The organism is Ensifer sp. ENS02 (assembly GCF_014851885.1).
GTDB lineage: Bacteria > Pseudomonadota > Alphaproteobacteria > Rhizobiales > Rhizobiaceae > Ensifer > Ensifer adhaerens.
This window is the reverse complement of sequence record NZ_JACVAO010000001.1, coordinates 447877-500406: the sequence shown is the minus strand read 5'-3', so window position 1 is coordinate 500406 and position 52530 is coordinate 447877. Positions and strand designations below refer to the sequence as shown.

63 protein-coding genes, 2 tRNA genes and 1 pseudogene (2 of these 66 cut by a window edge) are annotated in these 52530 nt (G+C 63.5%); 28 read left to right on the top strand and 38 right to left on the bottom strand.

Annotated elements, in window-relative coordinates:
- The 3 genes and pseudogenes from IB262_RS02555 to IB262_RS02545 all read right to left on the bottom strand — a co-directional run.
- Positions 1-442 (bottom strand): annotated as a pseudogene (locus IB262_RS02555) (hypothetical protein); its annotated part reaches 419 nt to the left of the window's first position; the annotation flags it as partial.
- A 124-nt stretch (positions 443-566) separates the two neighbouring features.
- Positions 567-2006, bottom strand: coding sequence for a terminase large subunit (locus IB262_RS02550; RefSeq protein WP_112977124.1), 1440 nt, complete (start codon positions 2004-2006; stop codon positions 567-569).
- On the bottom strand, positions 1891-2280 hold the full coding sequence (locus IB262_RS02545) for a hypothetical protein (RefSeq protein ID WP_162728902.1): 390 nt from the start codon (positions 2278-2280) through the stop codon (positions 1891-1893). Before IB262_RS02545 ends, IB262_RS02550 begins: the two co-directional genes overlap by 116 nt.
- 548 nt (positions 2281-2828) lie before the next feature.
- On the opposite strand from IB262_RS02545, the gene IB262_RS02540 reads away from it, so the two are divergent.
- The 4 genes from IB262_RS02540 (at position 2829) to IB262_RS02530 (ending at position 5053) form a co-directional block, all read left to right on the top strand.
- A complete protein-coding gene (locus tag IB262_RS02540; protein WP_051659282.1) occupies positions 2829-3197 on the top strand; it encodes a tetratricopeptide repeat protein in 369 nt (122 codons plus the stop codon).
- 615 nt (positions 3198-3812) lie between these two features.
- Positions 3813-3983, top strand: coding sequence for a hypothetical protein (locus tag IB262_RS02535; protein WP_156400691.1), 171 nt, complete (start codon positions 3813-3815; stop codon positions 3981-3983).
- A 233-nt stretch (positions 3984-4216) separates the two neighbouring features.
- Complete coding sequence (locus IB262_RS36420) at positions 4217-4348, top strand: hypothetical protein (RefSeq protein WP_255380915.1); 132 nt, start codon at positions 4217-4219, stop codon at positions 4346-4348.
- 405 nt (positions 4349-4753) lie between these two features.
- Positions 4754-5053, top strand: a complete 300-nt coding sequence (locus IB262_RS02530; protein WP_162728903.1) for a hypothetical protein — start codon at positions 4754-4756, stop codon at positions 5051-5053.
- A gap of 113 nt (positions 5054-5166) precedes the next feature.
- On the opposite strand, the gene IB262_RS02525 is transcribed toward IB262_RS02530, so the two are convergent.
- Complete coding sequence (locus IB262_RS02525) at positions 5167-5715, bottom strand: BA14K family protein (protein ID WP_034793472.1); 549 nt, start codon at positions 5713-5715, stop codon at positions 5167-5169.
- 191 nt (positions 5716-5906) lie between these two features.
- The gene (locus IB262_RS02520; RefSeq protein ID WP_112977127.1) at positions 5907-6989 is read right to left on the bottom strand and encodes a D-alanine--D-alanine ligase family protein; all 1083 of its coding nucleotides are present in this window, start codon (positions 6987-6989) and stop codon (positions 5907-5909) included.
- A gap of 186 nt (positions 6990-7175) precedes the next feature.
- Between IB262_RS02520 and IB262_RS02515 the strand changes: the two genes are divergently transcribed.
- A complete protein-coding gene (locus IB262_RS02515; RefSeq protein ID WP_112977170.1) occupies positions 7176-7757 on the top strand; it encodes a dienelactone hydrolase family protein in 582 nt (193 codons plus the stop codon).
- A gap of 71 nt (positions 7758-7828) precedes the next feature.
- Here IB262_RS02515 and IB262_RS02510 read toward each other — a convergent pair whose 3' ends face one another.
- Positions 7829-9481, bottom strand: coding sequence for an arylsulfatase (locus IB262_RS02510; RefSeq protein ID WP_112977129.1), 1653 nt, complete (start codon positions 9479-9481; stop codon positions 7829-7831).
- A 512-nt stretch (positions 9482-9993) separates the two neighbouring features.
- Here IB262_RS02510 and IB262_RS02505 point away from each other — a divergent pair.
- Positions 9994-10950 (top strand): hypothetical protein, encoded by a 957-nt coding sequence (locus tag IB262_RS02505; protein ID WP_112977131.1) that lies wholly within the window; start codon positions 9994-9996, stop codon positions 10948-10950.
- 34 nt (positions 10951-10984) lie between these two features.
- Here IB262_RS02505 and IB262_RS02500 read toward each other — a convergent pair whose 3' ends face one another.
- From IB262_RS02500 to IB262_RS02485, 4 genes are all read right to left on the bottom strand, one after another.
- Entirely contained in the window at positions 10985-11191 is a 207-nt protein-coding gene (locus IB262_RS02500) for a hypothetical protein (protein WP_034793461.1), read from the bottom strand.
- A gap of 305 nt (positions 11192-11496) precedes the next feature.
- Positions 11497-11682, bottom strand: coding sequence for a hypothetical protein (locus IB262_RS02495; RefSeq protein WP_162727277.1), 186 nt, complete (start codon positions 11680-11682; stop codon positions 11497-11499).
- A gap of 8 nt (positions 11683-11690) precedes the next feature.
- Positions 11691-11909, bottom strand: coding sequence for a hypothetical protein (locus IB262_RS02490; protein WP_034793455.1), 219 nt, complete (start codon positions 11907-11909; stop codon positions 11691-11693).
- 10 nt (positions 11910-11919) lie between these two features.
- Positions 11920-12201, bottom strand: coding sequence for a hypothetical protein (locus tag IB262_RS02485; RefSeq protein WP_112977134.1), 282 nt, complete (start codon positions 12199-12201; stop codon positions 11920-11922).
- Between the two features lie 188 nt (positions 12202-12389).
- On the opposite strand from IB262_RS02485, the gene IB262_RS02480 reads away from it, so the two are divergent.
- The gene (locus IB262_RS02480) at positions 12390-12578 is read left to right on the top strand and encodes a hypothetical protein (protein WP_162728904.1); all 189 of its coding nucleotides are present in this window, start codon (positions 12390-12392) and stop codon (positions 12576-12578) included.
- Positions 12579-12924: 346 nt separating this feature from the next.
- Here the strand turns inward: IB262_RS02480 and IB262_RS02475 are convergent, their stop codons facing one another.
- The 4 genes from IB262_RS02475 to IB262_RS02460 form a co-directional block, all read right to left on the bottom strand.
- Positions 12925-13530: a hypothetical protein gene (locus IB262_RS02475; RefSeq protein WP_060583349.1), complete on the bottom strand. Its 606-nt coding sequence runs from the start codon at positions 13528-13530 to the stop codon at positions 12925-12927.
- 86 nt (positions 13531-13616) lie between these two features.
- Positions 13617-14138, bottom strand: a complete 522-nt coding sequence (locus tag IB262_RS02470; RefSeq protein ID WP_162728905.1) for a helix-turn-helix domain-containing protein — start codon at positions 14136-14138, stop codon at positions 13617-13619.
- A 61-nt stretch (positions 14139-14199) separates the two neighbouring features.
- The gene (locus tag IB262_RS02465) at positions 14200-14886 is read right to left on the bottom strand and encodes a hypothetical protein (RefSeq protein WP_162728906.1); all 687 of its coding nucleotides are present in this window, start codon (positions 14884-14886) and stop codon (positions 14200-14202) included.
- Entirely contained in the window at positions 14807-15541 is a 735-nt protein-coding gene (locus tag IB262_RS02460) for a hypothetical protein (protein WP_113079800.1), read from the bottom strand. Before IB262_RS02460 ends, IB262_RS02465 begins: the two co-directional genes overlap by 80 nt.
- 815 nt (positions 15542-16356) lie before the next feature.
- Between IB262_RS02460 and IB262_RS02455 the strand changes: the two genes are divergently transcribed.
- Positions 16357-17007, top strand: coding sequence for a S24 family peptidase (locus tag IB262_RS02455; protein ID WP_082566246.1), 651 nt, complete (start codon positions 16357-16359; stop codon positions 17005-17007).
- 178 nt (positions 17008-17185) lie between these two features.
- On the opposite strand, the gene IB262_RS02450 is transcribed toward IB262_RS02455, so the two are convergent.
- Together IB262_RS02450 and IB262_RS02445 are read right to left on the bottom strand one after the other, a co-directional pair.
- Positions 17186-17566 carry a hypothetical protein gene (locus IB262_RS02450; protein WP_210337605.1) on the bottom strand — a complete coding sequence of 127 codons (381 nt, stop codon included), beginning with the start codon at positions 17564-17566 and terminating at the stop codon, positions 17186-17188.
- 147 nt (positions 17567-17713) lie between these two features.
- Positions 17714-17962, bottom strand: coding sequence for a hypothetical protein (locus IB262_RS02445; protein ID WP_034793442.1), 249 nt, complete (start codon positions 17960-17962; stop codon positions 17714-17716).
- Between the two features lie 241 nt (positions 17963-18203).
- On the opposite strand from IB262_RS02445, the gene IB262_RS02440 reads away from it, so the two are divergent.
- The 3 genes from IB262_RS02440 (at position 18204) to IB262_RS02430 (ending at position 19329) form a co-directional block, all read left to right on the top strand.
- On the top strand, positions 18204-18635 hold the full coding sequence (locus IB262_RS02440; RefSeq protein ID WP_112977142.1) for a hypothetical protein: 432 nt from the start codon (positions 18204-18206) through the stop codon (positions 18633-18635).
- The gene (locus tag IB262_RS02435) at positions 18632-18823 is read left to right on the top strand and encodes a hypothetical protein (RefSeq protein WP_089043599.1); all 192 of its coding nucleotides are present in this window, start codon (positions 18632-18634) and stop codon (positions 18821-18823) included. The genes IB262_RS02440 and IB262_RS02435 overlap by 4 nt, the downstream gene beginning before the upstream one ends.
- A 101-nt stretch (positions 18824-18924) precedes the next feature.
- Positions 18925-19329 carry a hypothetical protein gene (locus tag IB262_RS02430; protein WP_112977143.1) on the top strand — a complete coding sequence of 135 codons (405 nt, stop codon included), beginning with the start codon at positions 18925-18927 and terminating at the stop codon, positions 19327-19329.
- A 35-nt stretch (positions 19330-19364) separates the two neighbouring features.
- Here the strand turns inward: IB262_RS02430 and IB262_RS02425 are convergent, their stop codons facing one another.
- The 3 genes from IB262_RS02425 to IB262_RS02415 form a co-directional block, all read right to left on the bottom strand.
- Complete coding sequence (locus IB262_RS02425; protein WP_034793400.1) at positions 19365-19517, bottom strand: hypothetical protein; 153 nt, start codon at positions 19515-19517, stop codon at positions 19365-19367.
- Between the two features lie 342 nt (positions 19518-19859).
- Positions 19860-20273: a hypothetical protein gene (locus IB262_RS02420; RefSeq protein WP_112977144.1), complete on the bottom strand. Its 414-nt coding sequence runs from the start codon at positions 20271-20273 to the stop codon at positions 19860-19862.
- Positions 20274-20410: 137 nt separating this feature from the next.
- On the bottom strand, positions 20411-20752 hold the full coding sequence (locus tag IB262_RS02415; protein WP_082566245.1) for a hypothetical protein: 342 nt from the start codon (positions 20750-20752) through the stop codon (positions 20411-20413).
- Positions 20753-21144: 392 nt separating this feature from the next.
- Here IB262_RS02415 and IB262_RS02410 point away from each other — a divergent pair, with 392 nt between their 5' ends.
- Together IB262_RS02410 and IB262_RS02405 are read left to right on the top strand one after the other, a co-directional pair.
- Positions 21145-22131 (top strand): glycosyltransferase family 2 protein, encoded by a 987-nt coding sequence (locus tag IB262_RS02410; protein WP_162728910.1) that lies wholly within the window; start codon positions 21145-21147, stop codon positions 22129-22131.
- Positions 22132-22355: 224 nt separating this feature from the next.
- Positions 22356-22598 (top strand): hypothetical protein, encoded by a 243-nt coding sequence (locus tag IB262_RS02405; protein ID WP_034793396.1) that lies wholly within the window; start codon positions 22356-22358, stop codon positions 22596-22598.
- A gap of 124 nt (positions 22599-22722) precedes the next feature.
- On the opposite strand, the gene IB262_RS02400 is transcribed toward IB262_RS02405, so the two are convergent.
- Together IB262_RS02400 and IB262_RS02395 are read right to left on the bottom strand one after the other, a co-directional pair.
- Complete coding sequence (locus IB262_RS02400; protein WP_112977145.1) at positions 22723-23214, bottom strand: hypothetical protein; 492 nt, start codon at positions 23212-23214, stop codon at positions 22723-22725.
- Between the two features lie 112 nt (positions 23215-23326).
- Positions 23327-23593 (bottom strand): DUF1127 domain-containing protein, encoded by a 267-nt coding sequence (locus IB262_RS02395; protein WP_034793390.1) that lies wholly within the window; start codon positions 23591-23593, stop codon positions 23327-23329.
- Between the two features lie 614 nt (positions 23594-24207).
- On the opposite strand from IB262_RS02395, the gene IB262_RS02390 reads away from it, so the two are divergent.
- Entirely contained in the window at positions 24208-24639 is a 432-nt protein-coding gene (locus IB262_RS02390; RefSeq protein WP_060516128.1) for a GFA family protein, read from the top strand.
- 284 nt (positions 24640-24923) lie between these two features.
- Here IB262_RS02390 and IB262_RS02385 read toward each other — a convergent pair.
- Positions 24924-24999: transfer RNA gene (locus IB262_RS02385), tRNA-Lys, on the bottom strand.
- Between the two features lie 296 nt (positions 25000-25295).
- On the opposite strand from IB262_RS02385, the gene IB262_RS02380 reads away from it, so the two are divergent.
- The 3 genes from IB262_RS02380 (at position 25296) to IB262_RS02370 (ending at position 26074) form a co-directional block, all read left to right on the top strand.
- Positions 25296-25679: a hypothetical protein gene (locus IB262_RS02380; RefSeq protein WP_210333215.1), complete on the top strand. Its 384-nt coding sequence runs from the start codon at positions 25296-25298 to the stop codon at positions 25677-25679.
- Positions 25676-25864 carry a hypothetical protein gene (locus IB262_RS02375; RefSeq protein ID WP_162728900.1) on the top strand — a complete coding sequence of 63 codons (189 nt, stop codon included), beginning with the start codon at positions 25676-25678 and terminating at the stop codon, positions 25862-25864. The genes IB262_RS02380 and IB262_RS02375 overlap by 4 nt, the downstream gene beginning before the upstream one ends.
- A 134-nt stretch (positions 25865-25998) precedes the next feature.
- Positions 25999-26074, top strand: a tRNA-Lys gene (locus tag IB262_RS02370).
- 55 nt (positions 26075-26129) lie between these two features.
- On the opposite strand, the gene IB262_RS02365 is transcribed toward IB262_RS02370, so the two are convergent.
- The 3 genes from IB262_RS02365 to IB262_RS02355 all read right to left on the bottom strand — a co-directional run bounded on the left by IB262_RS02365 (position 26130) and on the right by IB262_RS02355 (position 29148).
- Positions 26130-27047: a PhzF family phenazine biosynthesis protein gene (locus tag IB262_RS02365; protein WP_034793378.1), complete on the bottom strand. Its 918-nt coding sequence runs from the start codon at positions 27045-27047 to the stop codon at positions 26130-26132.
- A 251-nt stretch (positions 27048-27298) separates the two neighbouring features.
- Entirely contained in the window at positions 27299-28039 is a 741-nt protein-coding gene (locus IB262_RS02360) for an NUDIX hydrolase (protein WP_112977146.1), read from the bottom strand.
- 2 nt (positions 28040-28041) lie between these two features.
- Positions 28042-29148, bottom strand: coding sequence for an endonuclease/exonuclease/phosphatase family protein (locus tag IB262_RS02355; protein ID WP_034793373.1), 1107 nt, complete (start codon positions 29146-29148; stop codon positions 28042-28044).
- Between the two features lie 53 nt (positions 29149-29201).
- Between IB262_RS02355 and IB262_RS35695 the strand changes: the two genes are divergently transcribed.
- Together IB262_RS35695 and IB262_RS02350 are read left to right on the top strand one after the other, a co-directional pair.
- A complete protein-coding gene (locus IB262_RS35695; protein ID WP_210337604.1) occupies positions 29202-29591 on the top strand; it encodes a hypothetical protein in 390 nt (129 codons plus the stop codon).
- A complete protein-coding gene (locus IB262_RS02350; protein WP_246802560.1) occupies positions 29545-31002 on the top strand; it encodes a CYTH and CHAD domain-containing protein in 1458 nt (485 codons plus the stop codon). Before IB262_RS35695 ends, IB262_RS02350 begins: the two co-directional genes overlap by 47 nt.
- A gap of 48 nt (positions 31003-31050) precedes the next feature.
- Here the strand turns inward: IB262_RS02350 and IB262_RS02345 are convergent, their stop codons facing one another.
- The 6 genes from IB262_RS02345 to IB262_RS02320 all read right to left on the bottom strand — a co-directional run bounded on the left by IB262_RS02345 (position 31051) and on the right by IB262_RS02320 (position 38248).
- Entirely contained in the window at positions 31051-32598 is a 1548-nt protein-coding gene (locus IB262_RS02345) for a DUF1254 domain-containing protein (RefSeq protein ID WP_082566244.1), read from the bottom strand.
- 375 nt (positions 32599-32973) lie between these two features.
- Positions 32974-33891, bottom strand: coding sequence for a 4-hydroxy-tetrahydrodipicolinate synthase (dapA, locus tag IB262_RS02340; RefSeq protein ID WP_112977147.1), 918 nt, complete (start codon positions 33889-33891; stop codon positions 32974-32976).
- A 463-nt stretch (positions 33892-34354) separates the two neighbouring features.
- Positions 34355-34996: a hypothetical protein gene (locus tag IB262_RS02335; protein WP_060516124.1), complete on the bottom strand. Its 642-nt coding sequence runs from the start codon at positions 34994-34996 to the stop codon at positions 34355-34357.
- A 2-nt stretch (positions 34997-34998) separates the two neighbouring features.
- Positions 34999-37152, bottom strand: a complete 2154-nt coding sequence (locus IB262_RS02330; protein ID WP_112977148.1) for a molybdopterin cofactor-binding domain-containing protein — start codon at positions 37150-37152, stop codon at positions 34999-35001.
- A gap of 4 nt (positions 37153-37156) precedes the next feature.
- Positions 37157-37612 carry a (2Fe-2S)-binding protein gene (locus IB262_RS02325; RefSeq protein ID WP_034793355.1) on the bottom strand — a complete coding sequence of 152 codons (456 nt, stop codon included), beginning with the start codon at positions 37610-37612 and terminating at the stop codon, positions 37157-37159.
- A 240-nt stretch (positions 37613-37852) separates the two neighbouring features.
- Positions 37853-38248 carry an Ohr family peroxiredoxin gene (locus tag IB262_RS02320; RefSeq protein ID WP_034793353.1) on the bottom strand — a complete coding sequence of 132 codons (396 nt, stop codon included), beginning with the start codon at positions 38246-38248 and terminating at the stop codon, positions 37853-37855.
- A gap of 150 nt (positions 38249-38398) precedes the next feature.
- Between IB262_RS02320 and IB262_RS02315 the strand changes: the two genes are divergently transcribed.
- Positions 38399-38884 carry a MarR family transcriptional regulator gene (locus IB262_RS02315; RefSeq protein WP_112977149.1) on the top strand — a complete coding sequence of 162 codons (486 nt, stop codon included), beginning with the start codon at positions 38399-38401 and terminating at the stop codon, positions 38882-38884.
- A 127-nt stretch (positions 38885-39011) separates the two neighbouring features.
- Here IB262_RS02315 and IB262_RS02310 read toward each other — a convergent pair whose 3' ends face one another.
- The 3 genes from IB262_RS02310 to IB262_RS02300 form a co-directional block, all read right to left on the bottom strand.
- Positions 39012-40043: a DUF3095 family protein gene (locus IB262_RS02310; protein WP_192493375.1), complete on the bottom strand. Its 1032-nt coding sequence runs from the start codon at positions 40041-40043 to the stop codon at positions 39012-39014.
- 199 nt (positions 40044-40242) lie between these two features.
- A complete protein-coding gene (gene greA, locus IB262_RS02305; RefSeq protein ID WP_112977150.1) occupies positions 40243-40725 on the bottom strand; it encodes a transcription elongation factor GreA in 483 nt (160 codons plus the stop codon).
- 167 nt (positions 40726-40892) lie between these two features.
- On the bottom strand, positions 40893-42269 hold the full coding sequence (locus IB262_RS02300; RefSeq protein ID WP_246802559.1) for a phenylacetate--CoA ligase family protein: 1377 nt from the start codon (positions 42267-42269) through the stop codon (positions 40893-40895).
- Between the two features lie 324 nt (positions 42270-42593).
- On the opposite strand from IB262_RS02300, the gene IB262_RS02295 reads away from it, so the two are divergent.
- Positions 42594-43247 carry a glutathione S-transferase family protein gene (locus tag IB262_RS02295; RefSeq protein ID WP_060583307.1) on the top strand — a complete coding sequence of 218 codons (654 nt, stop codon included), beginning with the start codon at positions 42594-42596 and terminating at the stop codon, positions 43245-43247.
- Between the two features lie 72 nt (positions 43248-43319).
- Here IB262_RS02295 and IB262_RS02290 read toward each other — a convergent pair whose 3' ends face one another.
- The gene (locus tag IB262_RS02290; protein ID WP_112977151.1) at positions 43320-44477 is read right to left on the bottom strand and encodes a M20 aminoacylase family protein; all 1158 of its coding nucleotides are present in this window, start codon (positions 44475-44477) and stop codon (positions 43320-43322) included.
- Between the two features lie 157 nt (positions 44478-44634).
- On the opposite strand from IB262_RS02290, the gene IB262_RS02285 reads away from it, so the two are divergent.
- Positions 44635-45168, top strand: coding sequence for a putative immunity protein (locus tag IB262_RS02285; protein WP_112977152.1), 534 nt, complete (start codon positions 44635-44637; stop codon positions 45166-45168).
- Between the two features lie 7 nt (positions 45169-45175).
- On the opposite strand, the gene gcvA is transcribed toward IB262_RS02285, so the two are convergent.
- Complete coding sequence (gene gcvA / locus IB262_RS02280; protein ID WP_112977153.1) at positions 45176-46120, bottom strand: transcriptional regulator GcvA; 945 nt, start codon at positions 46118-46120, stop codon at positions 45176-45178.
- Positions 46121-46244: 124 nt separating this feature from the next.
- On the opposite strand from gcvA, the gene IB262_RS02275 reads away from it, so the two are divergent.
- Positions 46245-46949 (top strand): SDR family oxidoreductase, encoded by a 705-nt coding sequence (locus IB262_RS02275; protein WP_034793321.1) that lies wholly within the window; start codon positions 46245-46247, stop codon positions 46947-46949.
- 70 nt (positions 46950-47019) lie between these two features.
- Here the strand turns inward: IB262_RS02275 and IB262_RS02270 are convergent, their stop codons facing one another.
- Positions 47020-48222: a histidine kinase gene (locus IB262_RS02270; protein ID WP_112977154.1), complete on the bottom strand. Its 1203-nt coding sequence runs from the start codon at positions 48220-48222 to the stop codon at positions 47020-47022.
- Between the two features lie 249 nt (positions 48223-48471).
- Between IB262_RS02270 and IB262_RS02265 the strand changes: the two genes are divergently transcribed.
- From IB262_RS02265 to IB262_RS02255, 3 genes are all read left to right on the top strand, one after another.
- A complete protein-coding gene (locus tag IB262_RS02265) occupies positions 48472-48615 on the top strand; it encodes a hypothetical protein (RefSeq protein ID WP_034793319.1) in 144 nt (47 codons plus the stop codon).
- Between the two features lie 293 nt (positions 48616-48908).
- Complete coding sequence (locus IB262_RS02260; RefSeq protein WP_060583416.1) at positions 48909-49406, top strand: N-acetyltransferase; 498 nt, start codon at positions 48909-48911, stop codon at positions 49404-49406.
- 246 nt (positions 49407-49652) lie between these two features.
- A complete protein-coding gene (locus IB262_RS02255) occupies positions 49653-50069 on the top strand; it encodes a hypothetical protein (protein WP_246802558.1) in 417 nt (138 codons plus the stop codon).
- Between the two features lie 38 nt (positions 50070-50107).
- Here IB262_RS02255 and IB262_RS02250 read toward each other — a convergent pair whose 3' ends face one another.
- Positions 50108-51010 carry a LysR family transcriptional regulator gene (locus IB262_RS02250; protein ID WP_112977155.1) on the bottom strand — a complete coding sequence of 301 codons (903 nt, stop codon included), beginning with the start codon at positions 51008-51010 and terminating at the stop codon, positions 50108-50110.
- A gap of 298 nt (positions 51011-51308) precedes the next feature.
- Here IB262_RS02250 and IB262_RS02245 point away from each other — a divergent pair, with 298 nt between their 5' ends.
- Positions 51309-52082, top strand: a complete 774-nt coding sequence (locus IB262_RS02245) for an SDR family oxidoreductase (protein ID WP_034793314.1) — start codon at positions 51309-51311, stop codon at positions 52080-52082.
- A gap of 237 nt (positions 52083-52319) precedes the next feature.
- Positions 52320-52530: the 5' portion of a mechanosensitive ion channel family protein gene (locus IB262_RS02240; protein WP_127889124.1), read on the top strand. The gene runs 2087 nt beyond the window's last position; the window shows 211 of its 2298 coding nt (coding positions 1-211); its start codon is at positions 52320-52322; its stop codon lies beyond the right edge, outside the window.

Here is a 52530-nt window from a genome sequence, read left to right as displayed (position 1 = left end):
CCTGCCAGCAAAAGCCACCGGTCGAGCCGAAGAACAACCCGCCCTGTAGGGTCTCGTAGCAACTTGCCTCCCAGTTGCTGATCGTCGACCATCGGCCGCTCAGCACGTTGAGCACGAAAGTCGTGTCGACAACGACGCTGTTGGCGGGAAAGGCAATGAAGACGAGGTTCTGCTCCGGCCACTGTTTCATCACCCAGCCGGCGCCGGTCGCATTCGCCGCCCGCCGCCAGTCGTCTTCGATCGGCCGCGAAATCGAAACCTGGCTCAGCGCCTGGCGATCACGCTGAAACACCTGTGAGATCGGCGTCAACCCGTCGCTGGTGGCGATCAGGATATCGCCGCCGGCACGGATCCAGGCGTTTTTGCCAAGCGGCCGGCCAATCTGATAGACACCCTTCAGCGCAAAGCTGTTGGCGTCGCCGGGGTCGGATCCGGCATATAACCATTGAATTCTCCTGACGATGAAAGCGGAAGTGCACCGGGTCCGTCCGCGGAGCCGGTATCTCGTGCCGAAGCGACCGGCCCTCATGGGTCGAGGCGTCGGAGCGGAGACTGCGGTGGGTCGATCAGAGAACCTTCCGATCGGTAAAGGCCCAGGCGGCGTTATCCGCCTTCACCCGGGCAAAGCGTTTCATCATCAGCGCATAGCGAGATGCCGAAATCACGTCGTCGCGTTCCTTGACGATCCGGCCGTCCTTGCGGTGGTAGAGCCTGAACTCCTCGAACCAGTCGCCACAGGTCGAAAACACCTTGAAGCGACCGGTCTGCATGCGCTGCAGCATGTCGGAGACCCCCGCCTCGACACCGTTGGTGCCGTCGTCGAAGGTCGCGCGCTCGGGCAGCATCACGAGCCCCTGCCCGCGATATTGCGCCGCAAGCTGCTCGCCCGAGCCCTTGTCGTGCTGCAGCCCGTCATGCGGCCAGGCCCAGGGCAGCCAGGCCCCCCAGGGCTTCAGGCTTGCGGCATGGATGATCGGCGTCGCCTCGCGCTCGCGGTAGCAGCGGGTGACGTAAAAGACATCCGCATCCCGGTCCCAGGCGCAAAGCGCTGCGGCAAACGGGTGATCCCAGCCGAAATCGAGCCCGCCGATCTGCACCCAGTGGCGCGGTATCTCAAAGGGCTCGATGCGGATCTGCTCCTCCGTCACTGGAAAGATCCGGCCGGAGCCGAGTGTCGGCACGCCCTTGGTGCGCGCTTCCTTCTCGTGCGCCGGATAGCTCGCGACGATCTTCGCACGTTCCTCGGCCGAATAATGTTCGGCATCGTCGATCGTCATCGTCACCACGGTCCGGTCGTCTGATGGTTCCAGCAGATAGCGGCTGACGACCGAGCTCATGCCTTTCAGCGGCGTAAACGTCACGGCGACCGAGCCGCCCGTCGCATTGGTGCGGGTGATGCCCTCGAAATAGACGTCTTCCGGCGGCTCCTCGTCGAACCAGACATAGTCCACGGTGTTGGCCTGCCACTTCGCCCGGCCCTGCTCATAGGCTTTGAGAAGCAGCGTCGAAGTGCCGCCGCTCACATGGCGCACCGTCACGCTGTCGAGCGCACCCGAGGCGCTGGAGCGTCTTGTCCAGCCGGCAAGGGCCGATTTCGGCAGATAGCCGGTGCCCCAGTCCTCCTCGCTCATCGGCGGGCCGACGAGCAGCCGCTGCACGCCATCGCGTGTCAGCTCGTGCGATTCCGAGCCTCCGATCATCGTGATCGGTCGATCGAACCGTCGGCCCGCCCACCAAGAGGGATAGTCGCCTGTCAGATGCATCGCCGCTTCCGCGGCCCCCGCCAGCGTCTTGCCGAGCTGGTTGCCGGCCATGAACAGCCGCTCGCGAAAGGTAGCGCCGGCCTCATGAAACTCGGTCTGTTTCGCATAGGGACGGTAATAGGCGAGCCTATTGGTTTTCTGCCGCCGCCCGATCTCCATCGTCAGTTCCATCCGCTCCCGAAGCAGCAAGGAAAGGCCTGATGGTCTGGTCGAGCTTGCGGATCCGCTCGAGGAGTTGTTCATCCGTCATCTCGCCCATCTGGTTTGGATTGATGGTCACGTCCTTCGGCATCAGCGCCGCTATCGTCTTCAGGAAGTCGTTTGGGTTCTTCTCGATCAGCGCGTGGATCGCGGCCGCCCCTCGGCTCTCCCAGGCCGAAAGCATGTCTTCGAGAAAGAGTTCGCCGAGCTTGGTGCGGACCGCCTTGCGCGTGCGCCCCCGGGGGACGGCCCCGCCACCTCCGGCGCGCGGCAGAAAGCGCCCGGTCTTCGGGTCCTTTGCGGGCTTCACTGTCATGGGATTGGCTCCGGGGCACGAGGCGATTGCTCCTCCTGCGCACGTTGGATCGGCCGCCGCTTGACCAAAAGTTGCATTCTGCCATCAAAGCCGACCGGTAGCGGCGGGATTTGGAGGCGATCGCAGGTGATCCGGCGTTTGTGGACGAAACTGCTTGGCATGTTCGCGAGGCCGGCTCCGGCCCTGGCCGAAGTCGACGAGCCGACATCTCCGAAGGTCTCGGCGCCCAAGCTGGGAACGCCAATGCCTGCGGGAGACACCATCGTGTCGCCGCGGCTGTTCAAGCTAGCAAGCGTGACAGCCGATCACAGAAAAATGCGTGTGTCACGCCGGATGTCACGCTTGCAACCTTGACTTCAGGTTGCATTCGGTCATCAATACCGCTCACCGGGTTGCCCCACATCGGGTGCTTCTGGCGCAATGCATCGCAAGCGCTCCTGCTCTACCGGCAGTGGCCAGGGAAAAGTCAAATTAGTTCAAGATTTTAAGCAGTTTTCAGCCTAGCAGTCCAGCCGCGGGAACCATGCAATGAATGCAACAGGTGCCAGATGATCCGCAACACGTTCAGCAAGTTGAAGACCATTTTCACCCCGCGGCCGTCCGCAACGAATATCTCGCCCAGGTTGCTTGAACTGGCGACGTCAGGAAATGTCGATGCCCAGGCGAAACTCGCCGAAATCTATTTCAACGATGGCGGCGCGGAACACTATGCGGCCTCGCTTCATTGGAACCGCCAGGCCGCCCGCCAGGGTCATCCGGCTGCCCAGGCCCGCCTCGTGACCATCTATCAGAGAGGCCTCGGCGTCGAGCGCGATCCGAAGGAAGCCTCGCGCTGGCTGCGCAGCATCGGGCAGCCCCGCCCGCGACATGAGACCGGCGCCTCCGTCACCGGCAAGATTGCCAAGCAGGAAGCCTAAGGCTTTTGCGTAAAAGTGGGCAGCGGTATTGCCGCAACGACATGCATAAAAACAAGATCTTAAAGCCTGTCGCGTGAGCCCTTTCCACGCGACCAGCTTTAGGGCTTTCGCACCAGAACATGCAGCGATCTTGCGACAGCAGCATGCGGGCGCCGAGGACGTGAAGCCCAAGTGCGGATCCGAAAAATCGCGAAGCGCCGTGACGCCGTAGCGGCCGTCGTCACCCGCGTCTCAGCGGTCGCAGCCGGCGCCGGCGCGGATTTGAGTTTTTTGGATATCGGCATCAGCGCCCAGGCAAGGCCGCGCCAATCCGCCGGAATCAAAAAGGCCGCTTCAATGACGAAACGGCCAGCCTGTAATATCCTTAGCCCGCTTCCGGTCGCTTGGCAATCCCCTTTGCCAAAATTTGTTTCCGTTTTGTTCGTTTTTTTCCTTTACCCCCGCCCCGCCTCTTTGCCAGCCCATGTGCGCGATCGGTGGTACAATCGCGAGCGCCATGCAAGGCCGCTGGCGCCATGTCTCCTTCCTCAACGGATCCGGGGCCGGCGGCGGCATGGTTGATCCGTTTCGATGCGGAAGCGGTTGATGCCGCTCCCACGACCACGGGAGGTACCCATGACACGACAATACCTGATCGCCGCTCTTTGCGCGGCGCTTCTTGCGGCTGCCGGCTGCACCACCGACCAGGCGAGCCGCACCAGCACTCCTGCTCCGAGCCCCAGTTACCAGGGCATGCAAGGCGTCCAGGGCATGAGTCAGGGCGGCGGCGGTGCTGGCGGTTATTGAGGTCGCTGATGCTTCGTAGACGGCGAAGCTGGCGGGGCTCGACGTTGGTCCAGATCGCCCGCCCGCAGTGTCGCTCCCGTGCAAAGCCTCGGCCGAACGCACCGCGCACCGAAGCCAATCGGATTGAACATCTTGGGCCGACATGCGTTGAGTAACCATGACGCGCATTCTCGCTGCCGCGCCATTTGTTTGCGCGCATTCTGTGTTAAGCTTCCCCTCGGGAGGAAAATGCCATGGAGAATTTCTTCGCACTCGCCGCCATCGTCGTCGGCTCCGCAATTCTGGGGCTCGCGCTCGCCTACGGGTTTCGTCGCAAGGACGCGCACCGCCCTCCCGAACATGACGACGCCCGGTTGAAGTTCTAGAAGACGTTGAAGTTCTAGAAGACCGGGCTTTTCCGACCTCGCCGGTCCGCGGCCGCTCCGCTTGTCTGCCTCTTCGCGGGGTTGCCGCAATGAGCGATTCCTAGCAGACGCCTCCCCTGCAAACGCGCGACCGGTGTTTACAATTCCGGCTAGAATGGACGCGGCAGAGTTCGCCCCGATATCATCGACAGGATGTCTGGCTCGATAGCGCGTGCTTGGGATGCCGATTGCATCGCGGACCAAGACTTGAAAAACGACAGGAGCCGGATGCGATGTCCCCCAATCCGCACGGCCACGCCCCCTCATTGAACCACCTTCAATCTTGAGATCTTGAACGCCCAGACCGGAACCTTTTCCGCTCGCCTCGGCTTATTCCTGGCAGACCGCCAGCAAGGAGATGCGACGATGAACAAGGCAAACCCGAAATCCCGCGACCGAGAGACACCGGAAGACGTGCCCCCGTCTGGCGAAACACGCGCAGTGCCGATCGGTAAGATCCCGCCGCTCCCCGTCGACCAGCTTCCCGCGGGAGACGATCCGACGCCGGTCGACCAGGGTCGCGTGCCGCCCATTCCGAGCCACGACGAAGCCAATGTCGATCCGGACGATGCACTGCCTGACGACCGCGAAGAGAAAATCCTCGAGGATGATCCGGGGCGCGAGAAAACCCGCTTCGACGAGGAGATGCCGCGCAGCAGTCGATAGAGGCTGCGTTCTCACCCATGCCGGGCCGCTTTCCCTCAGCGCATGTGAATGCCAGAAAACAAAAAGAGGCCCGCCGGTCAGCGACCGGCGGGCCTCCTTAAAACACGCTCGCCTCAGAAGTAGGGCGAATAGCACTGCTGGCGCGGGCCACCATAGGGCTGGAACGAGTTGTCCCAGGCACGGTAGGAGCGATAGCGCGCATAGCACCAGTCGGCATGGCGCGGGTTGACGCCGGTCTCGTAGCGACGCGCTGGCGGAGCGGCGATCGCGCCACCGATGATGACTCCGGTGCCGAAGGCCGCCAGCGGATACCACCAGCCGTCATTGTGGCGGCGATAGCCGTAGCGCTCGTAGCGATAGCCGCGGTGGCCGTTATAGTAGCCATAGCGGTAGCCGCCGTCCCAACCCGGACGCGGACGATAGCCGCCATGCCAGCCTGGCCGCGGGCGGTAACCGCCATCCCAGCCGGGGCGCGGGCGATAGCCGCCGTGCCAGCCCGGCGGACGCCGGCGATGGTGACCGCCGTTCCATTCCCGGTGCTGCACCAATTGAACGTCGCTCTTCTGCACCCGCTCGATGGCAACAGCCGGCAGGGCGTTTGCCGGCGTGATGCCCGAAAGAGCCGTTATCGCCGCAAGCACGACGATGCCAATCTTCTTCATTTCATCACCTGTCCGTTTGTAACAGGTGCGAGTTTTGGCCGGGGCGACGTGAACCCACAATGAATGCGACAATCCTAATATGGATCGCAACTCATAGGTAGCATCGCAATACTCCAGGGTGACACTGCCGCCCGGCAAGCCCGCCATCCCCGGCGATGGCCTGCCATACCCGGGTTGCCCCTGTCATCCCCTCAGGTGCGCGCGCCCGCCTTGCCGCGCAGCTTCAGCGCATGGGCGATCAGCGTCTCCACCACCTGGCCGTAGGCGATGCCGTCGGCTGCCAGCGCCTTGGCATACATGCTGATATTGGTGAAGCCGGGAATGGTGTTGATTTCGTTGATCATGAGGCTTCCATCGGCGCGCAGGAAGAAGTCCACCCGCGCCATCCCCGCGCAGTCAAGCGCCCGGAATGCCCGCGCGGCCATGTCCTTGGCCTCGGCGATCACCTCCTCGGAGAGTTTGGCGGGCGCCTGAACGACTGCGCCGCCGGCATCGACATATTTGGCGTCGTAGCTGTAGAAACCGTGGCTCGCAGCCGGAATGATTTCGCCCGGTCGCGAGACGGTGAGCTGTCCCTTCGCATCCTCCAGCACCGAGCACTCGATCTCGCGGGCCTGAACGAACTCCTCGATCAACACCTTGTCGTCGTGCCGGAACGCCTCGTTAAGCGCCGCCTGAAGCGCGTCCAGACTGTCGACGCGGCTGACGCCGACGGAAGATCCCTGCCGCGCCGGCTTGACGAAAACCGGCAGTCCCAGGCTTTCGAGGATGGTCTCGCTTGAATAGGCGTCGCCCGCATGAAGGCCGATCGCCCGCGCAACGGCAATGCCTTCGGCGACCAGCAGGCGCTTGGCGAGCGCCTTGTCCATGGCGACCGCCGAAGCCGCGACACCGCAGCCGACATAGGCGACATCGGCTGTTTCCGCATAGCCTTGCACCGTCCCGTCTTCGCCGAAGGGACCATGCAGAACCGGAAAGATCAGATCGATCGCCGGCAGCAGCCCTTGGCGGCCGTCGGCCGCGATGGTGACCGCCCGCCCCCGCCCGCCGGGGATTAGCGCCACCTGCGTTCCCGACGCGGGGATCGCCTTCGGCAGTTCCCCGTCTTCGAGATCGACCAGCATCCAGCGGCCATCCCTGGCGATCCCGATCGGCACGATCTCGTAGCGCGTCCGATCGAGCGCCGCGACGGCGTTGCGCGCCGACATCAGCGAAACCTCATGCTCCGCCGACCGGCCACCGAACAGCACGGCAATGCGCAACTTACCTGTCATGATCCTTTTCCCTCCAGAATCGTGGTGCATCGTGCGCAACCAAGCGAGCGAAGATGGCAAGAAAAGGTCGAGAGAGGCGGCATCAGCGTGGAAGGAATATTTTCCTTAAGGGCACCCTTGCCGCTTGAATTCCGCCGAACGAAATACAATTGATGCGCGAACACTGGTTTGAAGGAGAAGCTGCCGATGGCCGAGGTCCTCGTATTCCACCATGCCCAGGGGCTGACACCCGGCATGCACGCTTTTGCCGGCGACCTGCGCGCGGCCGGGCACGTCGTCCACCTGCCCGATCTCTTCGAAGGACGTACATTCGCGAGCATCGAGGAGGGCGTTGCCCATATCGAGGCGGTCGGCTTTGAAGAGATGCGCGAGCGCGGCGTGCGCCTCGCCGATGCCCTCCCCGAAAACCTCGTCTATGCCGGCTTCTCCTTCGGTGTCCTGCCGGCTCAGAAACTCGCCCAGACCCGCCCCGGCGCCCGCGGCGCCCTGCTCTTTTACTCCTGCATCCCGATCAGTGGCCAGTGGTCATTCGGCCCCTGGCCGGCCGGCGTACCCGTTCAAATCCACGGCATGGACAACGACCCGATCTTCGTCGGCGAAGGCGATGTCGACGCCGCCCGCGAGATCGTCGAGAAGGCAGAGGACGCCGAACTGTTCCTCTATCCGGGCGACCAGCACTACTTCGCCGACAGCTCGCTGCCCTCCTATGACGCGGCGGCAACTGCGCTGGCGATGAAACGGTTACTTGCCTTCCTCGAGCGGATCTGACCGGCGCCTCGAAAGCCCGACGATCGAGCGGCGCTGCCGTGATCAGACAGCGCCGCTTCTCATTTTCCGGTTCAGTTGCCGGTCGGCATCGGCAGACTGAAGCCTTCCTTGCCGAGCTCATCGCGCAGCCACTGGAACTGCTGATACTTCGAGATTTCGATCGGACCGGTATAGGTCCCGCTTTGAAGCTTGCGCGGTGGATATTTCACGTAGGTCATCATCAATTGCTTGATGGAGTCGCTGATGGTCACCATCGTCCAGGTGCGCTCGGTGTAGTTGTTCATGAAGATGTCGTAGCGCTCCTGCGGGTCCTGCCAGAGGTCGAAGATCTGCGGCACCGTCGCCACATATTTGTTCGGACCCTTCCAGCCCTGATTGCTGTCGACGGCAAGGCCGCCGGTCGCCTGTCCATTGTCGCCACGCAGGTTGAACACCGCCTTGTAGTTGCCGACGCGGGCAGCGCCGGGAGACAGTTCGTTCTCGGTGAAATAGAACCATGAGTTCCGTTCCGACTTGCCGGTTCCAAGCAGGACCGGCGACATGTCGAAGCTGTCGAAGATGATCGGCTGGCCCTCGCGGTCCTTGTCCGGCAGAGCGACACCGGCAACCGAAGCAAATGTCGCCATCAGGTCGAGGCCGCCGACGATGTCATGGTTCTTGGAGCCGGCCTTGATCTTGCCCGGCCAGACGGCGATGGCGGGAACGCGGTTGCCACCCTCGCGCACCGTGCCCTTGGTGCCACGAAACGGCGTATAGCCGGCGTCGGGATATACATCCTGCCAGGCGCCATTGTCGGTCGTGTAGAAGACCAGCGTATTCTTGTCGAGGCCGGTCTCGCGCAGCTTGTCCATGATGCGGCCGATGCGGGTGTCCAGCTCCACGATGCTGTCGGCATATTTCGACTTTGACAGCGATTTATGCTCGAACTCGGGCGCCGGCATGTTCGGCTGGTGCACCTTCATGAAGTTGACGTCGATGAAGAACGGCTTGTCGGATTTCGCCGCGTCGTCGAGAAACTCGATGGCCGCCTTTTCGACGTAGCTGTCGAAATAGGGGATGCCGACGACCCCTGCCGCGCCATTGACCGTGGGCGTGTCGACATACTGGCCGTTGATCTTGAAGTCCTCGACCGCCGTTTCGCCGGCCTTACCGGAGAGCGCGCCCTTGGTGACCTTCTGGAACATGGCCCTGAGCTTGGGGTCCATATCCGGGAACCAGGTCGGGTCGGCGTAGGTGTAGGCGTTGAGGTGGTAAAGGCCGCAATACTTCATGACGTCGAAGCCATGGGCGTTCGGCAAGGCATAGTCCGCCTCGCCCAAATGCCATTTGCCGGTGAAATAGGTCTGGTACCCGCCGAGCTTCAACACGGACGCGAGCGTCCATTCGGCCGCCGGAAGACCGCCGCCTTCCCCCTGGAATGCAACTGTCGTCATGCCGCTGCGGTTGGGAATACGCCCGGTGATCATGGCGGCGCGACCTGGCGTGCAGCTCGGCTGGGCATAGAAATCATAAAACAGCATGCCCTGTTCGGCCAGCTTGTCGATGTTGGGTGTCGGCATGCCTCGTCCTTCACCGCCGCCATAGGGGCCGAGGTCTCCGTAGCCGGTGTCATCGGAAACGATCAGAAGGATGTTGGGTTTTGGTGTCGCTTGCTGCGCACGCGCCGGGGTTGACAGGCCAGCGACAATGCTCAGCCCTGCCACGCACGACGCCAGAAGTTTCATCGGAAAAGTCCTCGACACGCAGCGGGACGAATTTGAATGATCAGATGCCTTTATCATTGTCAGGTTCCTTCCTGCGATGAGCCATCGCGCGAAAAACTGATCTGGGAAGAAGCACGTCTCCATTGAGGTTCGACGCGCAAAGCCATGCCTGAATTTTCAAACAAATTTCGGCTGCCAAAACGGCAACTCACGACCGATTGCGAAAGGCCGTTGCCGTCTGCGCGGGCATGCTGCTCCTTTCGCGCGGGCAATCAAGTACGTAACTGTAACGAACGCCATAAACGTGGGCGCTCAACCGGTGGCGCAGTGACCGCATCGGGCCGAAATCGACCGGAAACGAGCCTCCCTTGAGCCGCGAACGGACCTCATTCTTGGATTTGCCTTGCAGAAAGATCCAGGCACTGGAAATCTGATACAAATACGCAATACTGAAGAAATCCGAGGTGACCGCAAATCATTCTCGAACTTTCAAATAATATTGCTGCAAGAATTGAAATTGTTTTGGAGTAACCGTGCTGATCTACTCGGACGAAAATCTTGAAGTCATCCATCGACCGGGTTCATCCCCCTATCTGCTGGTGACCTTCAACGAGATGGAGATCCAGGCAAACGGCAGCCGCTACTGGGGCCAGCGCTTTTGCGAGAGGGCCGACATCTCAGCCCTCGGCTTCATCAGTAGGCGGCCCAACTGGTTTCCGGCGGCAAGCGTGGTCAAGGCGGTCGAAGCCGCAGCACCCATTCTGAATGCAGCTCCCGAGCGCATTCTGTACGGCCATTCGCAGGGTGGTTATGCGGCGCTTCGCTATCGCCGGCGCTTCAATGCCACCACGGCCATCGCCTTTTGCCCGCAGGTCTCGATCGACCCGAAATCCGTCCCCTACGACAATCGCTTCCTCCGGCATTTTTCGCCCGATCTGCACGCCAATATGGGCATTTCGGCCGATCAGGCCGCCGGCCGCGCCTTCATTTTTTATGATCCCTTCCACGCGATAGATCGCCGCCACGCCGAGCGCATCGCAGCACTTCAGGCCGAGACGCATCTCGTGCGCGTTCACATGACCGGCCACGGCACCGTCCGCGTCTTTACCGGCACCGAACGCGCACTTTCCCTGATCGCCGCCTGCCGCGCCGAGGATCATTCCACCCTGCGGGGTCTTGCCCGCGCCGCCCGGGTCGATGCGCCCATGCGCCCCTATCAGGTCGCCGTCGCCGCCATGGCCCGGCATCCCGCCTGGTCCGACGCGCTCGACGCCCGCTTCGGCGACCGTTTTGCGCCAACGGAGCGGGTCAACTTCCTTTATCACCGCGCCAATCGCCACATCCGCGACGGCGATCTCGTCACCGCACGCAATATGCTGGCGAAGGCTCTCGCCCTCCTGCCCGGCGATCCCGCCCTCACGCACCGGCTGAAGGAACTCGACGCTCGCATCCTGCGCGAACGGAAGGTTGCGAGGAGCCTCGTAGGGTAGGATAGGCGATGTTATTCCGCCGGCTGCGCGTTGCTTAGCTTTCCTCGTGGGGCGGAGCGCGTCGGAGATAGACCTCATCGACGGCTGCCAGGAGAGAGCTTTCGGTTGAGGTAGACAAATTGAACTCGAACATAAGAAACCGGGCAAGATGTTCGGCGCAGCTTCCCTCCCGCGGTATCTGGTGCTCCGCGCAGGTCGCCTCGAACACACACCGCAGCAGCTCGATTTCCGCGACGCTCATCAAGACATTTCCATTCGCGTCAGACACGGGCGTTTACCTCGTCTTCTTCAGGCCCGCTGTGGTGCGTTGAGAAGCACAGCGGAGGCCAAATTGCTGGTCGAGGCCGGCCATAGTCCAGGAGCCGATATACAACCGTGCTCCCGTCCAGGACCCGTCGCGTTCCACACGCCTGCCATATTGATCGAGTTCGCCCGTGTTGCCGGTTGCCCCACCGTTTCGCAGCCAAAGCGCGAGGCCAATCTGATGTGTGCGATGGAGCGATTTCATTGGCGTCTATCTCCTTGTCTTGACGCAGATCAGTTGCTCTACAAAAGCCGGTGGCGCTCCTGCGTATCCCGGCTGCGCTTCAATATGCCGGAGCTGTCATGACGTTCCTGCGGCCTGTCGCGTGCCTTTTGACTGGCCGGCTTTGCGACTGTCAGCACAAGACCAAGGTGACGGATTTCAGGTTTAACCCGGAATAGTCGCTTCAATGTTTCGACATAGCGCATGGCATTCCTCAGTGGCTGCGGGTCATTCCCCAGTCGATCGGTTCCAGATTGCTTTCAGCGCTGACCCGCTCCTGTCCGAGTTCATCGTTGCGAATTCGATATTGAGGGGCGTTGTCGCGTAGCGGCATCTTTGCGGTGATGCGATAGGTTTCGGCGGTTCTCGGTGAGAGATTATGACGGTCTCGCAGGCGAACGGACAGTCCGACGGGATAGCGATGTTGGGACATGGTTCTATCCTCACTGTCCGGGCGCATCTGATATCTCGGCGCCGCTGAGCGCCACCAAACGCGCCAACTCGTCGGGTTCGATTTGTATCAACCGCATTCGGTAGTGGTTCTCGACTGTCGCGGGCAACTTGATGAAGGTGGCAACACGGCGGTAGGCGAGCCAGGAAAGCCCTTCGATCGGCACCTCGTCGTCATCGATTTCGTAGGCGCCGGCGACCATCGTCTCATCGACGCCCGGCAATCTGAACGGTCGGTCGAAATGGATTGTCCGGTGAATCGTTCGGTCGAACATGACATCTCCTCCCGATACCGGCAGTCGCCGGCACGCGATCTCGTTTGATACCGCTGCGTGCGGCAGCGCTACGACGCGGCGATCTAAGGGGGAAATGGCGGGTCGAGGTTCTGACGCCGCGAGAAGCCAAGCAGGCTTAAATCGATTTAATCAGGGTGCGCGTCAATTGAGGTCTATTCAAGGCCAAGATGAGGCAGATCTTCGTGGCCTGGATACCCGGGCGCAGGCGGCTGGCGACCGCTGACGAAGCAATCGGCCGCATCAATGACGCGAAAGTCTCGCATGCGGTCAACGAGAAAGCCCGGGGCGAAATCGCACCGACCTTCCTCATCATCGCTCTTACACCAGTGCCAGTACATCCGTGGTCAAAAGCCTAAAGCGACACGGCAATTGCGAGCAGCGAAACGTTCAGCGCTCACCTGCATGATGTTTTCCTACGAACCGGAGGTGGCCGCCACGACCGAGGGAAGAGCCTTCCGGGGATAATCGTTACCGTGCCTGAGAGACCGCCGCGCGCCCCATCCACACGGCTCCGGTCGCGTCCGCCCGCCCCTCAGGCCGGTTCGAGCGTCGCGTGTTCAGCCGAACATGCGACGCTCGTCGCGGTGCGCAGCCGCGCTGACGCGAGGGCATTCGAACCCGCATCGCGGCAAGCGGCGCTGCGAAGCGCGAGCCGGGCTTGAAACCGCGCCACTGGCAGCGGCCGATCCGCGCCGCTCGCGTTCACGCCCCTTCCTTTTCCCGCGAAAGCCCCAGCTGCCAGTGCAGCTCCATCAGCCCGCGCTTCAGCCAGGCGAGCTGCGGTTCCGGCATGGTGCGCAGCATCTCGTAGTCCATGATGCAGACGTTGAAGACAGTGGTCTTCACCTGCGGCCCGTCCGGCAGTTTCAAGAGCACGCCTTCCAGCTCCATCATCCGGTTCGCCGCCTGGCGGGCGCCGCGGGCGCGCTCGGCGCTCGTCTCGCCGGCAAAACCCTTCACGTCGAACAGCGATTGGGCCCGCACGCTCGGGAAAGGAATGCCGGTGAGGCTGTAGTAGCGCGCCATCTGCCGGCTGTATTCGTCGCCCGCCTCGCGCTCATGCGCCGTCAGCTTGCCGTCGAGGAACATGCGACCGAGCGTGTAGCCGGCAAAGGGGCTGGCAACATCGGCATCGCGCCTGCCGGAAAAATGCATGCGCCGGCGCGCGTCCAGCGCCACGGAGCAGACCTCGCGCTCGCTTTCGCCATGCTTGATCTGCCCGCCCGGATAGCGCGCCACATTGGCCTTGCGCGGCCGGCCCGCCCGGCTGGCGCGCTTGATGCGGATGCGCTCTGCCTTGGATGTCATGGTCTCTTCTCCTTTTGCAATCTGCATGTGCCCTCGCCCGCTGCATGTGTCTGCGGCCGCGGGCGGGACTGAAATTCGTCGGAAAATCAAAATGCCGGCGCGCCGATCCCGTCGGCACCGGCATTCGCGGGCAAGCGGCCCGGCTGCTGGGTCCGTCCGCGCCGCCGCGCATTGCCGGGCTCGCGCTTGTTGACGGCGTGCAGCACCGAGGTGTGGTCGCGCCGAAAGATCCGCCCGAGCGCCGGCAGCGATAGATCCGGGCGCTCGTCGTAAACGGCGGTCATGCAGCGGTGCCGCGGCTCGACCAGCCGCCGCTCGCGGCCAACCCCGATGATGTCCTCAAAGCTGATCCCAGGATAGGCGCCAAGCACCTCCTCGATAATCGCCCGCACCGGCCGGCGGTTGAACAGATCGCTGTTTGCCGCGGCCGTGGCACCGCAGATCAGCCGCGCCTGAGAGAGGATACGCGCCTCGGCATCGGCGAGCGCCAGTTCCAACTCCTGGATCCGGCTCGCCTGCGCCCGCACCTGAACGGCGACGATGCCGACGAGATCGTCGAGCGTCGCCGGTTTTGCAGCCGCGCCCCCCGCTTCGTCCCCCGAGAGCATCCTTTCCGCCAACCCTTCCGCTGCGCGGCCCGGTGCCTGTCCTGTCGTCAATTCAGTGCCTTCAGACCGCATGGAAAGCCTCCCTCGAAACGGCTGGATTGAGATTTGCACGCTCGACGCCGGACACGAGCCAGTCGCGAAACGCATTCCGCGCCGCCGGATTTTGCGGGGCCGTATCATCCGGCTGCCTATCAGCTGCGCTTTCGGTCGGGACGTTCGCGCCTTGCGCCCGCCCGTCGGAGGAAACTGCATCCCGCCCGGCCTTCGCTGCCGCATGCGCCTGACGGAAGCTTTCGACCAGCGCCCGCACCCGGCTGCGGCTTGCCGGCGATCGCAGATCGTCGGCCGGGCGCGGCGTCAGCGCCGCAACCATCTCGCGTTTGCGGGCAAGATCCGCCCTGAGACCCAGCGCCTCCGCCTTGGCGAGCGCTGCCAGCACCGGCGGCTTGGGAATCGTGCCGAGAAGCACGTTGGGATTGGCGGCATAGTCGCCGCGGATCAGTTTCTGCGTCGCCGCCGAAAGACCCGAGGCCGGCACGCCCGAAAGCGCATAGTGGTAGACCGCAATGACCTTCCTCGGCTCGATCGTCGGGGGCATGGTCATGCCGGCCGTCTGCATCGCATCGAGGCTGCGCAGCACCGCCGCCTCGTTGACGCAAGCCAGCCGCTCAGTGAGCGCGGTAATCTCCCGGCCCAAGGTCGAAAGCCGGGCCTCCGCCGGCGAAATCATCATCTCTGAATAGGTCATTGTTCTCGTTTCCGTTCAGTTGGTTTTCGATTGTCTGCCTGCATTCCCGCTGATGGCGGGCAAAGGCGGTCTCGTGTGGCGGCGCCTGGGGGTGATGGCCGCGACGGGCCTGCCCGCCACCGCGCAACCCGCGGCCGCCGGCATTGCGCATCCAGTTTCGCCAGGTGGCAGCCCAGTCGAGCTTGGTCGCATCGCGTCCGGATTTGGCGCGCCAGTAGTCGCGGAACTTGTCGAACTCGACGCCGGCCTCGGCCCGGCCGAAGCCGAGGCCGGCGGCAAAGCCCCAGTCGGGCTCGAAATCTTCAGGCAGCCGCATCGCCCGGCCGCTCCCGTTGCGCCGCGAGCCTGCCGCATCCGGAACCGCTGCAGCCGGAACCGGCCGGTCGGCGTCCCCACCCGGATTCGGGTCGGGAGAGTTAGTTTCTTTAGGGGGTGCGGGGGAGCTTTCTTTATCAGAGAGGGCACCGTCGGCCGTCACCGTGACATCGCGTGACGTCACGCGGGCCCGACGGCGCTGCTGCCTTTCGCGGTCGCCCGCCCGGCGGCGCTCGATCTCGGATACGTGCCCCGCCTCGGCAGCGCGCACGGCAGAAAGGATCATCTCGGGCGACGCGCCCGATTGAACCAGGGCTTCGACGATTGCGGTAATGCGCATGCGCTCAAGCCCTCGCCGGCCGGCGGAAAGGAGAGCGCACCACCTGGCGGGAGAAGACGCCCGCCACCCGGCTTGGACGACGAAGCCCGGCCTTGGAACCGACGTCCCCGGTCGCCAGCCGCCCCGGAGTTTCACACGTCGGCAAAACCCCGCGCCCTCCCGGCGCCTTCCCTGTCAAATCATTGTCAGCCATGCCGCTTCCCATGCTTTCCCCTTTGGCCGTGCCCATCGGCACGGCCATTCGTCGCGCCTGCCGCGCGCCCGCTTCCGATTGTTCTTCCCGTCACCGGCCGGTCGCCTTGCCGCCCACCGTCAGGCAAGCAGCCGATCGCCTTCGCTGTCCCCTCCCGGTGTCAGGGGGGCCACGCCTCCGCCGAAGGAGGCACTGCAACGGCCGAAACCCGTGACCTTGGCGCCGCCGGCACGCACTGGCTGCGCGCCGGCTGCTCTCCACCGACGTGGCGCACGTCACCGACCACGGACCGTCATCGGCCCGCGTGGCAACCATGCGCCGGCGCGCCGGCATCGATTGGAAAAGCGAGAGGTCGCCGGGGAGGAAGCGACGGCCTCTCGCCTGGACCACCGCACAAGATGCGGCGATCGATGCTGAATGCGCCCCCCTGGTCGGCATCGGCTGAGACGGATCGATCATCCGCATCCAGTCCGCTTGCTGGCCCACTGGGCGCCGTGACGGTTGCTGCAGCGGTTTCTGCCGCTCATTTCCGTTGACATCCTATTCATAGTAGGATTTCTTATTGTCATCAAGAGGAAAAATCCTATTGGACGACGGAAACGGAATCTGGGATGCCAGTGCCATGGACGAATTGCGCCACCTCATCCGGGAAGCAGTCGACGCGAAGAAGACGACCTACAAGGATCTGTCGATCGCGATCGGGAAGAACCATGCCTATATCCAGCAGTTCGTGGAGCGGGAGACGCCGCGGGAACTGCGCGAGCGCGACGCCCGCGCGATCGTCGAGCTGATCCAGGGGGCTGCCGCCGCCGGCGAAGCCGCGCCCAGACGCGCGCCGGGTTTTGCGCCGCAGATCGTGCCCGGCGAGCAGCTCGTCGGCCATCGCGACCTGCCGATCTTTGCGGCCGCGCAAGGCGGCGACGGCCATGTGATCGTCACCTTCGATGCGGTCGAATATGTCAAGCGCCCGTCCGTGCTCGAGGGCGTCAAGGGCGCCTACGGCATCTACCTCACCGGCAGCTCGATGATCCCGGCCTATGAGCCGGGCGACATGGCGCTCGTCCACCCGCACCTGCCACCCACGCGCGACAAGGACGTGGTGCTCTACCACGTCCCCCCCGCCAACGATGCCGAGGCAATCATCAAGCGGCTCGTCTCGTTCAACGACCGCGAATGGACGCTAAGGCAATACAACCCCTTCCTGGAGTTCACCGAGAGCCGGGTCGAATGGTCCTTCTGCCACCGGGTCGTCGGCAAATACAGCGCGCGGTAAGCGGGGCGAGCACCACAAACAATCACAGGATTTTAAAGAGATTGAGCGGCAATCCGGTCGGGATCGCCGAGCAGCCGCCCGTTAAGGCACGCCACAATCTTCCAGCCCCCTCATCGCGCTTTAAGTCTTTGATTTCTCGCCCATCGCCGCCGCAAACAGCACAAATAAGCGAGTTGCCTTAGTCGGAAGACCGATCGACCAAGGCCTGAAAAGCAGCGTCAACCGCTGTCCGAGGGCTGTTTGCGACCACCCAGATCGGATCGGCCGCAGCGACGACCCTATCACCGGAACCACCAAGGTCAGCCGCCCGAACCGCCTCGAAAATGGCGCAGGCGCGCTTGCTCCTGCGATTGTACGCAAGCTCGAACATGGCCTCTGGAGGCCCGGCAGGATCGGCAAACACCTGCACGACATAGGCCCGAAATCCGCGCCTGTCGTCGCAAAAATTGATCTGTCGCAGGAGAACGGGGCTCAACTCGGCCTCGTCAACCGGAATGGGCGAAGACCAATATTGACCGGTAGACGGCTCGCCGCTTGCACGACTGTCGACGGACATCATTTCACGCCTCCCAACGTTGCGCGACGACATTACCACGGCGCACCCGGCTCGTAACCAATGAACATTGAGTGGCGCCCAAGCGGTGAGCGCCTTCTCGACCGCTCACGGATGTGACCGTTACGGGCCACCCCTGCCCGGCGACAGCCGTCACGCCGCCATCGCCTCCTCGATCTCCGTGGGCAGGTCGCCGATCGTAAAGAGCACCCTGGCATCCTCGAACTCACCGGTCGCCAGGTCGCCCGAGCGGCTGAAGGCAATCACCCCCACCTTGGTCGCCGCGAGCCTTTCGGCCAGCCGCTGGGCATGCTCGGGTCCGGTCGCCTGCACCGGATCGTCGGCGAGAAATGCGCCGCGGCTCCCCAGTGTGAAGCTCTGAACGACGAAGTAGGTGATCATCCCATGCTCCTTTTCCGCCACCTGGAATGGCGGCCCCACAGTGGCGCAATCACTCGAACAAAACAAGAACAAACAGTGCGTCATCGACAACTTGAACAAGGCAATTCCTGCCGGCAGTGTTTTTCCTATTGACTGACATATAGGATTTTTCCTATATCTGAGTCAGAAACACAGCCGGAGGGGCCGACAGGAAACCCGCGAAGGGTGTTCCAGTGCGCACCTCGAACAGACGAGGTGAACGATGTCGGATGCGATCTCCGTGGGCGCCGCAACGGCGATGAGCGCAGCACCCTTTCTAAATCGCCGAGAAATCATTCTCGCCATGATGACGCTCGGTGCCGGCACCTTCTGCGACGAGACCGACACGACGGGCATCACCTACCGAACCGCAGCCGACTGGCTCGATGTGCATGACGGCGAGCATGTGGAGCGGCTAATCCGCTTCGATCTCGACGCGCTTCACGGCGAAGATGTTACCGAGACCGTCGCCGATGCCTGGCTGAACGGTTTCGACCAGAGCCCCGAGCAGGAACACAGACTGCCCGCTTTCGTGCGAACGTCGCAGGCATGGGAACGCTGGTGCGCCGATTTCAGCGCGCAGTGCGCGCCTTTCGGCCAAACCGCCCACGGCACCCTCAACCACCGCCAGCAGTTCGGAACCAGCCTGCGATGACCGTCACGCTCGACAGATCCGCCCTCTTTGCAGCCATCGAAGCCTTCTGGGAAACCGAAGGCGGCAACGATCGCGGCATCGAGGCGGCGATTTCGGCTTACCTGCAGCACCAGGGGCTCACCACCTTCGACGGCATGGCGACGCGCAAACGCGCCACGCTCGCCGCCACCACCGCCCGGCCCGCCTGACCTTCGCCTGCCCGGACGCCCCCACACGCCCAATATTGGCAATCTCCAATCATTTGCGAACATGCTAATAGATAGCAAAGGCATCGCGGAGGAGACAGTCCATGCCAAGGCTTGCGCAACTCTATTTCAAGACCGCAATCATCTTCCTGATCATCGGCCTCTGCATGGGCCTGCACATGGCGATCAGCCAGGACCATGCAGCAACGCCGGCCCATGCCCATACGAACCTGCTCGGCTGGGTGACGATGGCGATCTTCGGCATCTATTACGCGCTCAACCCGGCCAAGGCCGAGCGGCGGCTCGCGCTGATCCAGTATTATGTCTACACGTCAGGCGTCGCGGTGCTCGTGCCCTCGCTCTATCTGATGACGACAGGCAGGCCCGAGATCGAGCCCATCGTTGCCGCCGCGTCTATCGTCGCCTTCCTCGGCGTGCTGCTGTTTGCCGTGGTGATCTTCAGCAGCGCTGAAAGTCCCGCGCTCGCCAGCACCGCCCCGTCGCGGTAGATAGGCCGCCGCAGCCCGGGGCACCTCGTCTCGCGTCACTTCGATGTCGATTTCAGCACGCGATGGGTCGCATCGTCCAGCGCGTGGCCGGTTTCGACACCGTCCTGCCGAAAGCCGCGCGCCGTGTTGGCGCAAGCCGAAAGCACAAGCACCGCCAGGCACAGGAACGTCAGCATCGCCTTTGACATGATCGTCTCCGTCTTTTCCCCAATCGGAAATGAAGCGCCGACCGGCAAAGTCAATCGATAGCCTTGAAAACCGACCCGTGAAGCGACCACAGGGGCGCGCGCCTGCCCGCCCGTGCGCGGGCCACTTTATTTTGGCAACCGTACCAGAATCAGCGAATCCGGCCTTTCCCGCTCCGGCGGATGCACGTTAGCTTCCGTACCGCGCAGTACGTTCTTTCTGGACTGCGCTTCCCCGCACCCCGAGCCATTTTGGGTGCCTGCTTGCCCCGCCCTCGTGCGGGGCTCTTTCTTTGTGCGGGGCTCTTTCTTTCTAGTGGCCTGCCGGGTCGTTACCAACCGGTCTCAATCAACCTTGAACACTGCGTCGCCGACAAAGACGATGACATATTGTCCGCGCTCACCCTCGCGCGCCCAGCCCTGCAGCACCGCTGCATAGGGTGCGCGCTTCCAGGCGTCCGGATGGTCCGGATCGACGAGAACCGTGACCTGCGGTCCCTGGCGATAGATCATCATATGCGAACGCGCCGGATCCCACGCCTCGCCCAAGGTCTCGTCCGTACGCCAGAGACAGAGAAAGTCACGGCAAAGCTGCGGCCGGTCCTCATAGACCCGGCATCCCGCACCCGTGCAATGCCGACACCAGGCATTGGCCGGCTTCTCCAGCGCATCGATATCCGGCAGGCGACAGCAGAGCGTACAGGTGCCGCAGGCGCGCTCGGCGAGCGGGGTGGCGTTGAAATCGGAAAGTGCGGTCATGCGGCGAGGTCTATCACCGTGCCCGGCCGCAAGGAAACGCGCAAAACTTCGACGTTACCCGACCGCCGACGGCGAACGATTGCCGGCGCCGGCCTATGCGAGAGAACGATCGCGATCGTCATGCGACCGCCCAGCCGTTATCCGATGCGCGGACAGCCGCTGCGGTTCGCCAGATAGATCCGGGCATATTGGCCGCGCCGGGTTTCGCCTTCAACGACGATCCGGTTGCGGCTCATGGCGGCAATTTCTGGATCGCGCAGGCCGGCGCGATAGGCCCGGCGCAACGCCTGACCGGTGCTGCAGCCGCGCGGGCGAACGTAATCTTCGTCGTCATACCGCCGCTCGCGACGGAAGTCGTCGCCGTAATAATCCCGGTCCCGGCCGATATAGAGGTCGAGTGATTGCGCCGGCGAGACGACCGGCATTGCGGTGACCGATCCCGCGGCCACCAGGGCCGCCATCAACAGCTTGCTCATCATGCTTGTCATGTCTGCCTCCTCCACTTCTTGGCGCATCAGCGCGAACGTGGATGAAGGAGAAACAGGATAGCGGCCAAAAAGTTTCGCAGAAAACGCTTTGACGTCAGGCTGCGCACAAGTGCCGAGCCGCTTGAATGCCGCCTTTTGCGATTGAAGGATACCCGCAGAAACTGTAGCAGCCGGGCGCACTCCACGTGTGCGAGCCACTCGACACAGCGATTTTCGCTCCCCATATCCGTGCGATCGTATGGATTGCCACGCCTGTGCTTTTGATTTAGTCCGGGTTCATATTGTTTATGACAAATGTCGGAATGAGCATGACGGATATCGCGTATCCCTTCAAGAATCGATCCGATGCCGAGTCGATCACGGATCGAAGCTTGTTTGATCGCATCGCGACCTGGTACGAGACGACCAAGGTCGAGCGGCGCGAGCGCAGGATGAACCACGCGGTCGATCTGCGCTGCGTCAGCCCCCAGGGGCAGACATCGCTCTATCCCGATGACCTGCCGCTGATCTTCCTGACCCGCAACGACGCCAAGCTCATGCCGGGCTTCCTCGCCCATTACCGGTCACTCGGGATCACCCGCTTCATCTGCGTCGACGATGCCTCGACCGACGGCACCCGCGAATTTCTGCTCTGTCAGCCGGATGTCGACCTGTGGGCATCCTCGGTCCGCTACAAGGATGCGCGGCGCGGACGTGCCTGGAGAGAGTCGCTGTTCGCACTGTATGGTGGCGAACGCTGGTACGTGAACGTCGATTCCGACGAATTCCTGATCTATGACGATTGCGAAAACCGCACGCTCTGGTCGGTCATTCACGCGCTCGAGGGCCTGAAGATCTCGCGCCTCCCGGCACCGATGCTGGACATGTATCCGGTCGATCTCGGGGCCGCCGACATCGACCAGTTGCAGACAACTGCCCCCTGGGAAGTCGCCGATCATTTCGACAGCCGCGGCTATACGCTGACGACGACGAAGCGGGCGATCACCATCAAGGGCGGCGCTCGCCACCGCGAGTTCGACTCGGACCTGGAAATGATCAAGTATCCGCTGATCTATTGGGACGAGGACTGTCGCTTCGGCCCCAGCATCCACCAGCCGCTCCCCTATCAGCGCAACTTCTCGTCTATTCTTGGCACGCTGCTGCACTTCAAGTTCTTTGCCGACTACCAGAAGGTCATCAACGACGCGGTGGCCGATGGGCAGTATTTCGACGGCTCGGCGGCCTGCGCGAAGATGACGGATGCGCTTTCGAGCACCGGTGCCCTGCAGCTCTTTTCCGGGTCTTCGATGAAGTTCGACGGATCGAAGCAATTGCTGCGGCTCGGCTTCATTACCGCGGTCCCGAAGGCTCCCGACGAAGGCACCCGCTAAGGCGGGTTTGTCGGTTCGCGCTTTCGCTTAGCCGGCTGTCGATGGGGAAAACCACCCGGCTCATGTTTATACTTCAGGGACAGCCGCACACGTCGGGGCGGTCACAGCCGCCCCACGCCACGTTTGGCATGTGTTTTTCAACCGACCCGCGAACCGGCCCGTTGATAATTCGACCAACCGCTCCATTTACAGCTTCAAGGCACTTAACCTGAGGAGAAGCCTTGATGAATCGAAACACCATCATCGGTATCGTGGTTGTGGTCGTGCTCATTGTACTTGCTGTGATGTTCCTGAAACCGGGGGCGAACCAGCAGGCAACCGAGACAGCGCCGACAACGACGACGACACAGCCGGCAACGACCGAGCAGCCAGCGACGACCCAGCAGCCCGCAACGACAGACCAGTCGGCGACGCCGCCAGCAACAACCACGCAGCCGGCCACGACGCAGCCCGCGACGACCCCGTAAACGCCCGCGAGCACCCGGCGCCAAAAACGCAATCACCCACGGGCGTCGCCCGTGGGTGATCCTTCATCGGAATTTTAAAGGCGAAGCGGCGACGGATGTCGCCCAAGCCGCGGGCAGGCCCGCGCTATTTCCTCACCACGGCCTGGATATTGGAAGGCATCATCGAATCGATCTTGTGATCGTCGGTGTATTTCCACGTCGTATCGTACTGCTGGGTAATGAAGACGTCGAAGAACCGGGCCGAGCGCGCCATGAGTTCGATGAACGGGCGCGCCAGCGGAAACACGTCGCACTGCAGGAGAATGCGCTGCATCAGAATGCCGATCGTTTCGAACGGCATGCTCGAGCCGCGCAGGTCCTCGATCTCGCTCCAGTCCTTGAACAGCATCTTGAAGGAGAAGGGCGTGAAGTGGAAATAGTTCTCGGGCCCCTCGTGGAAGGAGAACACCGCCGAGGCGGAGATGATCAGCTTGCCGTTCGGCTTCAGGACGCGGCGCATGTCGTCGATCAGCCGCTGGACGTTCTCGACGCCGGCTGGTGCAGGGAGATGGCGGCGGCAAGGGCGAAGGCGACCGGCAAGGGGCGGGAAAACCTTGCCGCGGCGATGATCAAGCATGACTGCGCGGCCAAGCTCGCCGCGCCAGTCCCCCAGTGAGCCGATTGCCCTCTGAGCCGTTGTTCATCGGCCACCGGTTGCTGCGGGAAAAGAGGCCCGCTTGACGCGGGCCTCAGTTGTGTCTCGTCACCGGATAGCCCACCGGCATCTGCCAGAGCGAGATGTCGGCGATCTCCGGCTTCTTCACGCCCTCTCCCGTCTCTGCGCCGATATCGCGCAGCATACGGTCGGAGAGGTGGCTGAGCTGGTTGAGCGTCCGCTGACGCCTCCAGGCAGCAAGCAGGAAAGCGCCGACCGTGCGGCGGAAGCCGAACGTTCGAAAAAGGTCGTCCATGATCGCCGGCAAGGCGCCAGCGGTGGTCAGTTGCAATTCGCGCATGATTTTTCCCGCCGCGCAAAGCGGTCGGGTCCTCTAGATTATGGATGCGCGCGGACACGGAACTACGTTCCGGAAGCCGGTCACATCAAGTCAAAATGGAAGATACGAAAAGGCGGAACTCAGGACGCAATTATGCGCCGAAGTAATACACAGGATTACGGCACACTCGTCGTGACGGGTGAACCATTCCACCAGAGGCGCGCATCTGAACAAAATTGATATTCATCGTATGCCTCCTCTAGTTTGAGCTCCGATTTGGCGAAAATTACACAGGATTACTTTGTCGGCAAGAGGACAATCTGCAGACGCAGGATTGAAGATGCGCCTGTTGCATGACGGCAACACCAGCAATGCGGCGGGCTTTGTGAGCCTTTCGACCACCCCTGGCTCGGGCGTGACCGTCATCAACGGAAACGATCCCAATTGCGCCGCCAATTGAACGGAGCCTGCTGATCTCGAAAACATAGGGGCGGCCGACGCCGAACGGTGCCGGCGGCACAGCTGGCCGAGGGTCGGTCGCGCCGGCCGCGACGCCGGTGGCCCGCACTTGAGGATCGGTGATCCAGCCCTTATGGAACAGACATCAATTCGGCTCAGACCAGACGGATGTTTCCATGAATTTCGACGTTCAGGACCTCAACGGCGCCTGCCACTGCAAAACGGTTCGCTTCAATGTTCGGCTGAAGAATGGCCTCCATACGGCCCGCCGCTGCACCTGCTCATACTGCCAGCTGAAGGGCGCGGTCGCCGTCTCGGCGGCCAAAGACGGCGTGACTGTGCTTTCGGGCGGCGAGGCGCTGACCAAGTATCAGTTCAACACAAATGCAGCAGAGCACTTCTTTTGCTCGAAATGCGGCATCTACACCTTTCACAAGCCGCGCTCCAACCCCGATTTCTACGGCGTCAACGCAGCCTGCCTGGAGGGCGTGAGCCCCTTTGATTTTGAAGAATTGCCGGTCAACGACGGCATCAATCATCCGATGGACACCAAGGGCTCAACCGGTCCCCGGCTCGCCGGAACCCTGCGATATTTTCCGGCCAAGTGATTCACGAGCCCTGCAAGACACGGCGCGACGGCGGCCCGGCCGTCGCGCGTGCTTGGCGACTGATCGCCGGAAGACCGATCACGCTGCCCCAGCCCTGTCTTTGCGATCCTCATCCGCCGCCCGTCCCACGGTTCAGCGGAATGCGCGCCGCCCACTGGGGTCGCAACATCGAACCGGTATATTTTGCAACGGAAACGGGCCGTGACTTTTGCCCAGAAGCCCGGACACATGCGATCGGCGTAGATATAGGAATTGTAATCTAATCAGCGCTTTAGGAGAAGTTTTGGTGGGTGATCACGGGCTCGAACCGTGGACCCGCTGATTAAGAGTCAGCTGCTCTACCAACTGAGCTAATCACCCATCCGCGACCGCCGCGGTGTGTCCCGCTGCTGTCGTGAGGGGGCGTATAAAGGCGTTCGGTTTGGTTGTCCAGCGCCTTTGTGAAAATCTTTTGAAAAATCTCGTGGGGCTAGAGCACCCCCTGTGGAGAACTCGCCCGCTATCAACCGGGCGCGTTCCGGCCACCCCTCGCGCATCCCTGCGGATACAGGCCACAGGGGAAACGCGACAAAAGACCCGTTTGACGCGAGGCGCATGCTCGGCATACTGCAGCGAGCCGGGCACACGAAACGAGCGATGATTGGAGAGGTATCCCCATGCGCAGCACGATCGCCACAGGAATGCTCGTCGGTATCCTTGCCGGCTTCGCCACCGAGGCGAAGGCCGAAGTGCCGTTCTTCAACGCCACCTGCCCCGGCCGTATCGAGGTCCACGCCGATCAGGGCGGTCCCGTCTTCATCAATGGCAGCCAGGCCCGTCTGAAGCGTTCAGCAGCGATTATTACGAGGCGAGCCAAGGACGAACCACGATCTCGATCAGCGTCAACCGCGATGGTTCGCCTTCAATCAGCTATACGCGCCGGGGCGCCGGCAACGGCGTCTGCCGTGTCACGTCTGCCGGCGGCAACACACGGCCACGCCCGGAACGCCCGCCGCAATACGACGACACGCAGCAGCCGGATCGTGTCGACGCAAGGATGATGCCGCGCTTCTGCCAGGGCGAAGCGTCTGCCGCCTTCGGCGTGCGTCCCAACCGGATCACCGTCAATATGGCCTTCCGAAGCGGCCGCTACTATTGGGTGCAGGGCAACTACGATGGCGGCCGCGGCGTCACCTTCTTCAACTGCCGCTTCGACCTCATGGGCAACTTCATCGACGTGCGCTGACGACGGGGGTGATTGAAGGCAAGAATCTAGCCGTTTCCGACCGCTTCGGCGGAAACGGCTGTGAGTTTATCATTGCGAGATGCAAATACCCTCTTGAGTGTGATGAGGTCGTGCGCTAAAGCGACGCCACGGATGGGTGATTAGCTCAGTTGGTAGAGCAGCTGACTCTTAATCAGCGGGTCCACGGTTCGAGCCCGTGATCACCCACCAAAACTTCTCTTAAAACGCTGAATAAGCTGAATTTTCCAAGTCTTATGCCAACGCCTCAGACGTAGAGTTCGCCGGCCGCAATCTTCACCGCATGGCCGCCGATGCGGGCGTTGCTGATCTCGCCGCCCGAGATGTCGAGATGCAGGTGAATGAAGGACGGCCGTCCCATTTCCACGCCCTGCTCGACCAGCACCGGATGATGGCCGTCGACGAACTGGTCGAAATAGTGGATCGCGCCGGAAAGGGCGGCAACGGCCGAGCCGGTTGCCGGATCCTCCAGATTGCCGGCACCAGGGCCGAACTTGCGGGCGTGAAAGCGCGCCGTGTGGTTCACTCCGCCGCGACAATAGACGTAAGCCGCGGCCAGCCGTCCCTCGGCCATCGGCGTCAGTTGCTCCCAGCGCAGCGAATCGAACTCGATCGACGAAGCCGCCGCCACATCATGCACCGGCACCATGACGAAGGGTGCGCCCGCGCTCCAGAACGACGGAACGTGATTCTCGAAACCGATCTGCGAGAGTTTCAGGCTTAGCGCATCGGCGATCGCCTGCCGGTCGAAGCGTGCGTCGAGCCTGACCGATTTTCGCGGCAGGTCGAATTCGGCAAAGCTCGCCTGCCCGGGCTTGAGCCGCACGGCGCAGCGCACCGGCCCTACCTTCTCCTCCAGCACCTGCACGAGGTCGAAGCCTTCCTCGGTCGCGCCACGCTGGGCCTCGGCGATCGCAATTGCCGCACCGACGGTCGGATGGCCGGCAAAGGGCAGTTCCTGGGCAGGCGTGAAGATCCGGAGCTTCGCCGTATGCGCCGCACCGCCGGGTCTGCGGATAAACACCGTCTCCGACAGGTTGAATTCCTGCGCGATCGCCTGCATCGCTTCATCGTCGAGCCAGTCGGCACCGAAGACCACGGCCAGCGGATTGCCTTCCAGTCGCCTGTCGGTGAAGACGTCGTAGATCGCGTAGCTGAGCGCCATTCATGTCCCCTTGCGAATATGCGCGAACTTTGCAGCGTCGGGACGCGGGCGGCAAGGCTTAAAAGCGCCGGTACACAGCTCGGCGCGGATCACGTTTTCTTTAGCTCCGGCTCCGGCAGCACGCTTCGCCGCTCACGCGGCCAAAAACCCTCCCGGCCGCAACCGGCGCGCACCCGCCGCCGCGCGGCCGCGTGGCGACCCCCGCTAAAACGCACAAATACAAGGAGATGCGACGTCCCGTTGATTCGAAATCAGAGCGGCTTCTCGCGCCGAAACAGCCAGTCCAGGATCGGCGGTATGAAGGGTGGATAGTTGTGCGCCACGGGATCCGGGCCGAAAACCGCGATCGCCTCGTCAATCTCCGGCTCCGGGTCCGCGGCAATGTGCTCCGCCACGCGCGCAACCAGCGCTGCCGCCGTCTCCGGATAGCGATAGACGCGGATAAGCGTCACGGCGCGGCCCATATGCAGCAGGTGATAGCCGGGCTCCACGGTCGCGAGCGAAAGGTCGATGCCGGTTTCTTCCATCGCCTCGCGGCGGATATTGCCGTCGATGTCGCAACCGCCATCGACGATATCCTCGGGCTCGAGCGAACCGGAGGGGCTGTAGACCCGGCCCGGATTGGCCGTGTGCCCGCCCATGCGCACGAGGATCAGCGCACCGTCGGAAGAAAGGATCGCCGGCATGGCAAAGAGATGAAACGCACTCTTTGCTCGCGTCTTCCGCCACCAGAGAAAGGTCGAATAGGGCACCACATGCCCCTCGCCCCGCAGCCGGCCGTCCGCGATGCGAAGCGCCCTGAGCAACACCATCCGCCCGTCGAAGAGGTGCGGGTTGGCGGCAATCTCCCGTTGCCAGTTTTCCTGCGCGCGCTCCACCTCCTCCCGGTGAAACGGATGCGCCGCGCCGGTAACGCGGACATCCACCGCATCGATCGGGATGATGACGCCTTCATCCGGCCAGGCGTCCGTGTTGCTTTCAAGCGCGCTCATGCTCACACATCCAGGGTGATGGCCACGGGGCAATGGTCGGACGCCTTCGGCCGGTCCCAGCCGGTGCGCGGATAGCGCTCCACCTCCAGATCAGGCGGAAAGATCGTGCGGAACGGCTGGCCGCCGCGAATGACCTCGGGCACCTGGTGCGCGTTGCGCTTGGCAAGCGCCGGCGAAAGCCAGATATAGTCGAGCTGGCAGAGATGCCGCTCCTGCGGCCCGCGGCTGTGGAACAGCGTCCAGCGATCCATCACCGGACGGCGCAGCATCGGGTTCTCGACAAAGCCGTCGCGGGTGAAGACGTCGAGCGAACTCGTCTCCTCCTCATGCGGCACGAACTGGTAGCCGGTGCGCCGGTCGCCGAGGATGTTCACCTTCTCCTGGTAATCGTTCATGTCGCCGCAGATCGCGAACATCTTGTCGGCCGTCTTCCCGCGGCCGAAGCGGCTTTCGATGATGTGGCGCACGGCCGAGGCTTCGGCCACGCGCAGCGGCATCGTCGCCTGCCGGCCGTCGAGCCCTTCGCGCGCCGGCCCCATCGACTTGAAATGCACCACGTAGAGCGTCAGCGGCCGCCCGCCGATCCTTAAGTCCAGCTCCAGGCAGTCGCGCTTGAAGATCCGGTCGGCCGGACGGTTGGTAAGCGCTATTCTGTCGTTGAAGAGGTCGAGATCCTCATAAGTCAGCCCCGCATGGCTCTTCACGTCGAGGCATTCGATCGGCTGGCCGTCGCGCGTCTCCTCGCGCATCAGCACGGCGACGTCGATCCCGCGCGAATCATTGCCCTCGATCAGGTACTTCTGGCGATAGCCGTTGCCGACCATGCGAAAAAGGTAGTTGTATTCGAAGGCCTGCAGCGAGGCCATGTTGTCGGCTTCCTGCAGGCAGAGGATATCGGCATCGCAATCGGCAATCGCGAGCGCCGACATCTGCCGCGTATCGTCCGTATGCGCAATCGTGCGCGCCTCCTCCAGCCGCTGGTACTCGGCTTCCGTCTTCACGTCGAAGAGCCGGAGCACGCGGTCCTGTTTCAGCTGATTGCGAAAGCCGGAAAAATCGAAGCGGCTCAAAAGGTTTTCGATGTTGAAGGTGGCAAGGCGAAGCGACATTTATCAATTCCGTGGCATGAAATGCGGGGAGCTTAAGCAATTCCAGGAAAAGTGTGAAACGGTTTCCGTTCGGAATTGGTCATCTCAAAAAGCAATTCCAGGAAAAGTGCGAAGCGGTTTTCCGTCCGGAATCGCGTCATCTCAAAAAGCAATTCCAGGAAAAGTGCGAAGCGGTTTTCCGTCCGGAATCGCGCCATCTCAAAAAGCAATTCCAGGAAAAGTGCGAAGCGGTTTTCCGTCCGGAATCCATTGAAATCCCGTACACCCCGGCGGCCTTCAGCTTCGAGCGCGACCTATCGCGTGGGACCGCCGCCGCAAATATGATCCATGTAATTCAGAACACGAACCAATGTGCTCATATGGCATTATCGCGTTGTCTCTTGCACTTGTTGGAGGATGGGGTTGAACACGGAAATCGAAATCAAGCTCGAGCTTCTCCCTGAAGATCTCGATCGCTTCGCCGCATCCGGGCTTCTGGGTGAGCCGGCGCGCGTCGAAAGCCAGCGGTCCGTCTATTTCGATACGCGCGCCCGCGACCTGTTCCAGTCGGGTTTCACGCTGCGCATCCGCACGGTCGGTTCTGCCCGCACCCAGACGATCAAGGCGACGGGAGCGAGCGCCTCGGTTTTCGCCCGGCCGGAATGGGAGCAGCCGCTGGACAGCGACGAGCCGGTGGTCGACCACACCACGCCGCTTGCCGCCCAGTTCGACCTCGAGCCAGGCGATCTGCAGGCGCATTTTGCCGTCGATGTCGAGCGCACCACCTGGAAAGTGAAACAGGATGGCGCCGACGTCGAGGTCGTGCTCGACCGCGGCCTGATCACCGCGGGCACCCGCCAGACCGCGATCGGCGAGATCGAACTTGAGCTCAAGGACGGCGCGCCCGAGGCGCTCTTCACGCTCGCCCGCCGTATCGAGGCGATCGTTCCCATCCGCTTCGGCGTCATGTCCAAGGCGGAGCGCGGCTTCCGTCTCATCGATGCCGAGCAGATGGTCTTCAAGGCCGAGCCGGTCGAACTCGACCGCGAGATGCGGGTGGCAAAGAGCTTCCGCACGGTCGCCCTTGCCTGTCTTCGCCACCACCGCCTGAACGAAGACGTGCTGCGCGTGCGCCAGAACCCGGAGGCCCTGCACCAGGCTCGCGTTGCCCTTCGGCGCCTGCGATCGGCCTTCTCGCTCTACAGGGATTTGCTTCAGGACGACGAAAGTGCGCGCCTGAAAGGCGAGCTGAAGTGGCTGGCGGGCGTCTTCGGCAAGGCCCGCGACGTCGACGTTCTCCTGGCCCGCGCATCCCAGCCGGAACTTGTCGAGTGGCTGAAGACGGCCCGCGCCGCCCGCTATCGGGAGGTGTTCGCGGCGCTCGATGACGGACGCGGCCGCGCCCTCATGCTCGATCTCCACCAGTGGCTGCACTGCGGCGCCTATCTTTCATCGCCGCCCGCCGAACTTCACGATCGGCCCGTGACCGATTTCGCCGAGGCCGTGCTCGACCGCGAGCGCCGGAAGCTGAAGAAGCACGGCCGCGCGCTCGCCAAGATCAACGACGAAGAGCGGCACGAGGCCCGCAAGGACGCCAAGAAGCTGCGCTATGCCGCCGAATTCTTTGCGACACTGTTCGACGACAAGCGTGGCGCCAGGCGCCACAAGCGCTTCACGGCCGCAATAGCCGCACTGCAGGATGAACTCGGCACGCTCAACGATCTGGTTTCGGCGCCGCATGTGCTCGGCGAGATCGGCCTCGAAGATCACCCGGACGCCGGAACGCTCGTCGTTCAGGCCAACAAGGACAAGCTCATCGACCGCGCGCAGGCTGCGCTCGACGACGTGATCGACGTCAAGCGCTTCTGGCGTTGAGCACGCCGGGCAAACCGACGTCGGTTTATCCCGGCACCTTGGCCCCCCTCATGCCGCAACCGTGATCTTCGGCGGCTGCCAGGTGCCGTCGAGGATCGCGTCCTTGCCCCAATAGGCGCGAATGTAGAGCGAGAAGATTCCGTGCGGCGCCGGCAACCAGTTGCTGTCCTTCTCCCCGCCGGGGCGCTCGGCGCTCACATAAAGCGTCAGCGAGCCGTCGGCATTGCGCTTCAGCCTGTCGCTCTTGGTGCCCAGCGAATAGCGCTTGAAGTCGTTGGTGTGGAAGAGGTGCTTGTCGTCATAAAGGGTCAGCGACCAGAAGCCGTTGACCGGCGGTTCCTGGCCGGGCGCAAAGGTGATCTCGTAGAGTTTCACGCCGGTCAGCTGGTCGCCGGCGCCGTCGAAGTCGGTATAGAAATACTGCGTCTCGCTCGGCCGGTTGTTGAACATGTTCGACTTGGCGGTGCCGGTCCGGTTGAAGTAGTCGATCCCCCATTGCGCATTGTTGACCGAGCGGTTCCAGCCATTGCCGGCCGGCAGCCCGTTGCGCTGCCATTCCAAGAAGGGGTGGATGACCTTGTTCTCGGTCTCGATCGCGGTGTCGACGAGCATGCCCCGAAGCTCGGGATCCCGCTCGGCCGCGTCGAGCAACAGGCGGAACTGGGCAAAAAGCGCCTCCTCCCCTGGCAGCGGATCGACCGCGGCGATGGCGTCGCCGAACTGGTCGAAGAACGTCTCCGGCGTCACCCATTTGGTTTCGGCGTCGGTCGCGCCGCCGTTTAAGGGCGGAGCCGGAATGTCGGTCAGCTTTGCCCATTCGATCGTCTTCGCCTCGCCGGTAAACTCTTTCAGCGGATAGAAAACCACCTGATTGATCAGCGGCTGGACCGCCTGGTTGTCGTCGCTCACATCGGTCTGGAAGATGCGGGGAATGGCGCTCGCAAGCGATGTCGGGGAGCGGATGATGTCGGTGATGCCGGCGGGCTTCAGCCCGTCCCAGTCGGGGCCGACAAGAAGATAGAAGCCGGGCCGCGTGCCATAGGGCTTGCCGAGCTGGCCGAACTGATCTGTGCGGGCATCGTAGAGCGAATAGAGCCAGAAGCGGTCGCCGAAGTCGGGCACCTGCGCGACGACGGGCTCATCGTCGAGCTCGAAGAAACCGAGGCCATAGACGACGTCCTGGTTGGGGCATGTGACGAAGGTTTCCGACGGCTCGATATAGTCGTGCAGCATGCCCACCTGGCCGCGCGGGGCCACCGGCGAAAGGCCACCGAGCAGACCCGCATAGGGCGCCTGGGTGACCTTGGCCCTGCGGTTCAGCATGTTGACGATCGGCCAGCCCCAGATATAGGCCATCTGCCCGATCGTACGGGCATAGCCTGGATGCATGGCAACGCCGGTCACCGGCAGCGTCGGCGCTCCCGGCCCGAGCGCTTGCTGCGCCTCGGCGGGCGTGGCCGAGGTAACGACCGAGGCGGCGGTCAAAGCCGCCGGAACGGCCGCGCCGGCACCGATCGCGGCAAGCGAGGCTGCTCCGATCCCGCCTTTCATCATGTCGCGTCGAGTGATTTCAAGATTGCTGCCGGATGTTTTCATCATCGTCTCCAGGCGTCCTGATCAATCAGCTTTCGAAAGGCACCCGCACAGGCGCCCCGTTTTTGGCACACCGTCCATCTCGCCCGGCTCGTCCTCGCGCCGGGAAACCGGCCTTTCGCCCTCACCCGTGACGGTTCAGGACACGGATCGCTCGCAAGAATGGTTCTCTGTTTTTTTTCCTCAACTGCGGCATTTCAATGCCCAGCAGCACGGGTCCGCACAGGGCCATCGGACACCGCGCGTGAGGACCGCTATCCTGCCGAAACAAACCATTCGGCGAAAGTACGTAACTGTTAAAATACGATGCAAACGACCACGCAAAGCAGGGCGATCTTCCTTTGACCGATCGCCCCGCCTTGAGGAACCGTCGCAGGCTCAGCGGCGACCGTCCTGCGCCGCTATCGCCCTTTCGATCCTCAGCGCCAGGTCATCACTCACCGGCACCATCGGTAGGCGCATCTCCGGGCTGTCGATCAGCCCCGCGCGCCACAGCCAGTGCTTGATCGGTCCGGGGCTCGGCTCGGCAAAGAGCAGCCGCGGCAGGTCGGCAAGGCGCTGCCATGCGGAAAGCGCCCCCGCCTGGTCGCCGGCAAGCAGCCTGTTGCGAATATCGGCGAAGGCTGCCGTCTGCACATGGGCTGACGCCGTGATCCCGCCTTCGGCCCCTTGCGTCAGCGCCATGTAGAACAACGGGTCCTCGCCGGTCAGTACGGCGAAGTCGCGCGGCTTGTGGCGGATGAGATCGAAGGATTGCGTCGCATCCGCGCAACAATCCTTGACGCCGACGATATTTCTCCGTTCCGCCAGTTGCAGCATCGTCTCGTTGCCGAGGTTGACGCCCGTCCGGTAGGGAATGTTGTAGATCAGGATCGGCCGGTCCGTGGCATCAGCAAGGGCCGAGAAATGCGCAAACAGCCCCCGCTGCGACGGCCGCGTGTAATAGGGGCAGGCAATCAGATAGCCATCGACGCCCCAAGCGGCCATCCGCTCCAGCGCCTTCACCGACTTCCGCGTATCGCTGCCGGAAAGCCCGAAATAGACCGGGATGCGCCGGCCGGACCCAGCCAGGGCCTGATCGGTGATCGCAACCACCCGCTCGCACTCCGCCTCGTCGAGCGCCATGCCCTCGCCCGTGGTCGCGCCGAGAATGAACCCATCGATCGGCTCGGCCGCATAGTGGACGACCAGCCGGCGGAGTGAGCGCTCGTCCAGTTCACCATCGCGAAAGGGCGTGATCAGCGGCAGCCAGAGGCCGCCAAGGCCCGGCGATTGCGTTGAAGCTGTGCTTTCCATGAAATTCCATCTCCTTGAAAAAACCGGAGACGGAGAGCGCAAGCGAAAACCCCGTCCGAACCGGCGGGGTCGATCTGGTCCTTGTGCTTGCTATGCTCTGCGCGCAACGACAGACAGCCCCGGGTGCGGGGCTTTTTTTGCAGTCGTCAGTTTGGCGAGGCGGCAGGTCATGGGCGCGAAGGTCGAACAGTCCGGCTGCATTGTCAAGGAGGACCCGCTCCTAGCGACGACGTGCCTGCGCTCCCCGATCGTCGCAGCAACGCCTCGATCTTGCAATTTTCATTTGTTTACAGTTATTTGGCCGCATCAAATCCAATCTTGCAGCAGGCTTGGCGAAGGCTGTTGAAGATTGCATGACGCCGTGCGCGGCACGCGCTTCGACAGGCTGATACAGCGCTCGCCGGCAATCCAACCCGCTTAGCCCAAACTTGAGCTTCCGCTCAGTCCGGACGTGAGCTTCCGCTCAGTCCGGACATTCCGCGCCGGTCTCCACCCAGGCCGTGATCAGCGCGGCGAACTCCGGTTGCGAACCGGGCGGCGCGCTGCGGCCCTCACCCGGATGCCAGGCCCAGCCGACCAGGTGATCCTCGCCCATGTGCTTGATGAGATCGGCATGGGAGCGGTTGCCGTTACGCTCGGTGTCCTTCACCTGTTCGCAGATCTCGCGAACGGTGAGGCCCTGCCAGGCCATGCTTTCGGGCGCCAGCTGCCAATGGGCGTTGCCGGGGATGGATTTCAGCCGGCTGCCGACGATCGCCCGGTTCTCCGCGCCGTGGCAGGTGCTGCAGGCAAGGCCGGCCGGCCCCATCGAACTGTCGGCGGCGATCATCAGTGGCACATGCGGGTGCATGTCCTCGCCCTGCGTCGGGCTGCGCGTTGCCGGGTGGCAGTTGATGCAGCGCGGATGGGTGAGCACCCGGCTCGCCTCGGCAAAGATCGCCTTAGAGCGCTGGCGCGCATCGGTGATCGAGGCAAAGTCGGCCGCGCCTTTCAAGGCGCCGCCGCTGGCGGTTTCGGCAAAACCGCTGACCGGCTCGAAAGTGGCGATGAGACCTGCCGCCACGAGCGCGGATGCAAGCGAAAGAGCAAGGGCGGGCCTGTTCATGGTCACACCCTCCTCAGGTCGCCCTGGTCGATCGGCAGGGTTCTGAGCCGCTTGCCGGTCGCCATGAAGATCGCGTTCAGAAGCGCCGGCGCCACGCCGGGCGTGCCCACTTCGCCGATGCCGCCGGGCGCCTCGGCGCTCGGCACGATATGCACCTCGATCGGCGGCGTCTCGTGAATGCGCAGGACAGGCGCATCGTCGAAATTGCCTTCGACCACCGCGCCGTTTTCGACGGTGATGCGCCCGTAAAGTGCCGCACTCAGGCCGTAGACGACGCCGCTCTGGATCTGTGCTTCGACCGTGTCCGGGTTGATCACCTGGCCGCAATCGACCGCGCAGACGATACGCTCGGTCTTGAACCTGCCGTTCCCGTCGAGGCTGACTTCGGCGACCATCGCCGCGAAGCTGCCGAAATCCTCGGCAACCGCGATACCCCGCCCCCTGCCCTTGGCAAGCGGGGTCGACCAGCCGGCCTTCTCGGCTGCAAGGTCGAGCGCGCCGAGCAGCCGCGGCTTGTGCTGCAGCAGCCGCCGCCGGTATTCGAGCGGATCGATGCCCGCCAGTTCCGCCAGTTCGTCGATTCCGCATTCGACCGGGGGAATGTTGCGGGTGGCGCCGACACCACGCCAGTTACCGGTGAGCATGCCATCCGGCGCCTCTTGGCGGGCAAAATCGGTCTGCCTGTTTTCGATCGCATAGGGCGTTTCGGCCCCCGCCATCTGGTCGAGGTCGACACCGTCCTTGGTAAAGCCCGGGAACCAGCGCGCCATGACCGACGGGCCGATGACCCGGTGCCGCCAGGAGACCGGCATGCCGTCGGCCCCGAGCGTCGCCGTCACCTTGCTGTAGTTGAGGTAACGATAGCAGTCGTGACGGATGTCCTCCTCCCGGCTCCAGGTCACTTTCACCGGGCCCTTCACCTGCTTGGCGATCTTCGTCGCGAGGATCACGCCGTCGACATCGAGCCTGCGGCCAAAGCCGCCGCCGAGCAAGTGGTTGTGCACCAGCACCTTTTCGACCGGCAGGCCGGTAACGTCGGCCGCCGCCTGCCGTGCCCGGCTCATGATCTGCGTCCCCACCCAGACCTCGCAGCCATCGGGGCGCACATGCACGGTGCAATTCATCGGCTCCATGGCGGAATGGGTCAGGATCGGCATGCGGTAGACGAATTCGTGCACCGGCCCATGCTCGGCCTCGGCCTTGGCGACATCGCCTTCGCTGACATGCGGCAGGGCCTTGCCGTCGATCGCCGCATCCATGAGGTGCTCGAGTTCGGCTTGCGAAACCGAGGCGCTCGGCCCCGGATCCCATTCGATCGAAAGGGCCGCGAGCCCCTTCCGCGCAGCGCCGGTATTGTTGGCGACGACCGCGACGGCCTCCTCGATGCGGACCACCTGGCTGACGCCCTTGATCGCCATGGCCGGGGCCTCGTCGACTGAGCGCAGCTTGCCGTTGAAGTGCGGACAGATCGCGATCGCCGCATAGGAGACGCCATCCGGGCGGGCATCGATGCCGAATTTCGCGGTGCCGTTCACCTTCTCCGGGCTGTCGAGACGATGCACCGGCTTGCCGATCACCCGGTAGCTGGACGCCGGCTTCAGCGGCACCTCCTGCGGCACGACTTCAGAGGCCGCAGCCGCAATCAGGCTGCCATAGGCGGCGCGCCGGCTGCCGGCGGTCTCGACCACATGTCCCGCCTCGGCCTTGCAGGCGTCCGGCGAAACGCCCCAGTCGCGCGCCGCAGCACCGATGAGCATGATGCGGGCCGCCGCACCCGCCTTGCGCATCTGCTCGTAGACACCGCGGATCGCAAAGGAACCGCCGGTGATCTGGTCGCCCAGCAGCGGATTGGCATATTGCTTGGGGTCGGCCGGCGCATGTTCCAGCACCACCTGGTCGAGCCCGACCTCCAGCTCTTCGGCAAGCATCATCGCGACCGCCGTATAGATGCCCTGCCCCATTTCCACCGAGGGCATGACGAAGGTGATCTTGCCTTCCTGGGGAATGCGGATGAAGGCGTTCGGCGAAAAGGGCTCGCCCGCTGCGACGGCCGCCTGCGGCCTGAAGCCGATCACCAGCCCCGCACCGGTCAGCGATGCGCCGATCAGAAGCTGGCGGCGCGATAAGGAAAGGTTCGTTCTGTCGAAGATGGACATGGCATCACCCCCGCGCCGCAAGCTTGATGGCTGCACGAATGCGCGGATAGGTGCCGCAACGACAGATGTTTCCGGCCATGACGGCATCGATGTCGTCGTCGGTCGGCGTGGGATTGGCGGCAATGAGCGCGGTCGCCGACATGATCTGCCCGGATTGACAGTAGCCGCACTGCACCACGTCGATGTCGAGCCAGGCCTGCTGCACCCGTTTGCCCTCGGGCGTGTCGCCGATCGCCTCGATCGTGGTGATCGGTTTCTCCGCCGCCTCTGACACCGGCATCACGCAGGAGCGCGCCGCCTGCCCGTCGACATGCACCGTGCAGGCGCCGCACATGGCGATGCCGCAGCCGAATTTGGTTCCGGTAAGCCCTATCGTGTCGCGCAGGACCCAGAGCAGCGGGATATCGCCGTCCACATCGACGGCATAGCTCTTTCCATTGACCGTGAGGTTGTAAGGCATGCGACCATCGGCCCCTCAGGGCCGCTCCCCTGTACATGCGAAGGCGCGAAAATACCAACAAGGGCGACGATCGGCCAAATTACATTCTTGTGAGGTCCCGTCGGGAAAATCCCTCCGCCGCCGCCGCCGGACGCCATGCGTAGAGGAACGAGCGCTGCTGAAACGAAATCGGGATGCGCCGCGGCTGGTGACCAGCTCAGGCACATCCCGATGATATCAATAGGTTTTTTTAAGCCGAAATCAGAGGAGATTGGTCTCGACGTCGATGTTGCCGCGCACTGCCTTGGAGTAAGGGCAGATATCATGGGCGGCGTGGATGATGTCGTGCGCAACGTCGCGGTCGAGACCATCCAGGCGAACGTTCAGGCGGGCACGCAGGAAATAGGAGCCGTCGTTGACGTTGAGATCGATCTCGGTATCGACCTGCGGCCCGGCCGGGAGCTTCACCTTGCGCTGCAGCGCTGCGAGCTCGATCGCGCCCAGGTAACAGGCCGACCAGGCGGCGCCGAACAGGTTTTCCGCGGCCGGATGCGGCTGGGTGAGCTTGAGTTCCAAAGTGCCGTCTTGGCTGATGGTGCCGCCGTCGCGGCCGCTGGTGTTGTGGGTCTTGCCGGTGAAAAGAAGCTTCTCGGTCATGTCATTTCCTCTCTGTTTGATTTTTTATCGGATCCGCTTTAATCGGATGCGATGTTTATAGATGAAGCGTGAGGCACCGTCAACACCATTGCGATTTAATCGGATGCGATTTATATTAAGTGCAGACAACGAAAAGGAAAAAAGATTCCCATGTCCACGTCCAAGACTGCCAAGGACCCTGGCACTGCATCGGCCAAGGGCGGCAAGAAGCTCTCGAACTTCCTGTGCTTTGCGATCTACTCGGCAAATCTTGCCTTCGGCCGCGCCTATAAGCCCCTGCTCGACAAGCTGGGCCTCACCTATACCCAATACGTGACCCTCGTGGCGCTGTCGGAAGAGGACGACCAGACGGTGAGCACGCTTGGTGAAAAGCTCTTTCTGGAATCGAACACGCTGACGCCGATCCTGAAGAAGCTCGAGGCTGACGGTTACCTTCAGCGTCGCCGCGATCCCGCAGACGAACGCCAGGTGCGGCTGACGCTGACGCCGGCCGGCCAGGCGGTGGTGGATGCCGAGCCGGGTGCGGCGCTGACCGACGTGATCGGCCTCGGTGACGACTTTGATACGGTGCAGCAATCAGTGGCAAAGCTGCGCGACAACCTGCTAGGCGCTGGTCAGCCCGGAAACCGGAAATAGTGAAGGTCGCTGAAACGCCCGCCTGCCGCTGCCGCGATTATCGCTCGCGCAAAGGCCGGCACGGCGATTGGAGCGGCCAGCATCACGCGCAAGGGCGGCTCTCCGCCATCCTTGCCGCTTGGCCGGATCAGGCACTCAAGCGCTCACGCGGCACCATCATTTCCGCCGCTTTGGCGTAACCGCCGTCCATGCCGTCGAGAAAATGCAAGTGCGCATCCGGTCGCGCCGACGGCACAAGGCAGGTCATCAGCGCGTGGCTCTGCCGATGCAGCCCGAAGATCACCTCGCCCCGCGCCTTGGCGGCCGCAAGGATCGCCTCGATGCGGTCGATCTGTTCCGTCGTGCAATCCACCGTCAGGCGCAGGCCGTCGTCATATTTGCGAAAATCGGAACTGGCGGCCACTCCCGCCCAGCGCTCGGGCGCAACCCGCACCCGCGCGTCCTTCGGCACACCCATTTCCTCCGGCAGAGGATGCGACTGCCGCGGCCCTTGATCGAAGACAGCGATCACGGCGCGCGCCACGGCGGCAAAGCGCTCGGGCGTCATGTCGTCGGCGGGTTCGGCCAGCAGCGACAGGATCTGCCCCTGCCGGCTTGGAAACGGCCGCCATTCGCAGGCAAGGCCGGTCAGATCCGGTTCGGCACCATGGCTTTCCGGCGAAAGCAGGTAGCGCCCCTCTTTCAACTGCCGCTCCGCCCATTTAAGCCCACCGCCGGCAAACATCGCATAGGTCGCGTTTTCCGATGCGGCATAGCGGGCGATGCGCACATCCTGGCCATGGTCCCTGATATCCCGGACCGTCAGCAGGCCGACGCGCAAATCGAGACCAAACCGGTCCCTTGCGAAGGCGGCGAGCTGCCGCAGCGCCGAAGCTGCCATTGCCGCGCCACCGGGCGCCAGCGCAAAGGCCGCGCCATCGCCGCGAAACACGAAGGGAAAATCGAAATCGCCGCGCGCATTGCCGATGGCGGCAATCGCCGAAGCGCCGACATAGTTGACGTCCTCGTAGCGCCCGGCCCGGATCGCGCCGGTGGAATTCACGACGTCGGTGATGCCGATCAGCCAGTCGTCCGGCAGCGGCTCGTAGACATCGGGATCGAGCACGCGGGAAAACTCGCGATAGGCGCGAACGGGCGTAGCGTCACCAGTGTTGTGCATGTCCATTCTCCGTACCGACGAACCGAGCAAACCTCTTGGCCGCCTGCCTCCGGCAAGCGCCTCCGATCATCCGGCACCGCCAAATTAGATCGGACGCGATATAAATACCGAGCAACAGCGGAATGTCAAGATGGTACAATTAAATCGGATACGATAATAATGGCCACGAATCCACGCGATCAAGCCGATACGCTAAAGGTCAGGAAATCGCCACGACCTCGAGCTCCCGGTCGCCGACCGTGACGAGGTCGCCCACTGCCTTGCCCATGAGGATGCGTGCCACCGGCGAGACATAGGAGATCGATCCCGCCTTGGGGTCTGCCTCGTCCTCGCCGACGATCCGGTATTTTTGTACCCGCCCGTCGTCCCGGCTGAAGGTCACCGTGCTGCCAAAGGCGACGATCTCGTTGGAGGCAGGTTCGGGCATCAGCTGTGCGGTGCGCAGCCGTTCGGAGAGATAGCGCACGTCCCGCAAGGGTCCCGCCTGCTGCCGCCGCTTTTCGTTCACGTCGTCGATCGTGGCTGCCGCTTCATAGGCGACCCGCGCCTCCTGCATCTGCGCCTCCAGCGCCGTCAGCCCCGCCTTTGTCACCAGGTTCGGATGCGGCGAAACCGCCCGGTCAGGCAGCAACGTTTCGGCGGCGGTTTCGGCACTTTCTTCCTTGGTGAAGGCAACGCTCAATCTTCAAAACTCCGTATCGCGGGCAAGAGGCCGGCTTCATATCGGCCCCGGACCGGCCTATCAACACTATAAGCCGCTTGCCCGCCCGCCGGCCACCGGAATGTCCACCTGCTGCCGCGTGGCCGAAGCCGGGCCGCGATTGCACCACGCGTGCATCCTGCCCTCTCCTAGTCGCCGCCGGAGACCACCAGCTTTTGCTTGGCGCCGCCGCCCGAACGCGCAATCGCATCCACGACCCGCACACGGAACTCCGCGGGTTCGGCTTCCACCGCCTCGAGTGCCGCACGCACGCCCAGTTCGACGGCAGCGTGGACGGCGGCCGCATCGGCGCCTTCATACACGGCGATCGCGATTTCCAGACCATCCGGCAGTTGCACGAACTGGAATTGCCGCACCCCGGCCGCACCCGTCAGCGGCGAGCGAAGCCGGTGGGCGTGCACATTGACCGTCCCACCACCACGCCTGGGCAGCCGCAGCGTCTCTTCCCTCCGCCCGGCAATCGACCCGATCCGCCAGAACGGCAGGCCGCAGCGGCACGGCTCGGTCGCCATCGCCACGATGTCGGAGATCTCGTAGCGCACCAGCGGCAGCGCGCGATTGGCAAGGGTCGTCACCAGCAGCTTCGCACCCTCCACGCCGTCGGGTACCGGGCGGTCGTCTCCGTCCACCACCTCGAAGACGAAGCTGTCTTCGGCGAGATGCAGCCCGTCGCCAAGCAAGCATTCGTGGCCCATGGGTCCCGCCTCGGTGCAGACATAGCTGTCGGCGATGGCCGCCTGCCAGGTCTCGGCCGCAAGCTCGCGCACCTCCTCCGTCAGCGTTTCGGCGCTGGTTCGGAAAAGCCGCGGCCTGATCCTCAGCCGCCCCGCCTGCTGCTCGCCCGCCAGGACACGCACGAAGGACGGATAGGTCGAGATCACCTCGGGCTGGTTCAGGTTGAGGCCCTCCACGATCTCCTCGATCGGCATCAGCACGTTGAACCGGGGCGCCGGCGGCCTCAACGCCCGAAGCTCCACGCCGATATGGTAGGAAATATGGACCGGCGACGAGGCGAATATGGCAACACTGCGCGTCGTCTCGTCGATTCCGACGATCGCCTGGAAACGCACCATGTTGGCGATGGCCGATAGCCAGGCTGCGGGATCGAAGACCGCGACCCCACGCTCGCCGGTCGTGCCGCCCGTGGCAACGGCTCTGTATTCACCAAGCAGAAGCGAGCCGGAAGACTGTCCGCCGAGATGCCCCTCGACCAGTTCCCGGCTCAGCCTCGGGTCGGTAACGATCCGGTCGAAATTCTCCATAAGCGCCCGCTTCGTCAGCACGGGCAGATCCTTGAGTGCGCCCCCCTGCGCCAAGCGGTCGCCAATGGTTTCGCGATAGTAGGGTGACGCATTGACCGCATGCTTCAGGGCGGATTGCAGCGCACCGCCTTGAAACGATCGCAACTGCTCCCGCGACCATTCCGAGCGCAGCAGACGCTCCTGTGCCGCCTTCAGCAGAAGGTCGCGATCGAGCGTCGGAGACGCGGCGGTGACTGGCGACATCGGATCAATCCTCGTGTCCCTGCTTCAGCCTGGAACCGCGCCAACAGCAACCGGGCACGGTCAAAAGGTCGGCATGCGGACGAACCGTCGCTCCGGCAGATGGAACCGGAGCCCCTTGCCGCGGAAAGCGGAAACGGCCCGCCTGCCCGCTGCAACCGGGATTTGCGGCGAAACGTCCAATTGCACCTCAGGGCCTTGATTGTATCGCGAAAGCGGGGATCTATGCGACTGCAACGCGGAATACCCGTCCCGCCCCCAGTCTCGACGCAGGGCGACCAGGCTTCGGCCGGATTCGTCGCGGCACGACCAGGAGGAGAAGAGCAGTTGGCCGAGCCGTTTGTCGTCTACGGAGCCTCAGGCTCAGGATCGGTTCCGATCGAGGCCGTTTTGAGCCTCATCGGCGTGCCCTACCGCGTCGAGGAACACACCCCCTGGGAAGGAAAGCAGGAGGCGGACAGGCTGGCGCGCATCAATCCCCTGCGCCAGGTTCCGGCCCTCGCACTCCCGACCGGCGAACTGATGACCGAAAGTGCCGCGATCCTGATCTGGCTCGCCGATGCCTATCCCGAGGCCCGGCTGGCACCGGCGGTGACCGACGCAAGACGACCGGCGTTTCTCCGATGGATGACCTTCGTATCCGCCGCCATCTACGCGCTCTACTGGATTGCCGACGATCCCTCCCGCATCGCCGAACGGGAGGAGGACCACGCGACCGTCAAGGCCCGCGTGTTCGACCGCGTCGCCCATTGCTGGCAGCGAATGGGCGCGGAACTGCAACCGGGCAAATATCTTCTCGGCGATGAACTGTCGGTCCTCGACCTCTACGTCGCCACCGCCTCGCGCTGGTCACCCGGCCGCCGCCGCTTCTACGAGGTCGCCCCGACCCTTGCCGACATCGTCCGCCGTGTCGATACCGACCCGCGGCTTGCGACGCTCTGGGCGGAGCGCTTTCCGTTTACCGAGGGCTGGGAGCGTTGAGGCCAGGAAACCGGGGCTCATAGCTGCGACGTCAAGACAATCTCCAACCGGCCCACATCCGGCCGCGACCGCTCAGAGCGGCATTCTGCCCTCCACGATGGCCCTGAAATAGGCCACGCCGAAAGGAATGGCATCGTCATTGAAATCGAACCGCGCGTCATGCACCGACGCGCTGTCGCCATTACCGATCAGCATGATGTTGCCGGGGCGCGCTTCGAGCATGAAGGCAAAGTCCTCCGAGCCCATCAGCGGCTCGAGAGCGTCGTTGACGTGCGCGTCTCCGACCAGGGATCGCGCCACGCTGACGGCAAAGGCGGTCTCTCTTCCATGGTTCACCGTCGGCGGAAACATGCGTTTGTAGGTGACCGTGGCGCTGGCTCCGTAGGCCTCGGCAATCCGTTGCGCGATGGAGGTAACGCGCGCCTCTATCAGATCTCTCGTGCCGGGATCGTAGGTCCGGGCCGTCCCGCCCATCTCGGCCGATTGGGGGATGACGTTGCCGGCCTTGCCTCCTGCCATCCAGCCGACCGTGACCACGGCGCACTGACGCGGATGGACGTTGCGGGAAACGATCGTCTGCAAGGCCAGAAGTATATTGGCGCCGACCACCAGCGGATCGACGCTGACGTGCGGGGAAGCACCATGCGCGCCCTTGCCGTCGACCCTGATCCTGAAGCCATCGGCCGAAGCGGCCAGAGGTCCACAAGCGGTGGCAAACTGCCCGATCGGCAAACCGGGCTCCGTGTGCATGGCATAGATCTCGTTGATTCCGAAACGCTCCATAAGGCCATCGTCGACCATGGCCTTGCCACCGCCGCCGCCCTCTTCGGCCGGCTGAAAGACGACCACGGCCGTGCCGTCAAATGCTCGCGCCTCGGCCAATTCCCGCGCGGCCCCCAGCAACATCGCCGTGTGGCCGTCATGACCGCAGGCGTGCATGACGCCCGTTGTCCTTGACGACCAGGCGGCCCCTGTCGCCTCCTCGATTGGCAAGGCATCCATATCCGCCCGCAGGCCAATCACCCTGCCGCTTGACCGCTTCTGGCCGTGGATAAGGCCCACGACGCCCGTCCGAGCGATGCCGGTCACGACCTCGTCGCATCCGAACGCGGCGAGTTTGGAACGCACGAACTCCGCCGTCCTGTGGACGTCGAACTGCAACTCCGGATGGGCATGAATGTCACGCCGCCAGGCAACGACATCGCCATAATCGGAACAGACGGCCGGCATGGAGCCTCCCTTTTCCTGAGCTTGCGGCTGCAAATGGCTCGGCGGTGAAAGATATGGCGTTTGTGAAGGGATGCAACCTGCGCCCTCTATACAACCGGTCGGCTTGTCACGTGGCGACCGCATGATATGCATTCGGCCTGTTCACCATGAGCACCCCATGACCGACGAAGCCCCACCACCGCTCCTGACCGAAGACGACCTGCGCCACATCACCCGCTGGGCGATCCTCTGCGCCGCCCGCGCCCTGCCGGTCTTCGAGGCGGCGGTGCCGGGCGATACCCGGCCGCGCGAGGCGATCGCCGCGGCTGTCGCCTTTGCCGAGGGCGGTCCGCGCACGGCCGTCTTGCGCAAAGCCGCCTGGAGCGCCCAGGCGGCGACGCGCGCGGTTGACGATCCCGCTGCCAAGGCTGCCGCCCGCGCGGCCATTGCTGCGGCCGGTGCGCCCTATACCCATCCGATCGAAACGCCGCACCAGATCAACCATGTGCTCGGCCCGGCTGCCTACGCCATCCAGGCGCTCTCGATCAGGGCGGCGGACGAGGCCGCCACCATCGAAGCCGAACTTCGGCAACTGATCGCCGCCGCGTCGCCGGAGATCCATCGCATCGTCGGCAGGCTGCCGGGACGAAAGCCCAGCAAAGGCGCCTTTCACGCCCTGCTCTACCGGCTCGACACGGCGCTGCGTCGCTGATCGCGGATCAGGAACCCTCGCTCCGCCACCCATTTGCAGGATCCCGATCCGTCGGGCCTCCCCGCTCCTTTTTCGCCTCGTCACTGAGCCAGGCGATCACAGTTTGAAGGCTGAGCGACTTTCGGTAGCGCGGCCAGACCAGATAGAAATCCGAGGGGCCGGTCATCGAGCGCTCGAACAGCCGGATGAGCCGCCCTTCGGCGAGATCGCGCGCGACGAAATCGCGGTTGGCAAGAACGATCCCCTGGCCTGCCGTCGCCGCCTCGATCGCGTGCGAGGTCTGGTTGAAGCTGATGCCCTTGAACGAGGCCTGCCGGCTGCCGCCGAAATGCCGCTCGATGAACTCCGGCCAGAAATTATGGGCGTCGTGCAGCAGCGTGTAGCCGGCCAGTTCCTCGGCGGTTTTCGGCGCCGGCCGCCCGGCAAGCAGCATCGGGCTGCAGACCGCGACGATCTCCTGCTCGAACAGCAGTTCCACCGCAAGCCCCGGCCCGAAGGGTGGCCGCCCGTAGCGCACGGCGAGATCAACGCCATCGGCCTGGAAGCTCGACATGCGGTCGGTCGCCAGAATATGTAGGTCGAGATCCGGATGCCGCGCGGTGAAATCCGGCAGGCGCGGGATCAGCCAGCGCGACGCGAAGGACGGCGTGGTGCTGATCGTCAGCCGCACCGGCTGGGGCTTCAGCCCGTCGGTCGCCCGCGCGATGATCTCCAGCGCCCGCCTGACATCGGCGATATAGGCGCGCCCCTCGCCGGTCAGCGCCAGCGCGCGCGGCAACCGCTCGAAGAGCTTGACCCCAAGCTCGGCCTCGAGCCCGCGGATCTGCTGGGCGACGGCCCCTTGCGTCACGCCCAGTTCCTCGGCTGCGAGGCGAAAGTTCAGGTGGCGCGCGGCCACCTCGAACACTTTCACCCCATTCAGCGAAGGGAGCTTTCCCGGTGCATCACTCATCGGATAGTTTTTCTACTGCCATATGAAAGCGAAATTGCTTCGTCGTCGCATGGAGGAGATGGTATTTCAATGGCAGCACCCGCGAAAGCGGCATTCCACGAATATGGATGAGGAGATTGGTAAAATGGCAGTAGAAAAAGTGGCCGTAATCACCGCCGGCGGCTCAGGCATGGGTGCCGAGAGCGCCAGGCGTCTGGCAGCCGACGGCTACAAGGTTGCGATCCTCTCCTCCTCCGGCAAGGGCGAGGCGCTCGCCGCCGAGCTCGGCGGCATCGGTATCACCGGCTCCAACCAGTCGAACGACGACCTGAAGCGTCTTGTCGATGCGGCCATGGAAAAATGGGGCCGGATCGACGTGCTGGTCAACAGCGCCGGCCATGGCCCGCGCGCCCAGATCCTCGAAATCACCGACGAGCAGTGGCACACCGGCCTCGACGTCTACCTGATGAACGTCATCCGCCCGGTCCGCCTCGTCACGCCGATCATGCAGAAGCAGAAGGCGGGCGCGATCATCAACATCTCCACCGCCTGGGCCTTCGAGCCCTCGCCGATGTTCCCGACCTCCGCCGTCTTCCGCGCCGGTCTTGCCTCCTACACCAAGATCTTCGCCGACACCTATGCGGCCGACAATGTGCGCATGAACAACGTTTTGCCCGGCTGGATCGACAGCCTGCCGGCGACCGAAGAGCGCCGCGATGCCGTGCCGATGAAGCGCTACGGCACCAGCGCCGAGATCGCCGCCACCGTCGCCTTCCTCGCCTCTGATGGTGCCGCCTACATCACCGGCCAGAACCTGAAGGTGGATGGCGGCCTGACGCGTTCGGTCTGAACGCGAGCCACCCCTGTTACTCCCGTCGCGCGCCTCCCAGGGGCGCGCGCCAGCCATTGTCGCACCCCGTTCAGGCCGTCACGGCCGGCGCGGCGTTGATGGCAGCATCGGCAAGCCGATCGGCGGCGGGTGCCCTCAACGGCATGGTCAGGGTCACGCGGAAATGGGCCGGGGAGACCGGTCCGGCGATGAGCGAACCGCCCTCGGGGAAGCGCGCCTTGACACGCTCTTCGACATTCGCAAGCCCCACACCGAGCCCGGATCGATTGACCATCGGCAGGACTTCGCCGGCATCGGACACGTTGTCGACCGAAAGCTGCAGCCGGTCTTCCTCCTGCGACGCGCTGATCGTGATCTTCAGATCGCCGGACGAGTGCCCGAGCCCATGCTTCACGGCATTCTCGACGAGCGGCTGCAGGATCAGGCTCGGCACCAGCGCCGTTCTCAGCTCCTGCGGAATGTCGAGCGTGACGCTGATGCGGTCGGAGAACCGCTCTTTCTCGATCGCCAGATATTCCGATTGCAGCGCCAGTTCCTCCGAAAGCGCCAGATCCCGCAGAGGATCCATCTCCAGCGTCTTTCGCAGAAACGACGACAGCGAAAGCACCACGCGGCTCGCCTGAGAGGAGGAGCCCTCCTCGATCAGGCCGACGATCGAGTTCAGCGTGTTGAACAGGAAGTGCGGATTGATCTGGTAGTAGAGCGCCTGCATCTTCGCGGTCAGCGCCTCTTCGCGCGAGATCGCCAGCCGGCGCTCCTGCGCCCGGACCTTCAGATTGTACATGTAGGCGATGAAGAAGCAGGACCAGCCGAAGAACAGCGAGACGCCGTAAAACAGCGTGTAGCAGAAGTTCTCGATCGTATAGTCGACACCGACCGCGGGCTTCACATAGGTGAACAGGTGATAGTCGATGGTGGTCGCAACCGTCGACGCCAGAATGGACAGGACGGCCGACACGAAAACCTGGGCCGCGATGTTCCGCGCGCGCATCATCGCCACGATGTGCGAAATCATCAGCGTGATCAGCACGCAAACCAGCGACACCACGAGCTTGATCGGTGCGTAGTCGACCGGATTGACGCCCAGCACCACCCAGAGCCCGCCGGTCATGAAGAACTCGGCCGCCCAAAAGGAGAGCACGAGCTTGATCACGCGTGAGAAGAACGCCGCGGCGCTCGTGTCCGAATGGTCCATGTCGAAGGTTTTTCGGTAGAAACTTCCAAGCACCATTATTCCGGCCACCATCCGCATTCGGTCATTCGCGTCGTTCAATCTATTTGCCTCAATTAGCGAAAATCAACCAATGCAGGCAAATCAACCTTTGTACGCCACAGGAATAGAAGGCGCTGCGGGCGCGCTGAGGTTCCCCTGCGCGGCCACACAGACGCCAGCATAGTGGTCAAGTCGGCCCCCTCAGTCGCTTCGCCGGGCCACCCTCCGTGCGCATGTTCGTCGCTATCCCGTTGTCTTTCCTTGAGAAGCTCCTATTTCCCTGACGAAACCGCGAAAAAGGAGTTCCGCATGAACCGAAACGGCCTCTATCTCGTCATCGCCCTGCTTGCCGTCGCCGTCGTCGGCCTCGGCATCTATGTCTACCAGGAAGAGACCAAGCCGGGCGTCGAGATCAAGATCGGCCAGGACGGCGTTTCGGTTCAGGAAAACTAGGACGCAGGCAACAGGCGCGAACGACGAAGCGGGAACGGACCTCAACCGGCCGCCGCGTGAACGCGTTGCGCTACCAGAGCCGCCTGTTGACCATGGCAAAGGCCTGGCCCTATACCGAACCTGCTCGCCTGAACTGAGCAGAGGAATTGTCGATGCTGGAGCTTGTTCTCACCCACTGAGCGTCTCGATCGGTCGAGACGCGAAACCGCGCCACCGGCGAACGATACCCGTCGTTCGCGGTCGACAGCGCGCGACTGAAGGGTTTCAAGAACAGGTTTTTGACAATGACCACCATCGACATACGATCCGAACGAGCGACTGACATCGCAACCATCCGGCAGATCACCAAGGCCGCTTTTGCGCCGATGGCCTATAGCAGCCAGACGGAGGCCGAAATCATCGACGCGCTGCGCAACGCCGGCGCCTTGACGATCTCGCTGGTCGCCCTCGACCAGGGCGAAATCATCGGTCACGTCGCCTTCTCCCCGGTCACGATCGACGGGAAGGACAAGGGCTGGTTCGGTCTCGGCCCCGTCTCCGTCAGGCCCGACCACCAGAAGAGCGGCACCGGCGGCAGGCTGATCCGCGAAGGCCTTGCGCGCCTTGCAAAGACCGGCGCCAAGGGCTGCGTCGTTCTCGGCGAGCCCGACTACTACAAACGCTTCGGCTTCGAGAATCACGCCGCCCTGCACCTTGAAGGCGTTCCGGCCGAATACTTCATGGCAAAGGCGTTCGAAGGTCCGGTACCGTCAGGGCGCGTCAGCTTCCACGCGGGCTTTGATGCAAGCTGATTGACCTGACGACATGCCTCGGAGCGCGATGTGGACGCACATCGCGCTCCGATACTCGCCTGCTTCCTCGTCGCCGAGAAGGGACGCCTGTTCGGCGACGCCAGCGTCAGCACCGCTCCGGCGCTGGACGCATGAGCATCTTGATTTTGCATCCCGAATGACTGTCCATGGCGACAACCGTCGCGACTCGCTGCTGCCAGGCGATCACGAGAGACCGCGACATCCCGAAACGCCAAAGGTGCCGCGTTGACTGCAAGCCTTTCCTTCACCGCCGCGCTGCTGCTTGCGGCCGCATCCGCCTCTGCGGCGATGGCAGGCGAGACGAGCACCGCGCCCTCGGGCACCTATTGCGGCCAGCTTTCCTCCGCCGGCGTGCTCTCGGACGCCGAGACGCATTTCGAAACCGCTGCCGATGGCACGGTCGTCGGCAAATACGTGTTCTCCGATCAGGGCCAGTCCGTCGACGGTGAACTCGCCGAAACCGGCGACGATGGCGACGGCAGCGATCTCACCCGAAGCTTCATGTGGCGCGACAAATACGGCTACGGCCAGTTGATCGTCACCTTCACGCCGGATTTCTCCGAATTCGACGGCAAGTGGAATGCCGGCGGATCCGAGTTCCTGCCGTGGAACGGCCGGCGGTGTCATCAGACGATCAGCTAGAGCGCGCCAACAAAGCGAGCCCAAACCGCATCGCCGCCTCACGCCGCAATCACCGCCCGCATCAGCCCCTCCAGCCAGTCGGCAAACACCTTGAGCCTGCGCGACAGATGCTGGCGGTGCGGGTAGAGCAAAGCCATCGGCATCGGCGCGGCGACGTGATGCGGCATCACCTCGACCAGCCGGCCCTCTCGGATGTGATCGATCACGTCATAGGCCGGGATCTGGATGAGGCCGAGGCCGGCGAGGCAGCAGGCGATGCTGCCTTCGGCGCTGTTGACGCTGACCCGGCCGGCAACCGAAACCGTGCGCGCCTCGCCGTTCTCCATCCATTCCCAGTCCTCCACCCGGCCGCTCGAGGGTGAAGCGTAGTTGACCGCGACGTGGGCGCTGAGATCGTCGGGCGTCTCCGGCGTGCCGTGGCGCTCGAGATAGTCGGGGCTTGCGACATTGATCAGACGCAGCGTGCCGAACGGCCGGGCAATCAGGCTCGAATCCTCGCGCGGTCCGACACGCAGCGCGCAGTCGACGCTTTCCTCGATCAGGTGCACCGCCCGGTCGGTCATGCCGAGATCGATGTCGATGCCGGGGTACCGCGCCAGGAACTCCGGCAGCGCCGGCGCCACGATCAGCCGGCCGATGCGGCTCGGCAGGTCGACCCGCAGTCGTCCGGTCGGGCCGGAGGTGTCGCGGCGAAACAGGTTCTCCGCCTCGTCCATATCGGAAATCAGCCGCAGGCAGCGCTCGTAGAAGGCTGCCCCATCCTGCGTCGGCGCAACCTTGCGCGTGGTACGATGGAGAAGTCGCGTGCCGAGCCGGGTTTCGAGCGTCTGCACCGCCGCCGAAACCGAGGAGCGCGGCAGGCCCAGCGTGTCGGCCGCGCGTGTAAAACTCGCGCTTTCGACGACACGGGTGAAGATGCGGAAAAGCTCGATCCTGTCCATGCCGGCGCGCGACGCCTCACTCCCATTGTTCGTAATTCCTGACAAGTCATGTCACGTTCGGGGACTTTATGCCAGCAGCGCCGACGATATTCTCCTGGTCGCGATGCCGGTCGCATCACCGACCGCTCACGTCGGCGGCGATAAGGCCCGCACCCTATGAAGCAAGAGACACGACGTCCGCAACGAGCGGCGGTCGCACAGGCGGCCCGTACTGGAGAGCGGGGCGATCTCGGGCAAATGCGTAGCCCCGCCCGCCGAACGAAAGCATCCGCCATCAGGCGCACAACAGGAGAAACCCATGGCAGACCACAGCATCAACGGCAAAACCGCCCTCATCGCCGGCGGCGCGAAGAACCTCGGCGGCCTGCTCGCACGCGATCTTGCCGCACACGGCGCCCGTGGCGTCGCGATCCATTACAACAGCGCGGCAACGAAGGCGGCAGCCGATGAAACCGTGGCGGCGATCAAGGCGACCGGTGCCGCGGCCCACGCCTTCTCCGGCGATCTCACCAGCGCCGCCAATGTCGAAAAGCTCTTTGCCGACGCCAAGGCGGCGCTCGGCAGCATCGACATCGCCGTCAACACCGTCGGCAAGGTGCTGAAAAAGCCCTTCGTCGAGATCACCGAGGCCGAATACGACGAGATGAGCGCGGTTAATTCGAAGTCCGCATTCTTCTTCCTGCGCGAGGCCGGCAGGCACGTCAGCGACAACGGCAAGGTCTGCACGCTGGTCACCTCGCTGCTCGGCGCCTTCACGCCCTTCTATGCGGCCTATGCCGGCACCAAGGCGCCGGTGGAGCACTTCACCCGGGCAGCAGCCAAGGAGTTCGGCGCGCGCGGCATCTCCGTGACCGCGATTGGACCCGGCCCGATGGATACGCCCTTCTTCTACCCGGCCGAAGGCGCCGACGCCGTCGCCTATCACAAAACCGCATCGGCCCTTTCGGCCTTCTCCAGGACCGGCCTCACCGACATCGAGGACATCGTCCCCTACATCCGCTTCCTCGTCTCCGACGGCTGGTGGATGACCGGCCAGACGATCCTGGTGAATGGCGGCTACACGACGAAGTAGGCCGGAGGACCTGGCACCGGAGCGTCCGCCCAGCGTCTCTCTCCCCGCTTGGCGGGGAGAGATGTCCGGCAGGACAGTGAGGGGGCAGCTTCGGCGCAGGGCAACCCTTGGTGAGCGGCGCCCTGGCGCGGCCCGGTCCCCATCCCGCCCCACAAAATTCGATTGGAATTTTAGAACGTTATGTAATGTGATGGGCAAGGCCGCCGGGCGGACAACCGATTTTGATGGATGAATTTCATGCTGCGTTTCCACCTCCTCTGCCGCCATCTGCTGGCGGGCCTCGTTCTCGTCCTGACCCTCGCCCTGCCCGCACTCGCCGAGACGACCCCTCCGCCGGTCACCGTGATCCTCACACCCGGCCAGAGTGCTGCCGAGATCGAGGAGATCTTGCGCGCCGCCGCCAAGGCCGGCGGGTCGGTGACCGTCGAGTGGCGCGACGCTGCGGCGC

Bases quoted from the DNA above. Each gene is read 5' to 3' on its own strand.
- IB262_RS02275 (WP_034793321.1), top strand. From the start codon at position 46,245: ATGGCAGTAGAAAAAGTGGCCGTAATCACCGCCGGCGGCTCAGGCATG.
- IB262_RS02495 (WP_162727277.1), bottom strand. From the start codon at position 11,682: ATGCGCTATGTCGAAACATTGAAGCGACTATTCCGGGTTAAACCTGAA.
- IB262_RS02265 (WP_034793319.1), top strand. From the start codon at position 48,472: ATGAACCGAAACGGCCTCTATCTCGTCATCGCCCTGCTTGCCGTCGCC.
- IB262_RS02395 (WP_034793390.1), bottom strand. From the start codon at position 23,593: ATGCGCGAATTGCAACTGACCACCGCTGGCGCCTTGCCGGCGATCATG.
- IB262_RS02360 (WP_112977146.1), bottom strand. From the start codon at position 28,039: ATGAGCGCGCTTGAAAGCAACACGGACGCCTGGCCGGATGAAGGCGTC.
- IB262_RS02485 (WP_112977134.1), bottom strand. From the start codon at position 12,201: ATGTTCGACCGAACGATTCACCGGACAATCCATTTCGACCGACCGTTC.
- IB262_RS02470 (WP_162728905.1), bottom strand. From the start codon at position 14,138: ATGCTCTCGGGGGACGAAGCGGGGGGCGCGGCTGCAAAACCGGCGACG.
- IB262_RS02440 (WP_112977142.1), top strand. From the start codon at position 18,204: ATGTCGGATGCGATCTCCGTGGGCGCCGCAACGGCGATGAGCGCAGCA.
- IB262_RS02520 (WP_112977127.1), bottom strand. From the start codon at position 6,989: ATGACAGGTAAGTTGCGCATTGCCGTGCTGTTCGGTGGCCGGTCGGCG.
- gcvA (WP_112977153.1), bottom strand. From the start codon at position 46,120: ATGAGTGATGCACCGGGAAAGCTCCCTTCGCTGAATGGGGTGAAAGTG.
- IB262_RS02405 (WP_034793396.1), top strand. From the start codon at position 22,356: ATGAATCGAAACACCATCATCGGTATCGTGGTTGTGGTCGTGCTCATT.
- IB262_RS02380 (WP_210333215.1), top strand. From the start codon at position 25,296: ATGCGCAGCACGATCGCCACAGGAATGCTCGTCGGTATCCTTGCCGGC.
- IB262_RS02325 (WP_034793355.1), bottom strand. From the start codon at position 37,612: ATGCCTTACAACCTCACGGTCAATGGAAAGAGCTATGCCGTCGATGTG.
- IB262_RS02400 (WP_112977145.1), bottom strand. From the start codon at position 23,214: ATGCTTGATCATCGCCGCGGCAAGGTTTTCCCGCCCCTTGCCGGTCGC.
- IB262_RS02465 (WP_162728906.1), bottom strand. From the start codon at position 14,886: ATGACCTATTCAGAGATGATGATTTCGCCGGCGGAGGCCCGGCTTTCG.
- IB262_RS02250 (WP_112977155.1), bottom strand. From the start codon at position 51,010: ATGGACAGGATCGAGCTTTTCCGCATCTTCACCCGTGTCGTCGAAAGC.
- IB262_RS02435 (WP_089043599.1), top strand. From the start codon at position 18,632: ATGACCGTCACGCTCGACAGATCCGCCCTCTTTGCAGCCATCGAAGCC.
- IB262_RS02480 (WP_162728904.1), top strand. From the start codon at position 12,390: ATGAGGCAGATCTTCGTGGCCTGGATACCCGGGCGCAGGCGGCTGGCG.
- IB262_RS02425 (WP_034793400.1), bottom strand. From the start codon at position 19,517: ATGTCAAAGGCGATGCTGACGTTCCTGTGCCTGGCGGTGCTTGTGCTT.
- IB262_RS02500 (WP_034793461.1), bottom strand. From the start codon at position 11,191: ATGAGCGTCGCGGAAATCGAGCTGCTGCGGTGTGTGTTCGAGGCGACC.
- IB262_RS02430 (WP_112977143.1), top strand. From the start codon at position 18,925: ATGCCAAGGCTTGCGCAACTCTATTTCAAGACCGCAATCATCTTCCTG.
- IB262_RS02515 (WP_112977170.1), top strand. From the start codon at position 7,176: ATGGCCGAGGTCCTCGTATTCCACCATGCCCAGGGGCTGACACCCGGC.
- IB262_RS02450 (WP_210337605.1), bottom strand. From the start codon at position 17,566: ATGATGTCCGTCGACAGTCGTGCAAGCGGCGAGCCGTCTACCGGTCAA.
- IB262_RS02550 (WP_112977124.1), bottom strand. From the start codon at position 2,006: ATGAACAACTCCTCGAGCGGATCCGCAAGCTCGACCAGACCATCAGGC.
- IB262_RS02350 (WP_246802560.1), top strand. From the start codon at position 29,545: ATGGGGTTGAACACGGAAATCGAAATCAAGCTCGAGCTTCTCCCTGAA.
- IB262_RS02365 (WP_034793378.1), bottom strand. From the start codon at position 27,047: ATGGCGCTCAGCTACGCGATCTACGACGTCTTCACCGACAGGCGACTG.
- IB262_RS02320 (WP_034793353.1), bottom strand. From the start codon at position 38,248: ATGACCGAGAAGCTTCTTTTCACCGGCAAGACCCACAACACCAGCGGC.
- IB262_RS02390 (WP_060516128.1), top strand. From the start codon at position 24,208: ATGAATTTCGACGTTCAGGACCTCAACGGCGCCTGCCACTGCAAAACG.
- IB262_RS02375 (WP_162728900.1), top strand. From the start codon at position 25,676: ATGATGCCGCGCTTCTGCCAGGGCGAAGCGTCTGCCGCCTTCGGCGTG.
- IB262_RS02530 (WP_162728903.1), top strand. From the start codon at position 4,754: ATGAACAAGGCAAACCCGAAATCCCGCGACCGAGAGACACCGGAAGAC.
- IB262_RS02330 (WP_112977148.1), bottom strand. From the start codon at position 37,152: ATGTCCATCTTCGACAGAACGAACCTTTCCTTATCGCGCCGCCAGCTT.
- IB262_RS02460 (WP_113079800.1), bottom strand. From the start codon at position 15,541: ATGCGCATTACCGCAATCGTCGAAGCCCTGGTTCAATCGGGCGCGTCG.
- dapA (WP_112977147.1), bottom strand. From the start codon at position 33,891: ATGGAAAGCACAGCTTCAACGCAATCGCCGGGCCTTGGCGGCCTCTGG.
- IB262_RS02285 (WP_112977152.1), top strand. From the start codon at position 44,635: ATGACCGACGAAGCCCCACCACCGCTCCTGACCGAAGACGACCTGCGC.
- IB262_RS02490 (WP_034793455.1), bottom strand. From the start codon at position 11,909: ATGTCCCAACATCGCTATCCCGTCGGACTGTCCGTTCGCCTGCGAGAC.
- IB262_RS02345 (WP_082566244.1), bottom strand. From the start codon at position 32,598: ATGAAAACATCCGGCAGCAATCTTGAAATCACTCGACGCGACATGATG.
- IB262_RS02415 (WP_082566245.1), bottom strand. From the start codon at position 20,752: ATGATGAGCAAGCTGTTGATGGCGGCCCTGGTGGCCGCGGGATCGGTC.
- IB262_RS02335 (WP_060516124.1), bottom strand. From the start codon at position 34,996: ATGAACAGGCCCGCCCTTGCTCTTTCGCTTGCATCCGCGCTCGTGGCG.
- IB262_RS02420 (WP_112977144.1), bottom strand. From the start codon at position 20,273: ATGACCGCACTTTCCGATTTCAACGCCACCCCGCTCGCCGAGCGCGCC.
- IB262_RS02545 (WP_162728902.1), bottom strand. From the start codon at position 2,280: ATGACAGTGAAGCCCGCAAAGGACCCGAAGACCGGGCGCTTTCTGCCG.
- IB262_RS02300 (WP_246802559.1), bottom strand. From the start codon at position 42,269: ATGTCGCCAGTCACCGCCGCGTCTCCGACGCTCGATCGCGACCTTCTG.
- IB262_RS02445 (WP_034793442.1), bottom strand. From the start codon at position 17,962: ATGATCACCTACTTCGTCGTTCAGAGCTTCACACTGGGGAGCCGCGGC.
- IB262_RS02245 (WP_034793314.1), top strand. From the start codon at position 51,309: ATGGCAGACCACAGCATCAACGGCAAAACCGCCCTCATCGCCGGCGGC.
- IB262_RS02310 (WP_192493375.1), bottom strand. From the start codon at position 40,043: ATGCACAACACTGGTGACGCTACGCCCGTTCGCGCCTATCGCGAGTTT.
- IB262_RS02510 (WP_112977129.1), bottom strand. From the start codon at position 9,481: ATGAAACTTCTGGCGTCGTGCGTGGCAGGGCTGAGCATTGTCGCTGGC.
- IB262_RS02525 (WP_034793472.1), bottom strand. From the start codon at position 5,715: ATGAAGAAGATTGGCATCGTCGTGCTTGCGGCGATAACGGCTCTTTCG.
- IB262_RS02455 (WP_082566246.1), top strand. From the start codon at position 16,357: ATGGACGAATTGCGCCACCTCATCCGGGAAGCAGTCGACGCGAAGAAG.
- IB262_RS02535 (WP_156400691.1), top strand. From the start codon at position 3,813: ATGACACGACAATACCTGATCGCCGCTCTTTGCGCGGCGCTTCTTGCG.
- IB262_RS02355 (WP_034793373.1), bottom strand. From the start codon at position 29,148: ATGTCGCTTCGCCTTGCCACCTTCAACATCGAAAACCTTTTGAGCCGC.
- IB262_RS02475 (WP_060583349.1), bottom strand. From the start codon at position 13,530: ATGACATCCAAGGCAGAGCGCATCCGCATCAAGCGCGCCAGCCGGGCG.
- IB262_RS02540 (WP_051659282.1), top strand. From the start codon at position 2,829: ATGATCCGCAACACGTTCAGCAAGTTGAAGACCATTTTCACCCCGCGG.
- IB262_RS02290 (WP_112977151.1), bottom strand. From the start codon at position 44,477: ATGCCGGCCGTCTGTTCCGATTATGGCGATGTCGTTGCCTGGCGGCGT.
- IB262_RS36420 (WP_255380915.1), top strand. From the start codon at position 4,217: ATGGAGAATTTCTTCGCACTCGCCGCCATCGTCGTCGGCTCCGCAATT.
- IB262_RS02315 (WP_112977149.1), top strand. From the start codon at position 38,399: ATGTCCACGTCCAAGACTGCCAAGGACCCTGGCACTGCATCGGCCAAG.